Origin of the sequence: Wenjunlia tyrosinilytica, assembly GCF_014646055.1 — a bacterium.
In the GTDB taxonomy this organism is placed as follows: Bacteria; Actinomycetota; Actinomycetes; order Streptomycetales; family Streptomycetaceae; genus Wenjunlia; species Wenjunlia tyrosinilytica.
In genome coordinates, this window is sequence record NZ_BMMS01000007.1 from 1 (window position 1) to 57308 (window position 57308).

51 protein-coding genes and 2 pseudogenes (1 of these 53 running past the window's edge) are annotated in these 57308 nt (G+C 69.2%); 25 read left to right on the top strand and 28 right to left on the bottom strand.

Annotated features, from left to right (window positions below):
* Positions 1-80 precede the first annotated feature (80 nt).
* The 9 genes and pseudogenes from IEY86_RS09380 to IEY86_RS09420 form a co-directional block, all read right to left on the bottom strand.
* Positions 81-1013, bottom strand: a complete 933-nt coding sequence (locus IEY86_RS09380) for a site-specific integrase (RefSeq protein WP_229698276.1) — start codon at positions 1011-1013, stop codon at positions 81-83.
* Entirely contained in the window at positions 1010-1204 is a 195-nt protein-coding gene (locus IEY86_RS09385) for a helix-turn-helix transcriptional regulator (protein ID WP_030246378.1), read from the bottom strand. Before IEY86_RS09385 ends, IEY86_RS09380 begins: the two co-directional genes overlap by 4 nt.
* Positions 1180-2496, bottom strand: a complete 1317-nt coding sequence (locus IEY86_RS09390; RefSeq protein ID WP_189131296.1) for a replication initiator — start codon at positions 2494-2496, stop codon at positions 1180-1182. The genes IEY86_RS09385 and IEY86_RS09390 overlap by 25 nt, the downstream gene beginning before the upstream one ends.
* Before the next feature lie 140 nt (positions 2497-2636).
* Positions 2637-2882, bottom strand: a complete 246-nt coding sequence (locus tag IEY86_RS09395; protein ID WP_189131110.1) for a SpdD protein — start codon at positions 2880-2882, stop codon at positions 2637-2639.
* 16 nt (positions 2883-2898) lie between these two features.
* On the bottom strand, positions 2899-3099 hold the full coding sequence (locus tag IEY86_RS09400; RefSeq protein ID WP_189131111.1) for a hypothetical protein: 201 nt from the start codon (positions 3097-3099) through the stop codon (positions 2899-2901).
* Positions 3100-3113: 14 nt separating this feature from the next.
* Positions 3114-3305 carry a mobile element transfer protein gene (locus tag IEY86_RS09405; RefSeq protein WP_020274974.1) on the bottom strand — a complete coding sequence of 64 codons (192 nt, stop codon included), beginning with the start codon at positions 3303-3305 and terminating at the stop codon, positions 3114-3116.
* An 11-nt stretch (positions 3306-3316) separates the two neighbouring features.
* Positions 3317-3985 (bottom strand): DUF2637 domain-containing protein, encoded by a 669-nt coding sequence (locus IEY86_RS09410; RefSeq protein WP_189131112.1) that lies wholly within the window; start codon positions 3983-3985, stop codon positions 3317-3319.
* Positions 3986-4068: 83 nt separating this feature from the next.
* Positions 4069-5444: pseudogene (locus tag IEY86_RS09415) on the bottom strand (FtsK/SpoIIIE domain-containing protein).
* A complete protein-coding gene (locus IEY86_RS09420) occupies positions 5444-5800 on the bottom strand; it encodes an SCO3933 family regulatory protein (RefSeq protein WP_094055939.1) in 357 nt (118 codons plus the stop codon). Before IEY86_RS09420 ends, IEY86_RS09415 begins: the two are co-directional and overlap by 1 nt.
* A 199-nt stretch (positions 5801-5999) precedes the next feature.
* Here IEY86_RS09420 and IEY86_RS09425 point away from each other — a divergent pair, with 199 nt between their 5' ends.
* Positions 6000-6368: a hypothetical protein gene (locus IEY86_RS09425; protein ID WP_229698277.1), complete on the top strand. Its 369-nt coding sequence runs from the start codon at positions 6000-6002 to the stop codon at positions 6366-6368.
* A 26-nt stretch (positions 6369-6394) separates the two neighbouring features.
* Here the strand turns inward: IEY86_RS09425 and IEY86_RS09430 are convergent, their stop codons facing one another.
* Positions 6395-7183, bottom strand: coding sequence for a GntR family transcriptional regulator (locus IEY86_RS09430; RefSeq protein ID WP_189131113.1), 789 nt, complete (start codon positions 7181-7183; stop codon positions 6395-6397).
* 107 nt (positions 7184-7290) lie between these two features.
* On the opposite strand from IEY86_RS09430, the gene IEY86_RS09435 reads away from it, so the two are divergent.
* The 6 genes from IEY86_RS09435 to IEY86_RS09460 all read left to right on the top strand — a co-directional run bounded on the left by IEY86_RS09435 (position 7291) and on the right by IEY86_RS09460 (position 14983).
* On the top strand, positions 7291-7698 hold the full coding sequence (locus tag IEY86_RS09435; RefSeq protein ID WP_189131298.1) for an NUDIX hydrolase: 408 nt from the start codon (positions 7291-7293) through the stop codon (positions 7696-7698).
* Between the two features lie 46 nt (positions 7699-7744).
* A complete protein-coding gene (locus IEY86_RS09440) occupies positions 7745-8170 on the top strand; it encodes an ATP-binding protein (protein WP_189131114.1) in 426 nt (141 codons plus the stop codon).
* Positions 8170-8550 (top strand): hypothetical protein, encoded by a 381-nt coding sequence (locus tag IEY86_RS09445; RefSeq protein ID WP_189131115.1) that lies wholly within the window; start codon positions 8170-8172, stop codon positions 8548-8550. Before IEY86_RS09440 ends, IEY86_RS09445 begins: the two co-directional genes overlap by 1 nt.
* Before the next feature lie 556 nt (positions 8551-9106).
* Positions 9107-10672 (top strand): class I SAM-dependent DNA methyltransferase, encoded by a 1566-nt coding sequence (locus tag IEY86_RS09450; RefSeq protein ID WP_189131116.1) that lies wholly within the window; start codon positions 9107-9109, stop codon positions 10670-10672.
* The gene (locus IEY86_RS09455) at positions 10662-11879 is read left to right on the top strand and encodes a restriction endonuclease subunit S (protein ID WP_265804093.1); all 1218 of its coding nucleotides are present in this window, start codon (positions 10662-10664) and stop codon (positions 11877-11879) included. The genes IEY86_RS09450 and IEY86_RS09455 overlap by 11 nt, the downstream gene beginning before the upstream one ends.
* A complete protein-coding gene (locus IEY86_RS09460; protein WP_189131118.1) occupies positions 11876-14983 on the top strand; it encodes a type I restriction endonuclease subunit R in 3108 nt (1035 codons plus the stop codon). Before IEY86_RS09455 ends, IEY86_RS09460 begins: the two co-directional genes overlap by 4 nt.
* Before the next feature lie 384 nt (positions 14984-15367).
* Here the strand turns inward: IEY86_RS09460 and IEY86_RS36325 are convergent, their stop codons facing one another.
* Entirely contained in the window at positions 15368-16039 is a 672-nt protein-coding gene (locus IEY86_RS36325) for a DUF6308 family protein (protein ID WP_308425120.1), read from the bottom strand.
* A 673-nt stretch (positions 16040-16712) separates the two neighbouring features.
* On the opposite strand from IEY86_RS36325, the gene IEY86_RS09470 reads away from it, so the two are divergent.
* The 3 genes from IEY86_RS09470 (at position 16713) to IEY86_RS09480 (ending at position 20660) form a co-directional block, all read left to right on the top strand.
* On the top strand, positions 16713-18164 hold the full coding sequence (locus IEY86_RS09470; RefSeq protein ID WP_229698279.1) for a CBS domain-containing anti-phage protein: 1452 nt from the start codon (positions 16713-16715) through the stop codon (positions 18162-18164).
* Positions 18165-18870: 706 nt separating this feature from the next.
* Entirely contained in the window at positions 18871-19623 is a 753-nt protein-coding gene (locus IEY86_RS09475; RefSeq protein WP_189131120.1) for a hypothetical protein, read from the top strand.
* A 125-nt stretch (positions 19624-19748) separates the two neighbouring features.
* Entirely contained in the window at positions 19749-20660 is a 912-nt protein-coding gene (locus tag IEY86_RS09480) for an SDR family oxidoreductase (RefSeq protein ID WP_189131121.1), read from the top strand.
* A gap of 90 nt (positions 20661-20750) precedes the next feature.
* Here the strand turns inward: IEY86_RS09480 and IEY86_RS09485 are convergent, their stop codons facing one another.
* Positions 20751-21059, bottom strand: a complete 309-nt coding sequence (locus IEY86_RS09485; RefSeq protein WP_229698280.1) for a DUF4190 domain-containing protein — start codon at positions 21057-21059, stop codon at positions 20751-20753.
* A 17-nt stretch (positions 21060-21076) separates the two neighbouring features.
* The gene (locus IEY86_RS09490; RefSeq protein ID WP_189131122.1) at positions 21077-21265 is read right to left on the bottom strand and encodes a hypothetical protein; all 189 of its coding nucleotides are present in this window, start codon (positions 21263-21265) and stop codon (positions 21077-21079) included.
* A gap of 141 nt (positions 21266-21406) precedes the next feature.
* Here IEY86_RS09490 and IEY86_RS09495 point away from each other — a divergent pair, with 141 nt between their 5' ends.
* Positions 21407-22036: a TetR family transcriptional regulator gene (locus IEY86_RS09495; protein ID WP_189131123.1), complete on the top strand. Its 630-nt coding sequence runs from the start codon at positions 21407-21409 to the stop codon at positions 22034-22036.
* A gap of 215 nt (positions 22037-22251) precedes the next feature.
* On the opposite strand, the pseudogene IEY86_RS09500 reads toward IEY86_RS09495, so the two are convergent.
* Positions 22252-23460 (bottom strand): annotated as a pseudogene (locus tag IEY86_RS09500) (threonine synthase).
* A gap of 415 nt (positions 23461-23875) precedes the next feature.
* On the opposite strand from IEY86_RS09500, the gene melC1 reads away from it, so the two are divergent.
* From melC1 to IEY86_RS09515, 3 genes are all read left to right on the top strand, one after another.
* Positions 23876-24313 carry an apotyrosinase chaperone MelC1 gene (gene melC1 / locus IEY86_RS09505; protein ID WP_189131124.1) on the top strand — a complete coding sequence of 146 codons (438 nt, stop codon included), beginning with the start codon at positions 23876-23878 and terminating at the stop codon, positions 24311-24313.
* Positions 24314-24403: 90 nt separating this feature from the next.
* Positions 24404-25231 (top strand): tyrosinase MelC2, encoded by an 828-nt coding sequence (gene melC2, locus IEY86_RS09510; RefSeq protein WP_189131125.1) that lies wholly within the window; start codon positions 24404-24406, stop codon positions 25229-25231.
* Positions 25232-25458: 227 nt separating this feature from the next.
* Positions 25459-25872: an SsgA family sporulation/cell division regulator gene (locus tag IEY86_RS09515; RefSeq protein ID WP_189131126.1), complete on the top strand. Its 414-nt coding sequence runs from the start codon at positions 25459-25461 to the stop codon at positions 25870-25872.
* Between the two features lie 10 nt (positions 25873-25882).
* Here IEY86_RS09515 and IEY86_RS09520 read toward each other — a convergent pair whose 3' ends face one another.
* The 3 genes from IEY86_RS09520 to IEY86_RS09530 all read right to left on the bottom strand — a co-directional run bounded on the left by IEY86_RS09520 (position 25883) and on the right by IEY86_RS09530 (position 30745).
* The gene (locus IEY86_RS09520; protein WP_189131127.1) at positions 25883-28024 is read right to left on the bottom strand and encodes a primary-amine oxidase; all 2142 of its coding nucleotides are present in this window, start codon (positions 28022-28024) and stop codon (positions 25883-25885) included.
* Between the two features lie 117 nt (positions 28025-28141).
* On the bottom strand, positions 28142-29698 hold the full coding sequence (locus IEY86_RS09525; RefSeq protein ID WP_189131128.1) for an APC family permease: 1557 nt from the start codon (positions 29696-29698) through the stop codon (positions 28142-28144).
* 87 nt (positions 29699-29785) lie between these two features.
* On the bottom strand, positions 29786-30745 hold the full coding sequence (locus IEY86_RS09530; RefSeq protein ID WP_189131129.1) for a hypothetical protein: 960 nt from the start codon (positions 30743-30745) through the stop codon (positions 29786-29788).
* 546 nt (positions 30746-31291) lie between these two features.
* Between IEY86_RS09530 and IEY86_RS09535 the strand changes: the two genes are divergently transcribed.
* From IEY86_RS09535 to exaC, 4 genes are all read left to right on the top strand, one after another.
* Positions 31292-32737, top strand: coding sequence for an NsdA family TPR-like regulatory protein (locus IEY86_RS09535; protein ID WP_189131130.1), 1446 nt, complete (start codon positions 31292-31294; stop codon positions 32735-32737).
* Positions 32738-33030: 293 nt separating this feature from the next.
* Positions 33031-33852 (top strand): DedA family protein, encoded by an 822-nt coding sequence (locus IEY86_RS09540; RefSeq protein WP_189131131.1) that lies wholly within the window; start codon positions 33031-33033, stop codon positions 33850-33852.
* A 117-nt stretch (positions 33853-33969) separates the two neighbouring features.
* A complete protein-coding gene (locus tag IEY86_RS09545; RefSeq protein ID WP_189131132.1) occupies positions 33970-35265 on the top strand; it encodes a GAF domain-containing protein in 1296 nt (431 codons plus the stop codon).
* 301 nt (positions 35266-35566) lie between these two features.
* Positions 35567-37090 (top strand): acetaldehyde dehydrogenase ExaC, encoded by a 1524-nt coding sequence (exaC, locus tag IEY86_RS09550; protein WP_189131133.1) that lies wholly within the window; start codon positions 35567-35569, stop codon positions 37088-37090.
* A gap of 231 nt (positions 37091-37321) precedes the next feature.
* Here the strand turns inward: exaC and IEY86_RS09555 are convergent, their stop codons facing one another.
* A complete protein-coding gene (locus IEY86_RS09555; protein ID WP_229698281.1) occupies positions 37322-38344 on the bottom strand; it encodes a zinc-binding dehydrogenase in 1023 nt (340 codons plus the stop codon).
* Positions 38345-38446: 102 nt separating this feature from the next.
* Between IEY86_RS09555 and IEY86_RS09560 the strand changes: the two genes are divergently transcribed.
* The gene (locus tag IEY86_RS09560) at positions 38447-39169 is read left to right on the top strand and encodes a TetR/AcrR family transcriptional regulator (protein WP_189131134.1); all 723 of its coding nucleotides are present in this window, start codon (positions 38447-38449) and stop codon (positions 39167-39169) included.
* Between the two features lie 90 nt (positions 39170-39259).
* Here the strand turns inward: IEY86_RS09560 and IEY86_RS09565 are convergent, their stop codons facing one another.
* The 4 genes from IEY86_RS09565 to IEY86_RS09580 form a co-directional block, all read right to left on the bottom strand.
* Positions 39260-40027, bottom strand: a complete 768-nt coding sequence (locus tag IEY86_RS09565) for a metallophosphoesterase family protein (protein WP_189131135.1) — start codon at positions 40025-40027, stop codon at positions 39260-39262.
* Positions 40028-40125: 98 nt separating this feature from the next.
* Positions 40126-40857: a TetR/AcrR family transcriptional regulator gene (locus IEY86_RS09570; protein WP_189131136.1), complete on the bottom strand. Its 732-nt coding sequence runs from the start codon at positions 40855-40857 to the stop codon at positions 40126-40128.
* A 26-nt stretch (positions 40858-40883) separates the two neighbouring features.
* Entirely contained in the window at positions 40884-42356 is a 1473-nt protein-coding gene (locus IEY86_RS09575; protein ID WP_229698282.1) for a flavin-containing monooxygenase, read from the bottom strand.
* A gap of 14 nt (positions 42357-42370) precedes the next feature.
* Entirely contained in the window at positions 42371-43267 is an 897-nt protein-coding gene (locus IEY86_RS09580; RefSeq protein WP_229698283.1) for an AurF N-oxygenase family protein, read from the bottom strand.
* Positions 43268-43436: 169 nt separating this feature from the next.
* On the opposite strand from IEY86_RS09580, the gene IEY86_RS09585 reads away from it, so the two are divergent.
* The 3 genes from IEY86_RS09585 (at position 43437) to IEY86_RS09595 (ending at position 45868) form a co-directional block, all read left to right on the top strand.
* Positions 43437-44546 (top strand): ferritin-like domain-containing protein, encoded by a 1110-nt coding sequence (locus IEY86_RS09585; protein WP_189131138.1) that lies wholly within the window; start codon positions 43437-43439, stop codon positions 44544-44546.
* 105 nt (positions 44547-44651) lie between these two features.
* The gene (locus IEY86_RS09590; RefSeq protein WP_308425121.1) at positions 44652-45596 is read left to right on the top strand and encodes an NAD-dependent epimerase/dehydratase family protein; all 945 of its coding nucleotides are present in this window, start codon (positions 44652-44654) and stop codon (positions 45594-45596) included.
* Positions 45593-45868 carry a DUF8847 domain-containing protein gene (locus tag IEY86_RS09595; protein WP_189131139.1) on the top strand — a complete coding sequence of 92 codons (276 nt, stop codon included), beginning with the start codon at positions 45593-45595 and terminating at the stop codon, positions 45866-45868. The genes IEY86_RS09590 and IEY86_RS09595 overlap by 4 nt, the downstream gene beginning before the upstream one ends.
* On the opposite strand, the gene IEY86_RS09600 is transcribed toward IEY86_RS09595, so the two are convergent.
* A complete protein-coding gene (locus tag IEY86_RS09600; protein WP_229698301.1) occupies positions 45854-47566 on the bottom strand; it encodes an MFS transporter in 1713 nt (570 codons plus the stop codon). The two genes, IEY86_RS09595 and IEY86_RS09600, sit on opposite strands and share 15 nt — an antisense overlap.
* A 292-nt stretch (positions 47567-47858) precedes the next feature.
* Between IEY86_RS09600 and IEY86_RS09605 the strand changes: the two genes are divergently transcribed.
* Both IEY86_RS09605 and IEY86_RS09610 read left to right on the top strand, forming a co-directional pair.
* Complete coding sequence (locus tag IEY86_RS09605; protein WP_189131140.1) at positions 47859-49445, top strand: chitinase; 1587 nt, start codon at positions 47859-47861, stop codon at positions 49443-49445.
* A gap of 141 nt (positions 49446-49586) precedes the next feature.
* Positions 49587-50774: a C40 family peptidase gene (locus tag IEY86_RS09610; RefSeq protein WP_189131141.1), complete on the top strand. Its 1188-nt coding sequence runs from the start codon at positions 49587-49589 to the stop codon at positions 50772-50774.
* Between the two features lie 128 nt (positions 50775-50902).
* On the opposite strand, the gene IEY86_RS09615 is transcribed toward IEY86_RS09610, so the two are convergent.
* From IEY86_RS09615 to IEY86_RS09635, 5 genes are all read right to left on the bottom strand, one after another.
* Positions 50903-52135, bottom strand: coding sequence for a styrene monooxygenase/indole monooxygenase family protein (locus IEY86_RS09615; RefSeq protein ID WP_189131142.1), 1233 nt, complete (start codon positions 52133-52135; stop codon positions 50903-50905).
* A 77-nt stretch (positions 52136-52212) separates the two neighbouring features.
* Positions 52213-52797: a GTP-binding protein gene (locus IEY86_RS09620; RefSeq protein WP_229698302.1), complete on the bottom strand. Its 585-nt coding sequence runs from the start codon at positions 52795-52797 to the stop codon at positions 52213-52215.
* 25 nt (positions 52798-52822) lie between these two features.
* Positions 52823-53236: a DUF742 domain-containing protein gene (locus IEY86_RS09625; protein ID WP_229698284.1), complete on the bottom strand. Its 414-nt coding sequence runs from the start codon at positions 53234-53236 to the stop codon at positions 52823-52825.
* The gene (locus tag IEY86_RS09630) at positions 53233-53766 is read right to left on the bottom strand and encodes a roadblock/LC7 domain-containing protein (RefSeq protein ID WP_189131144.1); all 534 of its coding nucleotides are present in this window, start codon (positions 53764-53766) and stop codon (positions 53233-53235) included. The genes IEY86_RS09625 and IEY86_RS09630 overlap by 4 nt, the downstream gene beginning before the upstream one ends.
* Positions 53763-56393 carry a sensor histidine kinase gene (locus IEY86_RS09635; RefSeq protein ID WP_189131145.1) on the bottom strand — a complete coding sequence of 877 codons (2631 nt, stop codon included), beginning with the start codon at positions 56391-56393 and terminating at the stop codon, positions 53763-53765. Before IEY86_RS09635 ends, IEY86_RS09630 begins: the two co-directional genes overlap by 4 nt.
* 463 nt (positions 56394-56856) lie before the next feature.
* Here IEY86_RS09635 and IEY86_RS09640 point away from each other — a divergent pair, with 463 nt between their 5' ends.
* Positions 56857-57308: the 5' portion of a hypothetical protein gene (locus IEY86_RS09640; RefSeq protein WP_189131146.1), read on the top strand. It continues 394 nt past the right edge of the window; 452 of the gene's 846 nt are visible here — the first part of the coding sequence; it begins with the start codon at positions 56857-56859; the stop codon falls past the right edge of the window.

Sequence of the window (57308 nt, forward strand, 5' to 3'; positions counted from 1 at the left end):
CACCTCCCCCAACGGCACGGGAGCCGCGTGCGTTGCGGGCGTCGATTCCGTCACCCGATCAGTGACCGCGCTGAAAAAGCTCACTGCTTGCCGACAGACGGACGGGTCCGGTGGAGCAGCGCCGAGCCCCAGCCCTGCTCGGGAAGCTTCAGGTCCGTCTCGACGAGGCCCACCGCTTCCGCCGGCCGCAGGCCACCGAAGTACATCGCGGCGAACAGACCCACAAGGCGGCGACCACGAGCACGCCGGTGCCCGCCCACATAGGAAACCGCCGCCAGGAGGTTCCGTGCCTGCTCCGGATTGGCGACCACCCGCGGGTCGACCTGGTTGGACACCTTCGGCTTCTGCCAGCGGACAGCCGTGATGGGGTTCTCACGCAGCTCCCCCAGGTCGACGGCGTAATTCGCGGCATTGACGAGCGTCCGACGCTTGCGCCGCACGGTCTCCGCCGCTGCCGCCGTGCCGTCGAGCTTGAGCTTCAGCGAGTCGAGGACCGTGCGAGCCGTGGCCGCTTCAGCGAGATCGGCGAGCGGCCGGGACGCCTTGGACACCCAGTGGAGAACGTTCCGCACGTCGTTCGGGACTTCTCGGTCATCGGGCCCCGGAAGCACGAAGGCCCAGTTGCGCAGTGCTCTGCGGATTTCCTCGTCGGACGGTCGTCCGGCGCGCTCGTCGAGGAGTTCCAGCGTCACGCTGGTGAGGGATTCGTTGATGCCATCCCTCGTATTCGGGGCGGCATGAGGCCATTTCATGGCGAGGTACCTGAGAGCGAAGGCGTACCACGACACGGCCGACTTCTTCTCTTCCATCGAGGCCGGAAGTCCCGACTCCGTGTCGAACTCCTCGCCCTCGCGCATCGCACGCATGAGCTTCGTGCGGTAGTGGTCGGCGAGCGCCTTGGTGCGGAAGGACTCCGAGAACACATTGCCTGCGACGGACCAGCGGACACCGTACGAGGGCGTTTTGGTGTCCCGCTTACGGACTCCCCAGACCTTCACATTGAGAGACTTCACGCCGCCTCCTCCAGCTGTCGCAGCCATGTGTTGAAGTCACTCCGCCAAACCCGCAGCTCTCCGTTGGGCAGCTTGAATGCGGCCGGCCCGTACCCCAGTTCGCGCCAGCGGTAGAACGTCCGACGGGAGACACCGCCCAGCTCATCCAGGACTTGGCGAACGGTCATCAGCTCGTCGCGCCGGGCGTCCATGTCGGTTCTCCTTCCGTTCCGGGGGCGGGTTCGAGGGACGCAGCGAGCCAGGCCTCGCCGTTACTCAGGCCGGTTCCGGCAAAGACCCAGTGGGCGAGGACGAGCGTGGTTTCGCCGTCCTGGGGAGCGGCCGTGGGCGCTTGTGCGCGGCGCCATTCGGCGCGGGCGTCGCGGAGGGCGCCGAGGGTGGTGGAGTAGCGGCGGGACTTGGTGGAGAAGTGGCCGCGGAAGCCGAGCATGTGGGCCCAGGCGCGCAGGCGGAGGTGTTCGAGGTCCTTGCGTGCGCCGAGGAACCATGCGGTTCGGATCATGCGGCGGGCGTGGTCGCTGATGTCGAGCTGGGCGAGTTCGGCGGCGAACTTGAGCGGCCGGTCCAGAGCTCCCGTCGCGGTCTCCGCACCCTTGGTGGCGTACTTGGCGATGTAGGCGGCGACGGCCCGTTCGGTGAGCTCCTGGCCGTCGTCGAAGGCGGCTGAGCGGATGGTGCGTACGTCGAGCTGGCGGCCGAAGGTGAAGGTATGAGTGCGGCCGTCGATGACCGGCCCGTCCACGCGGACCTTGGCGGCGGCAGCACGGATGGCGTCCGTGAGCAGTTCGGCGGTTGCCCAGGTAGGAGGTGGGGTGTCGCCGCCGCTGGGACCGTCGATGCGGATGACGGCGTGGAAGTGGACGGCCCCGCGCTTCTGGTACTCGGCGACCTTGGCGAAGGACACGCGGGCGTGCTCGCGGAAGCGCCGCTGGGACAGGCCGGCGCGCTTGGCGACCTCTCGGCGGACGTAGGTGGAGAAGCGCCGCCAGAGCGGACCGGCATGGGCGTTCCAAAGGACGGCTGCTTCGTAGTCGTAGGTGTCCGGGTCGAGTGGGGAGCCGAGTACGTCGTCGTCCTGTTCGTGGCGGGTGCCGCAGCGGCACGGGCGCCCGCTGGAGGGGCGGTTGTGGACCGGGCCGAAGCTCGGTGCGGTGAAGGTGGCGAACACGCGCGGGTGGGCGGCGACGTGCTCGGGGATGCCCTTGCCGCCGCGCAGGCCGGAGGTGATCAGGTGGAAGGTGTCGCGGCGGTAGACCTCCGCGCAGGCCGCGCAGCGGGTCGTGCGGCGGTTGTTGCAGCGGACGAGGAGCTGTCCGACCGGGAGGCTGGACGAGTCGAGGCGATGCAGGACGTTGCCGATCTCGCCGGTCGTGGTGTCGACGTCGTACTCGGTGCGGTGGCCGTCGAGGCGGATCGGGTTGGTGCAGCCGCCGAGTCCGGAGAGTTGGCGGAGGATACCCGGCAGCGTGCCCTGTGCGGCCAGGTTCGCGAGTTCCGGGAGTGGGGCCGGAGTGGTGCTGGTGAAGATGGCGATTCCCCTTCTGGCTGGCTCGGTCGGGAGGAGCAGGCCCCGGGACGGCGAGATGCTTGGTCGTGTGCCGCCGCCCCGGAGGCCAGCGCGGTTCAGCGGCGGTGGTGGTCGCGGAGCATGGAGCGCAGTACGACGGCGGCGATGGCTACGGAGATGGCCGTGACGGCTACGGCGGCCAGGAGCGCGGTGAGGACTACCCCGCCGACGACCAGGGCCACGACGGTTTTCTGATCGTTGGCGACCGACGGGAGCGAGCGCCGTACGGGTGCCGTCTCGGTCGGGGTGTGGGTGTGCGCGGGCGGCGGGGTCGGGCTGTCGGGGTACTTCGGGAGGAACACGGTCAGGGCTCCTTATCTACTCGTCTAGGTGTGAGCCGTTTATGACGGTCACGCCGGAGCGCGTGCCGGACTCGATGCCGGGTGCGAGGAAGGTGCGGGAGAGCCAGAAGCCGAAGAGGGCGATCAGGACGACGATCCAGACGCGGACGCCGAGGAACCTGACTGCTCCCCAGGCGAAGAAGCCGAGGACGACGACAAGCGGCAGGCTGACGGTCACGAGCGCGGGTCCTTTCAGCGAACGGGGCAGCGGTGGGTGCGGGCGGCCAGCTCGGCAGCAGCACGGCCGTCGTAGTCGGTGGAGAAACCGCAGCGCGGGGCGGTGCAGGCGGCGGTGTGCTTCTCCTGGCCCCGGCCGTCGTAGTACGTGCCGACCCGGACGGGGCCGATGCGGACGACGTTGCGGAAGCGGCGGTTGGCGGTCACGCAGGTCTCCTTCAGAGGTGGGTGGCGATGGCTTCGGCCATGGGTTCGGGCACTCCGAGACGGGTGCGGAGGGTCGGGGTGTCGATGGGTGTTCCGGTGCGGGTGTGGTGTTCGGCGGCGACCTTGCGGGCGTGGGCGACCAGGGCGGCCGGTACGGGCAAGGTGGGACGCTCGGGCGGCTCCTGCTCGTCGGCCGGGTGGGGCGGGGCTTGTTCGGCGGCCGGGTGTGCAGGCGGCTCGGGATGGCGTTCTGGTGCCTCCGCGCGGTCGTGGACTTCGTTGTCGTTGTCGGGGTCGGCGGCCTGGTCGAGGGTTGTCGGCGCGGAGTGCGCGAGGAGCGTGCCGCCGAGGAAGGCGACCGCGGGCCAGCCCGCGACGAGGATGCGCAGCCAGGCCGGTACGTGATTCATGTCGAGGAGGCCGGCGGTTGCGACGTTGGCTCCGAGGGAGGCGGTGAGCGCGATGACGAACCAGCACCACCCGGCCGCTTTGGCTTCCCCGGACCGCAGTCGGCGCCAGGCGGCGACGAGCAGCAGGTCGACGCTGATCGGGTAGGCCCAGGCTTTCCATCCGTCCTGCCCGGCCGCTGAGGCGATGTCGTGCAGGTGGGCGAAGGACAGTGCCGCAGCGATGACGGCTTGGATGAGCACCGCGTCCACGCGGGCCAGTTGGGCGCGCATGATGCGGCTCCTTCCGGATTCAGGCATGCGAGGGGTAGGGACTTGGCGTGAGACGGTCACGCCGACCGGGGTTGGTGAGGAGGTCAGCCGGTTGCCGGGCGAGGTTCGATGACCGGGGCCGGGGATTCAACCGGCCGTACCGGCGCCTCGGGCTGGAAGGGCTTGAGCACGGGCACGTCCGGCACCAGGTACGCGTACTCGCGGCAGGTCTCGGCGGCGCCACCGAGTGACAGATACGGCGTCCGGATGCGCGACCAGCCGCCCGAGGTGTCACCTGCCACGGCGAGGCCGGGACGTTCGGGGGCGATGGCACATGCGGCCATGACCGCTTCGGGTGCGATGTCGCCGAGCGCCATCTTCGCGGAGGCTTCGTCGTTCACTCGGTGGCAGACACGGCCGGTCAGCTGGGCCCGCAGCATGGTGGCACCCTTGCCCAGCTCGGCCCCGAAGCGCTGCCCGCAGACCTCCAGGTAGATGCCTGCCGCGCGGCCGAGTTGGGCGAGCCGGATGAGCTGGGTAACCATCTCGTCGCGCCGTTCCTCGTCCTTCCTGGTGGCGACGAGGAACAGTTCAGCGACCTCATCCACGAACAGCACCAGGGGACGGGGCGCGCGGACTCGGGCAGTCCCCAGATGTCGGAGGTGAGCTCTTCGGCCGGGGTACTCGGGGCGATGCCCTGCCGGGCCTTGATCAGGTCGTAGCGGTCCTCCATTTCCTTCACGAGCACGGGCAGCAGCTCGGCTGCCTGTTCCGGTTCGGTCGCCAGCGCGGAGAGGCGGGCCGCGAACGGCGCCAGCTCCACTCCGCGCTTGCAGTCGATCCCGACCAGGGCGACCGGCTGAGGGGCGAGTCCGGCGATCAGGTGCCGCAGATACATGGACTTGCCCGACAGCGTGGCGCCGAGGGTGAGTTGGTGAGGCACGGTCCGGTAGTCGCGTACGAAGGGCATGGCATCCTCCCGCAGCGCCACCGGCACCTGAAGGAACCCGGCATCCACCTTGCGCGGCATCCGCACCTGCCGCAGCACATTGAAGCCGACCAGCCTCAGCTCAACCACACCCGGCTTGACCGTGGTCACGTACACGGCGTGAACGCCCCAGGCATGCCGCAGCCGTTCCGCCGAGGCGGCGACATCGGCCGGTTCCTGCCCCGGAGCGAGCCGCAGCCGAAGCCGCAGCCCGGTCGAGGTGGGCCGGATGACGCCCCGACGCGGCGGTACGGGACGAACTTCTCGGCGAGTGGTGGCCTTGACCGCCAGCATCCGCAGCCGGGACGGAGCCACGGTCAGGCCGCAGGCCTCCATGACCGAGCCGTATGAGCTGAGGAGCCGGGCCGTGGATATCGGCAGGCCGACCGTGGACCAGTACACCCCGGGATGCTTGGCCCGGGCGTAGGCGGCCCCGCCGCCGAGTGCGGCGACAGGACCACCCACCTCCAGGAGTGTCGTCAGATCGGTCATCAGGCAGCGGCCCCGGTGGCGGCCGGGAACGCGGCCGGAGTCACGGCGGCGGCCCGGAAGGCGATGCCGTGCCGCTGTTGCCCGTTGAAGACGCTCTCCCACGGCCGGGCCACCAGACCCGGAAGCGAGACCGGAGCCCCGAGCGTCAGCCCCTCGGACACTCCGCTCTCCGGAACGGTGACCTTGATCAGCGACGATTCGCCGTCTTCCAGGTAGACGACGCCGATCGTCATCAGTGCCTCTCCGCTGGTGGCGTCCTTGGCGATCTCGCCGGTCTGCCGGTCGCGGACCTTGGGCTCGGGGGCCTCGGTCAGCAGGATCGTTGCGGCCGAGGTCTCTACACGGATGGTGCGCAAAGCTTCTTCCCATCTACTCGTCTATACAAGATGCGGCGTTCGAACCCGATCTTCCGGGAATGGCAACCACCTTGCCACACAACTTGCCCACTCGTCTATACGAGTACGCCTGTTGAGATGTACGAGTTGGAGTTGGAGCAGGAGTCATGCACCACTGCTTCAAGTCCTCGCTGTCAGAGCCATGAAGCAGGATCCGAGCATGCTGATTGCGACGAACACCCGCGGGCACAGGGTGAAACGCCCCTCGAAGCCGGCGATAGGCCGCATGCTCGCGAACCTGGGGCGCGGCAACGAGCACATGGTCGTTGAACGACAGGACGCGGACGTCGTTGGCGACTGGTACATCCAGGTCCTGTTGCGCGAGAACAACACGTACCAGCTTGAGCACCGGGACGGCGTTGCTACGAAGCACTACCAGACTCAGACCGTCTCGCAGGAGAAGGTGCTTCGAGCGCTGCTCGGTTGGGCGACTGGCACATCGGAATGGCGCGAGGACTTCATGTGGAACGACATCAGCTCGATGTTCGAGCCGCCCTCCACTGAGGACACCGCAGCGATCACCGCATAGCGCCGATCCCGCTCCTTCCCGGGCGCTCACGTCGCTGGCAGCTGGTAAGACAGGACGTACGCGTCGGCCGCCATGACCGTGTCGCAGACCTCCACGGCCCGCCCTTCCTGGTCGAACGCGGTACGGATCAGGTGGATGACTGGCACGCCGGAGGCCAGCCGCAGCGTGCGCACCTCGTCGGGCGAGGGCATCCGGGCGCGGATCTCTTCCTCGAAGTGGTCGAGGCGGTGCCCCAGCTCCTCAAGGCGGGCGTAGATGCCGCCCGGCCCGGGGTTCGGCTCGGCGATCGAAGTACCGCGCGCGATGTCGAGCGGCAGGTACGAGGTAGCGAACTCCACCGGCCGCCCGTCCAGCAGATACCGGCGACGCCGGGCCAGCACCCGTCGCACGGACCCGAGCCGGGTGGAGACGTCCTGGCTGGCCTTCTCCTCCTTGACCTCCAAGCTGTCCACCTGCGGGTGACTGCCGGCGGCGTCGGCCTCCACGATGAACGCGGACTTCCCCTGCTCGCGATGGCGCCGTGCGAACCGGTCGGAGGCGAGCCGCCGTACAGGCGGTCGTGGTCGCACGAAGACGCCCTTGCCGTGCTCGGCGTGCACCAGGCCCTCACCCTGGAGGACAGAGAAGGAGTTTCGAACCGTCATACGGGAAACCCCGTAATGCTCGACTAGTTCGGCCTCGGAGGGCAGCTTTTCGCCCTCCTTGAATCGCCCACGGTCGATGGCCTCGCGCAGCTGGTCGGCGATCTGCCGGAAGACCGCACGATCGCTCGTGGGGTCGAGATCGCCGAGGAGGCCGGAGGAAAGAGAGGGCACGTGTACTCCTTTAGGTATCTAGACGAGTGGGCGAGCTTTATTGCTACGGTGGAGAGCCTAGCCAGCCGAGAGAGCAGAGGAACGTGAGCACCGACCGTCCGCACTCCGTGAGCGTCGCCGGAGTCATCGTCGACGAGCAGGACCGCGCCCTCTTGATCAAGCGCCGCGACAACGGCCACTGGGAACCCCCGGGCGGAGTCCTCGAACGCGAGGAAACCATCCCCGAGGCCCTCCAGCGCGAAGTTCTCGAAGAAACCGGCATCAAGATCGCGCTTCCCGCGACCCTGACCGGCATCTACAAGAACATGAAGGGCTTGATCGTCTCCATGGTCTTCCGCTGTGAGGCCGCCGACGGCACGCCCACCACCGGGGACGAGACCCGCGCACTGCGCTGGGCCACCCGCGAAGAGGTCATCGAACTCGCCGACGAGGCGTACGCGATCCGCGTCCTGGACGCATTGGACGCGGTCTCCCCGCCGGCCATCCGCGCCCACGACGGCGTGAAACTCGTCTAGCCCGAACCCGCTGCACATGGCGGCCTACCAGCACGAAGAAACTTGTATGCACGAGTATACGAGCACCGCCCGGGTCTGGGGACTCACTTGCCCAGGTTTTCCGGAAGAGGTCAGCCGGGCCCGCCGCTGGACACGGGACATCCTGCGCGGATCTCCCCTGGCCGACGATGCCGAACTGATCGTGAGCGAGCTGAGCGCGAACGCGATCCTCCACACGACGAGTGGCGGGGTAGGCAGCTTCCACCTGGCCCTCGCGGTCTCCCCCAAGGTGGTCGCCCTGTCGGTCACCGATGAGGGAGGAACGGGCACGGCCCCGAAGGTCGAGCAACCGAGCATGGACGCGGTACACGGCCGCGGCTTGGGCATGGTCAGCGTCATCGCACACCGGGTCATCGTCCACGGCAGCCACAGCGGCTACACCGTCACCGCCGAACTCTTCACGGACAACCAGCCGGGAGGACTCCCGTGCTGATGGACAAGCCCCAGCGGGGCTTCTGGTGCGAGTGCTGGACCCAGAACGTCAACGACGAGGCAGGTCGGCCGGCACTCCGGGCATCATTCGACGCCTACTCGGCGCCACAGGCTGACAGATGGGTAGCGGTCGCCCTGCGCACCATCTCACCAGCACTCGATCCGGACGCCTCCGACGAGGCCTGGGCCTGGCTCTACGACGGCCGCATCGACACGCGGCGAGCCCTCTTACGCATGGAACCCTGCACGGTCTCCGTTACCCACGCCAGCAGCCGCATCACATGGACGATCCGACCAGTCGTCTTCCTGCCGTTGCTCCACCGCCAGGGTGCGGAACTCCCAGCCTGCGCATACGACTTCACTCCCCCCACCGCAGACTGAGTTACAACTTTCTCTACTGGTTTCAAGGCGGCTCGCTCCGCTCCCCGCGCACGGCCCGGCCCCCGGCCGGGCCTGCGCTCCTGTCTACGCCCCGCTCCAGCCCGGCCGGCGCCCGCGCCGCGCGCACAGCAAACAGCCGCCTGACGCCAGAGAAGGGGCACGTCGTGGCTGGGGCGGTCGCCTCCACGGCTTTAGGCAGCCACTTTGGCGCGAGCCTCGCAGATCATGGCCCCAACGTCGTGCTTTACCGGGCAGGTCCACAGACTGCCCGACGCGCCGAAAGCTTACGGGGCCATGATCACTCGCGCCAAAGCAGCTCCAGCCCAAAGCCGCTCCACCGACCTACCGTTCGCGCCCCGCGCGCCGAGTGGCAGGGGCCTCTCTGAACCGCCCAGGGTGCCAGCATCCACACGGAGCTGGCCGAGGAAAGGAAGGCTCACGGACTTGCCAACAGGTGTCAGTCATCCTCGCTAGAGTCAGACGAGCGGCCGATGAAGACACGTGTCATAATCCGGCCCGTCAAGCCAGGGCCAGTTCGGACAAATGGAGACATTCAGTGGCACGTCAGGCCAGAAAAACACCCAACAAATCGCTTGAGCAGCGACTGTGGGACGCGGCCGACGCCCTCCGTGGCAACCAGGAGCCGTCCGAGTACAAGCACGTCGTCCTCGGCCTCGTGTTCCTGAAGTACATCTCCGACCGTTTCGAGGCTCGCCGCACAGAGCTTGCGGCCGAGCTACGGGCAGATGGTATCCCTGAGGCAAGACACGCCTCATTCCTCGAGGATCGTGACGAGTACGCCAGCCAGAATGTCTTCTGGGTGCCGGCCGATGCCCGCTGGGAGTCGATTCAGGCCCAGGCCAAGCTGCCGAAGATCGGCCAAGTCATCGACAGCTCTATGGATAAGATCGAGTCGTCGAACCCGGCCATCAGGGGTGTGCTACCGCGTAACTACGGACGCGAGGGGCTCGACAAGGGACGCCTCGGACAACTCGTCGACCTGATCGGCTCGATCGGCTTCACCGAGAGCGATGATCACGGCAGCGACGACGTACTCGGCCGTGTTTACGAGTACTTCCTCGGTCAGTTCGCTGGTAAGGAGACAGGCAAGGACGCAGGGGCGTTCTACACGCCCCGATCCGTGGTCAAAACCCTCGTCGAAATGTTGGAGCCATACCATGGTCGCGTGTACGACCCGACGTGTGGCTCTGGCGGAATGTTTGTGCAATCTGCCGAATTCGTAAAGGCTCACGGCGGTAAGCGGACGGACATCTCCGTCTACGGCCAGGAGTTCACCGAAACAACCTGGAAGCTCGCCAAGATGAACCTTGCCCTCCGGGGCATCGAGGCTGATCTTGGCGACCGTTCAGCTGACTCCTTCAGTCAAGATCTGCACCCGGACCTACGCGCCGACTTCATCCTCGCCAACCCACCCTTCAATGTCTCTAATTGGTGGGACGCCAAGCTACAAGATGATCCGCGCTGGAAGTACGGCACTCCGCCAGAAGGCAACGCGAACTTCGCATGGGTGCAACACTTCATCCATCATCTGTCACCGAAGGGTACTGCGGGCTTTGTCCTCGCTAACGGTTCCCTCGCCGCGAAGGGAGCCGAGGGAGATATCCGGCGTAAACTCCTCGAGGCCGAACTAGTCGACTGCATCGTCGCTATGCCGGACAAGCTGTTCTTCAATGTGCAAATTCCGGTGACGCTCTGGTTCATTGCCAAGGATCGGCACGGGAACGGCCATCGCCGTCGACTCGGCGAAGTGCTGTTCATCGACGGACGGAAGTTTGGTGCGTTGGAGACCCGGCGGCTGCGCGCGCTAAACGACGAAGAAATCGCCAGCATCGCAGGTGCCTATCACTCATGGCGCAACACCGATGGTGACTATGCAGATGTACCTGGATTCTGCAGGTCGGCGACGCTCGAAGAAATTGCCGCGCACGACTACGTTCTGACGCCTGGGCGGTACGTTGGGACGGAGGCGGCAGCACTTGACGACGAGCCAATACAAGAGCGGATCGATCGACTGAAGTCAGCGCTCTTCGCCGAGTTCGACCGCGGGCGCGAACTCGAGCAGATCGTACGAGAGCGTCTCGGAGGCCTCCGTGTCGGTTAGTTCCACTACGCTTCCCCTGGGAGCTACCCTTGCCCGAGGGCTCGGGGAGGCTAACCAACTGCCATGGCCATTGGCCCGCGCTAGCACGCTTTTTGAGCTGCGCTATGGTAAGGCCTTGGTTAAGTCGGCCCGCCGGCCCGGGCCTGTGCCGGTCTTCGGTACGAATGGTCAAACAGGTAGTCATGACACGGCTCTCTTCAAGGGCCCCGGAGTTGTACTCGGGCGCAAGGGCCAAGGTCCACTTGGCGTCGAGTGGGTCGATGAGGACTTTTGGGTCATTGATACCGCCTACGCCCTGAACGTGATCTCAAACGAGGTCGATCTCAAGTTCGCGTACTACCTGATTAAGTACGTAGGCCTTAATCACCTCAAGGACGGAACATCCAATCCATCACTGAGCCGTGAGACGTTCGCTGCACAACTCTTCCCAAAGCCTCCACTTGACGAACAACGGGGAATCGCTGCGACTTTGTCGGCGCTCGACGAAAAGATCGAGTCGGCTACTCGCGCTCGAGATCTGATCGAGGACTTGATTTCCGCCTCATTCGAAGATCTTATCGCATCGTCACCTGTCACGAGAGTGCCTCTTGAGGACTTGGTTTCCACGACAAAGGGCGTGTCCTACAAAAGTGTGGACTTGCAGGAGTCGCACACGTCGCTTGTGACTCTCAAATCCTTCCATCGCAATGGTGGTTACAAGGCCAACGGCCTGAAGCCGTACGTCGGCCCTTACAAGCCTCAGCAAGTCATCGCGCCGGGTGAGATCGTCGTGGCACAAACCGATCTAACACAAGGCGCAGAGGTTGTTGGCCGCGCCGTCCGGGTTCCTGCAGATGCCTCGGCCGAGGTCCTGGTCGCTTCCCTAGACCTGGTCATCGTTCGCCCCAAACCCACCATATCGCGGGAATACCTGCTGGGAATTTTGAGCGACGAGTCGTTCCGGCAACACTGTCGCAGTCGAACTTCGGGCACGACTGTTCTACACCTGTCAAGCGACGCTATTCCTGCTTACTCGGCGCCGCTTGTGCCTGACGGTGCGCGCGACGAGTTTTCGGCATTTGCACAGCCTCTTCTAGCACGTGCCGACACGCTCGTTGCAGAGATCGAGAAACTCAAGGCGCTCCGCGATGGGCTACTGCCGGATATCTTGGCAGGTCGCGTCCGGGTACCGAAGGCAACACTCAAGCTCCTGGAGGTCGTGAGGTGACAGGTACCTTCAACGAATCTGTCGTAGAGGAAGCTGCTCTCGACTATTTGCGCGAGCTTGGTTACTCGACGGAGTTCGGCCCGAACCTGTCGGCCGACGGTCCCCGGCCGGAGCGGGCCTCCTTTCATCAGGTTTACCTGTACGAACGACTAAGGGATGCCGGCCGCCGTCTGAACCCCGCACATACCGACTTGGTCGATGATGCTATTAAGCGGCTGGAGCGCGCCGAGTCGCAGAATGCACTCGCCGAGAACTTCCGCGTCCATCAACTCCTCGTTCATGGCGTGCCGGTTGAGTATCGTGACGCCCAGGGGATTCTCCGGACCACCCAAGTCAAACTCATCGACTTTGACAACCCTGACAGCAATGATTGGCTAGCGGTAAACCAGTTCACGATTGTTGAAAACAAGCATCGCCGGCCAGATGTACTGGTTTTCATCAATGGTATCCCCGTTGCTCTGCTGGAGCTTAAGAGTCCGGCGGACGAGCACGCTACTCTTAAGAACGCGTGGAACCAGATACAGACCTACCGCACGGACATCCCGTCCGCCTTCACATCGAATGCCATCGTGGTCATCTCAGACGGTACGAGCGCGGCCATGAGCTCGTTCTCTGGTGGCTTCGAGCACTATGCTCCTTGGAAAACTATTGATGGCCGCGACGTCGTCAACGGCAGGCCCGCCCTTGAGGTGCTACTCAAGGGTGTCTTTGACCCAACCCGTTTCCTGGACATCTTGAAGAACTTCATTGTCTTCAGCGATGAGCCGGTCGGTCTTGTCAAAAGGGTGGCGAAGTATCACCAGTACTGGGCCGTCAACGCCGCGGTCGAGTCAACCGTCCAAGCGTCCAGCCCCAATGGTGACCGTCGTGGTGGTGTCGTCTGGCACACCCAGGGCAGCGGGAAGTCCATTGAGATGCTGTTCTACGCGGCCAAGACCATGCGGGATGCTCGAATGAACAACCCGACGCTGGTCTTCCTAACCGACCGCAACGACCTAGATGATCAACTCTTCGCCGAGGTCTTTGCACCCGCCGAAATCCTGCCTGAGAAGCCCGTTCAAGCCGACTCGATCAGCGATCTGCGTACTCTGCTGCGCCGGGTATCTGGCGGCATCATCTTTACAACTCTGCAGAAGTTTCGCCCTGAAGAAGGGCTTGACGTAAACCCCATCCTCACCGACCGACGCAACGTCGTCGTGGTTGCCGATGAGGCCCATCGCTCGCAGTACGGCTTCACAGAGACCCTTGACGAAGAGGGCCGACTCAAGTCGGGACTCGCTAAGCACATGCGGGACGCGCTGCCCGGTGCCACGTTCCTCGGTTTCACAGGCACCCCCATCGAGTCCGGAGACAAATCCACTCGCTCGGTATTCGGGGCCTGCATCGACGTCTACGACCTAACCCGTGCAGTTGAGGACGGCGCCACCGTCAAAATCTTCTACGAGTCACGCCTGGTCAGGGTCGGCCTGTCAGACGACGACTACCAGGCGCTCGACGAGTTGGCCGCGGAGATAACGGAGAAGGTCGAGCAGGAGGAAGGCGAGAAGGCGATGTCTCGCTGGGCGCGCCTAGAGGCAATCGTTGGCAGCGAAGAGCGCCTTGACCTCGTGGCGGCAGACATCGTTCGTCACTGGGAGAAGCGCCGCGAAGCAATGATCGGCAAGGCCATGATCGTCACAATGTCGCGCCGTATCGCGGTGCGGCTCTACGAGAAGATCGTGACACTGCGGAACGCCTGGCACAGTGACGATCCAGCTCAGGGCAAGATCAAGGTCGTGATGACGGGATCAGCTGCCGACCCGGAAGAGTACCAGCCTCATATCCACTCGAAAGACGTGCGCAAGGCCTTGAAGGCGCGAGCCAAAAACCCAGAGGACCCGCTCGAAATAGTCATCGTACGCGACATGTGGCTGACTGGTTTCGACTCGCCGTCAATGCACACCATGTATGTCGACAAGACGATGCAGGGAGCTAGCCTTATGCAGGCGATCGCCCGCGTCAACCGCACCTTTCGCGACAAGCCTGGTGGCCTTATCGTCGATTACATCGGTGTCTTCTCGAACCTACAGAAGGCACTCGTCGAGTACTCCCCGAGCGACCGTGACCAGGCCGGCGTGCCGATCGACGAGATCGTCGCCGTGATGATGGAGAAGCACGACATCATCTGCGGGCTGCTTCACGGCTGCCGATTCAATTCCCTCCCGGACCTTTCGGCAGCACAGCGGCTAGCTGAGCACGCTCGTGTGCTCGACTTCGTCATGGCAGACCCGGACCGCACCAAGCGCTTCCTTGACCAGGTACTGGCGCTCGCTAAGGCTTATGCCCTTGCTGGCTCACGAGATGAAGCTACAGCCATTCGCAATGACGTGCGACTCTTCGCTGATGTCCGTGCCGCCATCCTGAAAATCCAAAACCCGGACTCCGGGCGCGGGGGAGCCGGTGGCATTGAGATCGACACCGCCATCGGGCAACTGGTTAACGAAGCGGTAGCCGCCGATGAGGTGGTCGACATCTACAAGCTCGCCGGCATCGAGACGCCCGAGTTGTCCATCCTCTCCGATGAGTTCCTTGACTCGCTAGTCGACAAAGACAAGCCTAATCTTCAGATGGGGTTGCTGCGCCGTTTGCTAGCCGACCAGATCAAGAGCATTCAGCGCTCCAACGTAGTGCAGGCACGGAAATTCTCTGAGCTGCTCGAAGCAGCGATCAATAAGTACACCAACCGTTCGCTGACGACGGCTGAGATCATCGCCGAGCTGGTCAAGCTGGCGAAAGAGATGCGGGACCAGACGAAGCGACACGATCAACTCGGGCTCACGGTGGCGGAGGCCGCCTTCTACGACGCCATCGTGCAGAACGACGCGGCCGTTCTCCAGATGGGCGACAATGTCCTGAAGAAGCTGGCCCACGAGCTGGTCGAATCGATCCGTCAGAGCGCCACCATTGATTGGAACCTTAAAGAGTCCGTCCGAGCCTCTATGCGTGCCAAAGTACGCCGCCTACTCGCTAAGTACGATTATCCGCCCGATCTCGAAGAAAAGGCTATCGACCTTGTACTCGAACAGGCCGAAGTCTACGCAGCCGATGCAGCGGGAGCCTCCTAAAGGAAAAGATGAACTGGGGAGGCTGCATAACCAGCTGATGTTTGACGCGGACTGCCATGAGTGTCATCCCTGGCAAGCTCCCACGATCGGCTCGCTGGTTGCTGGACTAGCTGTTGGCCCTTGACTACGCAATCACTCGATGCCCTCCGGACACACGTTGCCTTTGGCGCGCAGTGGCCTCGAGGCCTTGCTCGGCGAAGGCAACGACCACCATCTTGAGCGGCGAGGATAACGGTCCGATCCGGCTGGTGCCCTCGGCTCACATGGGCCCCCGATTTCGCCGGCCGTTGAGGACGCCGCCGATGCCCCCAACTGTCGCGTGAGACGTGGGGGACGGGATGGCTCCGTCGCCGCAGGGTTCGCCGGAGGTCAGTGAGCGTGGCCTCACGTGTCGCATCCGCTGGCCGTGTGCTCCCAAATAATGATGTCTGCCGCTCGAAGAAGGCTGAGAGGCCTCTCGTCAGGCATGCGGATGCGGACAATAAGGTCTTGGATCCAATCCCGGTGACGGCGTAGGTCTGCTTGCAAGAGCGGCCACAAGCGGCGAGGGGTGTCCTTATAGGCCCCGGGAACTGGCTTTTCCCCGAGGTAGAACTGGTAGATGCTGCTGTCGAAAATCGGCACTAGGTTAGGCCGCTTGCGGTGGAGGATCTTCGTAATGGCAACGGCCTTGAAGTCCGGCAGGCCCGTACCGTCGGCTTCACCTGTAGCGACCAATGCTCGATCGACCAGGGACCAGGGTCCCATGGACGGATCCAGCGTCACGTCCAAGAAGTCCGCTGTCGCACAGGCCCCGTCGGCAAGCACCGCTTCCATTGCCTGTAGGACTTCAGCCCCTGGGCCGTCAGGGCGAAACAACGGAACTACCTGCTTGTAGCCAATGCGAACACTCAGCAGGGCCGGCGCCAGACAGTCCAGTGGGCTCAATCGTTCCGGGTCGCCCTGCCAGTCATACGTACGAAAGGCTCTGGGGCCCCGAGGATCTGTGTAGGTCTGAAGGTGCCTCTCCGCACAACCACGCAGTGATCCGACGGTTCTCACGTAGTCCCTCCCCACAGCCTTGATGACTCGCCCGGCAACGCCCCCGCCGGGACCAGAGCAATGCTCATGCGCATGCTACGAGCTGTGGACTATGTGTGGACCGATCCCTATCTAACAGCCGTCTGCAAGGCAGTGACCTGCCTCGATTCTTGGTAGTCAAGCCCCCTCCGGAGCCGTGTGCGCAGGTTCGAATCCTGCCGGGGGCACTTCGCAGGAAGTGCCCAAAGACCCCGCCATCAGCGCTTTCGCTGAGGACGAGATCTTCGCGTATGTGCAGCCAGATGGCAGTGATCACGCAATCACGACGTAGTGATCTTGTCGAGCTTCGCAGTAGGTCAGCAGGACCTTTCGTCGTCCCCGGCAGCAGCCAGTTCCAGGAAGGACAGCGCCCCCGCTGCGGGTTGGAATCATGCTGAGGGCATCGTGATGAGGTGTCCGCGGAATCAACACCGCCCACCTTTCACCGGTGCGTGTGAACCCCTGCGCGGGCCGCCCGCCGATCGGCAGGATGGTCAGCATCCACATCGAGGAGCGTCATATCCCCCAAGGGGCCGCAGCGGCATGCCTCCACCATCGGAGACGAGCACTCGAACCGGCACAAACCGCAACTTACTGCCGGGCGCAGCTGCTTCGATCGGCTCCGCGCTTCTGCACACAAGCGGGCACCACAGAAAGTGCGCTCGCCTGAATGCCGGATTCCGGCCTTCAGCCATGGAACGAAAGCAAAGGTGTCATGACCGACTCGGCAGCCAGGCCGTACGAAGGGCCTTCCCGGGCGCGTTACCTCCTGGACGGGAGGCGGGTCGGAGTCGCCGACCTGTTGAGCGGCGGATTGCTCAAGGAAGGTGAGCAGCTGAAGTTCGTACGGCGTCTCGTCGGCGAGACTCATCACGCCACCGTGACTTCAAAGGGATGGATTCGTCTGGACGACGGGGATGAATTCCGTTCGCCATCTGCGGCCGCTGCCGCCGCCGTCGGATCGGGGTCGTTCGACGGCTGGAACGCGTGGACGGTCAACGACGGCCGGCCTCTCGCCGCACTGCGCCAGCAATTGCTGGACCAGGCCGCCGAGGAGGCTGGCACTGACACGGTGGAGGAGCGGCAGACGTCGCTGGCGCCCAGTGCACGGCACGCTCGGCTGAAGACGGTCCGTGAACAGGCCGAGAAGGGGGAGCCCCAGTCCCTCTCGGTACAGGAGCTGCTGGGCTGGTGGGGCGCCACGGGGCGCGGTCCCGTCAACGATCAGATCGAAGCCGAACTCGCCAACCACAGCCTCGTCACTGCGCCGGGATTCGACAAGGTCCCGTTGGACTCCACCATCGAGCTGGTCAAGGCGCCGGACGGGTTCTCCGGGGAAGAACTCGTCGCCGGCGCACAAGCGTTCACCGCCCCTACGGCCAACGAGGGGGAGTCCCACGAAACGGGATTGACGGTGGGCACACTGCCCTCCGCCCTGGGTGGAGTGACCAGTGTCAAGCCGACAGCAACGCTTGAGGAGGTCATCACGTTGATGACCCTCCACGACTTCTCCCAGCTTCCCGTCCTCGCCGGTCCGCACCACCTGCGGGGCGCCGTCACCTGGAAGTCCATTGCCCGTACCCGCCATGTCGACCCAAACGCTTCCCTGTCCCAGGTGATCGTGGACGCCCGCGACGTCCGCTACGATCATGATCTGATCGACATTCTGCCTTTGCTGGCGGAGTTGGACTTCGTGCTCGTCAAGGACCAGCACAATGCGATCGCCGGGATCGTTACCGCCGCCGACGTGGCGCAGGCGTACGGCGACCTGGCCAGCCACTTCCTGTTGATCGGTGAGATGGACCGCAGACTGCGGCAGATCATCGCGGAGACTTTTGCCTTGCCCGAGGTCACCGCCCTGTGCGACCCGACGGGTGAACGCGTCACCTCCTTCGGTGACATGACCGTGGGAGACTATCTTCGGGTTTTTGAGAACCCTGAACGGTGGAACCAACTCGGGTGGCGGTTGGATCGCAAGGTCTTCATCGGTCGACTCGAGGAGATTCGCAGGATCCGCAACAACGTCATGCACTTCAACAGCAGCGACCCCCTGCCGAGGGCGGACGTGGACAAGATCCGGAACCTCAACAAGCTGCTGAGGGAGTACGGCGGCGGCTCTTGAGCGCCGGCTCGTGCTCGGCGAGGAGCTGAATCTCCCGGATTGGTGCTGGAATGGCAGTCGTGCTCCTGGGGTGGCCATGACCCGGTGCCAGAAGCTGACATACCCTCGGCCGAATGAGGGGTTCGGGGAGACTCACCGGCGGTCTCCGGCGGTCGATCGACGGCGGCGTCTACGCTTCGCATGCGAGATCACATGGAGGGCGAATGCGCGGCGGATCAGGGCGAATGGCTGGGGCCGGGGTGCTCATTGCCTCGTGCCTCGCTGCCCTTGTCGCATGCGGTTCCTCCAAGAAGGACCCCGGTGGGGGTGACAGCAGCCCCTCGCGGACATCGGACTCCGCCTCGGCTTCCGCCTCGCCCAGCTCGGCGCCGTCGCGTACGCACTCGGCCTCTCCACTGCCGACGCGCAGTGGAGGCAAGTCGATCGCACCGCCGCCGCCCCAGCCCAGGGACACCGGCAAGAAGCGCCGCAATCCCGTTGTCCCCACCGTCCCGCCGACGGGGACCGTCACGCCGTCCCTCACCGCCAAGCCCTCCAACGGTACGTGAGCGAATCCACGCACCGCTGTTCGCTATGCAAGGGACAGACGAGTGGGAGTTCCAGCTCCACTTCCAGTTCCGGTTCCGCTCCCACTTCCGGTTCGAATTCCAGCCCGGCCGCGCTCGTCAAGGTCCTGGTGGCGCAGGCGTCCTTTATCGCCGCACTGATGTTCTATCTGGGAGCGATCTACACCACCCGCTACTACAGCTACTTTCATCTCTCCCCCTTCTCTCTCGGCTTCGGCTTCGCCGAATTCGTCATGCAGTGCCTGCACCTGCTGACGTTTCAGGTGGTGATCGGCGCCGTGGTCCTCCTCGTCGTCATCGGCGCCCCTGGTGTCACCGCCCATCTGCCGCTGCCCGACCGCTTCACCCGTGGTGTCAGCGAGGCCTGCCACACTGCGGCGCGCTTCCATCTGTGGGTGGTGGCCGCCGGACTGGGCCTGCTGCTCCTTTGGCCATGGACCCAGGGGTACGGGTGGGTCGCTCCTTTCACGATGGCGGCCGGGCTCCTACTGGGTCAGGCGCGAACCACCAAGGACGGCAAGCATCCCGAGGGGCTGCGCGGGCGGGCCCTGCCGATCTTCGCCGCCGGAGTCTTCCTGTTCTGGACCGTGACCCTCGTGGCCTGGCAGCTCGGTGACCGGGACGCCAGGCAGTCCGCGGCCGAGGTCGTCCGGTGGCCCGGGGTGGTCGTGCTCAGCACGCAGAGCCTGAGCCTGCCCACGCAGATCGTCCCGGAGGAGGACCTCGGGGAGGGCCTTCACCTGCGCTACCGGTACTCGGACCTGCGGCTCCTTGTGGAAAGGGATGGGCGCTACTACGTCGTGCCCACCAAATGGAACCCCAGAACGGACTCCGTCTACATCATCCGCGAAAGCGGTGACACACGGATCGAGCTCCGGCCGGGCGTCCAATAGCCTGGCCGGGAACTGAGCAGCGCGCCTGGCCGGGGAGCCTGAACAGGGCGCCTGAACAGGGCGCCCTGGCCGGGGAGCCCGATCGGGTCCGGTACCCGGGCACGTCCGACGTGGAGGGCAGAGGGATGTCGAAGCCGCTGGCGGGCAGGGTCGCACTCGTGGCCGGGGCCACTCGGGGCGCCGGGCGGGCGATCGCGGTGGAGTTGGGCGCCGCGGGGGCCACGGTCTATGGGACGGGCCGCAGCACCGCGGGGCGGCGTTCGGAGTACGGGCGGGCGGAGGTGATCGAGGAGACCGCCGAGCTCGTCACGGCCGCCGGCGGCACGGGGATCGCGGTGGAGGTCGACCACCTGGTGCCGGAGCAGGTGCGCGGGCTCGTCGAGCGGATCGAGCGGGAGCGGGGGCGGCTCGACGTACTGGTCAACAGCATGGGCGGCGAGGCCTTTTACGAGCCGAAGGACGCCTTGTGGGAGCTGGATCTCGACAAGGGGCTCCGGCTGCTGCGGACCGCGGTCGAGGCACATGCCGTGACCAGCCACCACGCCCTGCCGCTCCTCCTGCGCAACCCCGGTGGGCTGGTGGTGGAGGTGACGGACGGCACGGCCGCGTACAACGACACCCGCTACCGCGTGTCGTTCTTCTACGACCTGGCCAAGGCGTCCAATCTGCGGATGGCCTTCGCGCTCGGCCATGAGCTGGGCAAACGCGGGGCAACGGCCGTCGCGCTCACGCCCGGGTGGATGCGGTCGGAGATGATGCTCGACGTCTTCGGGGTCACCGAGGAGAACTGGCGGGACGCCCTGGAGCGGGTGCCGCACTTCTGCATCTCGGAGACCCCGGCCTACACCGGGCGGGCGGTGGCGGCGCTGGCGGCCGATCCCGAGGTGGCGCGGTGGAACGGGCGGTCGCTGTCCTGCGGGCAGCTCGCCAGGGTCTACGGGTTCACGGATGCCGACGGGAGCCAACCGGACGCCTGGCGCTACATGGTGGAGGTCCAGGACCCGGGCAAGCCGGCCGACGCCACCGGTTACCGCTGATACCGGCTGCCTCGGGTGGAGGCAGGTGATACCGGCTGCCTCCGATCGAGGCGGGTGACAACCGGTCGCCTGCGATGGAGGCAGGGGCCGTCAGACGCCGGGGTGCCAGCTCACGCCGTTGTTGGAGGCGATCAGGGTGGCCAGGATGATCAGGTCCGCGGCGCCGAGGACGGCGCCGAGCAGGGCGCGGCCGCGGCGGGTGGTGCCCTGGGAGACGGCGGTCGCGCTGAGGATCAGGGCGAGGGGGCCGAGGACGAGGTTGAAGACGAACAGGCCGAGCAGCCCCAGCACGAACGACGCGACGGCCTTGTCGTCGGCCTTCTTGATCCGCAGCTCGGAGGCGGTGACACGCTCGGGGCGCTCGGCGCGTGCGGTGTGCAGGTGCGTGATGCCGTTCATCGTGGTCTGTCCCTTCGTCAGTGCGCTTCTCGCGGCGCGGTGGAGCCCTGGTGGCGCTTGCTTCGGGCGGCGCGCTCGCGGATGCCGAAGATGAGGAGCCAGCCGCCGATGAACACGGCCGCGGCGATGTGCACGGGGGTGGTGGCGTAGGCGGCGGCGCCCAGGAGGGTGCCGAGCGCGATGAGGGCCAGGAGCAGAACAGCCATGTGCGCGACCTCCGTCGAGTCATTGAGCCGGTAGGCCCGTTAAGGCTTTGTATCGACTGGGTGAACAGTTGTAGTTACAGTTGTTCACTGACTTCTACTGTACTCTCGCCCTCGTGGGCGAACGACTGTTTACCGAATGAGATGAGCCACACTCTTGGGGCCCGGCAGGCCCAGAAGCAGAAGACCCGGCAGGCCCTGCTCGACGCGGCGTTGAGGCTGCTGGAGCACCAGAGCCTGAGCAGCCTCGGTCTGCGCGAGGTCACCCGTGAGGTGGGCGTGGCTCCGGCGGCGTTCTACCGGCATTTCAGGGATATGGCCGATTTGGGTGTGGCACTCGTGGAGGAGTCCTTCGGCAGTCTTCACGCGATGGTCCGCGACATCCGCGACGAGCAGGCCGAGACCGACGAGGTGATCCGCCGGACGGTGGAGGTCATCGCCCGCTACGTCCGGCAGCACCGCACCCATTTCCGGTTCCTCGCCCGTGAACGCCATGGCGGGGTGGCGCGGGTGCGGGAGGCCATAGCGGTGGAGTTCCAGCGCTTCGCGGAGGAACTGGCCAGCGACCTCGCCGACCAGCCCGAGTCCGATGGGTGGGCTCCCGAGGATGTACGGATGCTCGCCGACCTGTACGTCAATCTCATGGTCATGACGGCAACGGCCTTCATGGAGGCACCGCCCGACGAGCCCGAGGTGGAGCGGCAGATCGCCAACGCCGCTCGCCGCCAGCTTCTCCTGATCAACCTGGGCCGCCGCCACTGGAACCGCGGCTGACGGCCCGCACTCGCCGGGTTGCGGCCGACGGCCCGCAGTCGCCGAGTTGCGACCGACGGCCCGCATCGGACCGCCCATCGCCCCGCACCGGACCGCCTCTGACCCCGCACCGGACCGCCCATCGCCCCGCGCCGGACCGCCTCTGGCCCCGCGCCGGACCGCCCTGGCCCCGCACCGGATCCCTCACGGTCCCGGCACCAATGGGGCCGCACAGCTCAGCCGTGAATACCCGCCCGCCGCAGCCTGCGGCGCACGTCCTCCCACTCGGCTCCCACGGGGTCGGTTCCACGGGAGCCGACGGAACGGTCCTTGAAGCCGCTGGAGGTCGAGACGCAGACCACCGGACCCTCGATCGCCTCAACGGCCTCGACGTCACGCAGTCCCGCCAGCCCCGCGGCGCTCGACAGCTCCACCCACAGCCCTGCCCGCCCCAGCGCGGACTGGGCGGCCGCCAACTGCTCGTCGCTGACGGCCAGAGCCTGCCCACCGCTGTCCCGGACCGCGACCACCCCGCGGTAGCCGCTGACGGTGGAGACGATGGAGTACGCGTCGGTCGGCCCCACCGTCTCGTGCGTCGCCGCCGGAAGACCCTGGCGCATCGCCGTGACGAGGGGCGACGCGGCCGCGGGCTCACAGGCGAACATCCGGGGAGCGCGGTCGCTCAGACCCAGGCGCCGCAGTTCGGTGAAGCCCTTCCAGACGCCGAAGAGGAGTTCGGCGTAGCCGGTGGGCACGAACACGGCCTCGGGGACGCCGATCTCGGCGTATATCTCGTAGGCGATGGTCTTGTAGCCCTCCGGGCCGAAGGCATGGCCGGTGTGCGTGGTGGTGAGGTTGCTGACGGGATGCAGGCCCAAGCGGTCGACGACCTGCCGCATCAACGGCTAACACGCCGCGCGTGGCACCGGCAGTACGACCGCTTCGTAGGCGCGCAGGAACGCGTCGACGGCCGGCGGCATGTCGAGGGGGGCGAAGACCACGCAGCGCAGTCCGGCGCGGGCGGCGAACGCCGCCGCCGAGGCGCCGTGGTTCCCCGAGGAGGCGACCACGACGCCCGGCGCTCCGACGCCCACCGCGGCGCTGACCGTGCAGCGGTTGAGCCGGTCCTTGTGGCTCCAGGTGGGGTTGCGCGACTCGTCCTTGACGAAGACCCCCGGTTCGAGCTCCATCAGCGGGGTGCCGCCCTCGCCCAGACCCGGCGCGGCCAGCGGTGGAAGCAGCGGCGCCCACCGGTCCAGCCCCGCGCTGGCGGACGTGCCACGCTCGGCGGAGAAGAGGCCGAGGTCCACCCGGTCGTAGGCGTAGTCGACCTCCACCGGATAGGAGATGTCGTCCGTGCTGGTCCGGGGGCAGCCGTGCGTCAGCGGCGGCCAGAGCGGATAGCCGATGTCCGGGTCGCCCAGCGACCGCTGGCGGATGGCCAGTGTGCTGTCACCTGTCACGCTCGCCGAGCTTAGGCCGTGGGCGAACCTGACGGTGGGTGATCCCGGAGAGTCGGGCCCCGCGCCCAGGCTTCGGCCACGCAGGCGTGGACCGCAACGGGGTCCTGCGCTGCGTTCGCGTCATCGTCTCCGGATGGGGACGGTCACCGCGGGCCCACCTCAACGAAAGATCTTCGGCAAAGATGCCAACTCACCATGGATCTTTTTGAGTTGAGCGGCCATGTCAGGTGTGTACCGCAAGGTCCTTTTCCGCCCGGACAACCGGACACCTCGCACCCAATGTCCGAATAGTGATCGACCGCCCGAACGCGCCCCGCCGAGATCTGTAAGCATGAGCCCCGATCGGATTGATCATGAAATAGCACTTTCAACCATCCCAATCCCAGAGGAGATCACCATGTCCGACATCAGCCGCCGCCGCGTCCTGCGAGGAGCCGCCATCGCCGTCGCGGGAGTCGCGATGGCCGCGCCCGCGGCCATCGCCGCCCAGTCCGCCGTGGCCGGGGCCGGGGGCTCCGGCCACCCGACGGGGCACGGAGACCACACCCGGCCCGAGGCGTTCGACGAGGTCTACCGGGGCCGCCGCATCCAGGGCATGCCCATACCAGTCGAAGGCCGCGGGCACACCGGCCGCACCGGGCACAGCCCGCACATGGCCCACGAGGGGCCCGGCTACGCCGTCTTCGTCGACGGCGAGGAGCTGCACGTGATGCGCAACGCCGACAGCAGCTGGATCAGCGTCGTCAACCACTACGAGACGTTCCGGACCCCGCGCGCGCTCGCCCGCGCGGCCGTCGACGAACTCCAGGGCGCCGTCCTCGTCCCCATGGCCTGAGCCGGCACCCGGGTCCGGGCGAACACCTCCGGCGGCACGCCCGCCACCACCCCACCGATCCCCGATCACGGAAGGCATACAGGCACCCCCATGGCTGTCCGCAAGAACCAGGCGACACTCACCTCCACCGAAAAGCGCGCCTTCGTCAACGCGCTCCTCGCGCTCAAGCGCAGCGGCCGCTACGACTCGTTCGTCACCACGCACAACGAGTTCATCACCAGCGACAGCGACAACGGCGACCGTGTCGGCCACCGTTCGCCGTCGTTCCTGCCCTGGCACCGCCGGTTCCTCATCCAGTTCGAGGAGGCACTCCAGTCCGTCGACTCCTCCGTCACGCTCCCCTACTGGGACTGGACCGACGACCGCACCGCCGCCTCGTCCATGTGGGCGCCGGACTTCCTCGGCGGCACCGGGCGCAGCCTCGACGGACAGGTGATCACCGGGCCGTTCGCCGCGTCCTCCGGCAACTGGCCCATCAACGTACGCGTCGACGGCCGCTCGTTCCTGCGCCGCTCGCTCGGCGGCGGAGGACGTCCGCTGCCCACCCGGGCCGAGGTGGACTCCGTCCTCGCCATGCCGACCTACGACACCGCCCCCTGGAACAGCGCCTCCGACGGCTTCCGCAACCACCTCGAGGGATGGCGGGGCGTCAACCTCCACAACCGCGTGCACGTGTGGATCGGCGGCCAGATGGGCACCGGTGTCTCCCCCAACGACCCGGTCTTCTGGCTCCACCACTGCTTCATAGACAAGCTGTGGGCCGACTGGCAGCGGCGGCACCCGGACTCGGGCTACCTGCCGACCGGGGGAACGCCCAATGTCGTGGACCTGCACGACACGATGCGGCCGTGGAACGACGTGTCCCCGCAGGACATGCTCGACCACACCGCCCACTACACGTACGACACGGCGGCCTGAGCCGGCCCGAATCGGCACCCGGTCGGCGCCGAGCCGACATCGACCCGACGTCGAGCCGAACTCCAGGCGTCGGCGTGGCAGACATCACAGCGATTCCGCGGGACCGGGCCGTCACGGCGGCCCGGTTCCTCGCGTCTTCGGGGGAAGAAGGGGAACAGCAGGACCGGCCGACGGGGACGGGACCAGCAGGGGACGGGACCAGCGGGGAAAGAAGGGACACAGGCGTGATGACGGCGGTACGCCAGACCATCGAATTCGACGTGGTCACGGCACCAGAGCTCTCCCTTCCCATCACCGCCGAGCTGTTCTATCTGTCGGCCGACCCCTTCGCCGTGCACATCCGCTTCCCCGGCTCCGCCACGCTCAGCGGGCGGGAGGTGGAGTGGGCCTTCGCCCGGGACCTGCTCGGCGCCGGTCTCGGCACGCCCACCGGCCTCGGTGACATACGGATCTGGCCGCTGGAGCCGGGCAGGACCGCCCTGGCGCTGATCGCCCCGGAGGGTGTCGCCGTGCTGGAGGGCGCTTCCGCCGATCTGTTCCGCTTCCTCGACCGGACCTACGCGGCCGTCCCGGCCGGGAGCGAGCGCGACCACAGCGGTGTCGACCGTGCGCTCGCCTCGCTCCTGGCCGGGGAGGAGTGAACCCGGCGGCTCACTCCCCGTGAGCCGCCCCGCGGGCCTCCTCCTGGACCGCCTCGTCGGCGCCGCCGTGAACCGCCTCGGCCTGGCCGCCCCCCTCTGTCCGGCCGCTCGCGTCGGCGTCGCAGGCGCCGCTGCCCGCGCGGCCGGCGCCTTCCACATGGCACGAGCCGTGCCCCGAGCCGGACTCCCTCGGCAGGTCGAGCGCGGGGTTGCGGTCGAAGAACCCGGTGGGCTTGAGCGTGAAGCCGCTGTGATCGACCGGCATGACCGGCCACTCCTCCAGCCTCGGCAGGTGGGTGGGCCCGAAGGTGTGCCAGACGGTGATCTCGGTGGCCTCCAGGGACGCCCCCCGCCCGGCGTCCTCCTCGATCCACTCGGGGATGCCCCCGCCGCCCTTGTGCTGGTTGGGGTAGTCACCGTCCGGGTAGTGGCGGTCCTGCTGGTAGCGGGTCACCCACAGGTGCTTGGCGCCGTAGGCCACGCGCTTGGCCACGGACGAGCCCGGCTGTGCCAGGAGCACCGGTCCCGGCTGGGGGTTGAGGGTGTACGCGACCGGCTGCCCCATGCGGTTGAGCGAGTCGGGGTTGGAGACACGCCAGCGCCGCCCGACGCCCGGGTCGGCCACGCGGCCGGCGTCCGCCGGGTCGCTGACGGGGGTGGCGCGCACGGTGAACGCGTTGCCGTTGGGGTTGTCCTCCCCCATCGGGATGGGGACGACATCCAGTTCCTCCACCGTGTTCGCGGGGCCCCCGTCCAGGGCGAAGTCCAGCCGTACACAGAACAGGTGCTGGTGGTACGGGGCCAGCAGACCGGGGGCGATCTCCGTCCCGTACGGCGAGCCCGCGCCCGGCTCGACGGCCGAGGTCTGCACCAGCCCTGTGGACTTGGCCTCGAAGCCGATCGCGCCGTCCTGGTAGAGGTACCAGTAGAAGCCGTAGTCGTAGTTGCCGAGCGTGGCGATGTAGGAGACGACGAGGCGGCGCGAGCGGCGGCTCTCCGCGACGAAGTCGTTGAACATGTCGCTGTGCTTCCACAGGAGGCCGAAGTCCTCCTCGTGGATGCAGATCGCGTTCTCCAGGACCGCCGGGTTGCCGTCGTCGTCGTGGACGACAGCGTCCACGTAGGTGATCTCGCCGAGGCAGTCGCAGCCCAGGCGCAGCGCGTTGGCGTTGCGGCCGAGGGTGTACTCGCCGACGTCGAGGTAGCAGACCCAGTTGCGGGACGGGTCGGGTTCGGCGTAGGGCACGGCCATCTCGGCGAGCGAGGCGCGGTGCAGGACGGGCCGGTCGCGGTCGCCGTCGCGGTGGTTGAGCTGGTGCAGGACCAGGCCCTCACGGGCGTTGAAGTCGAGGCGGAAGCTCCAGTTCTGCCAGGTGAGCAGGTTGCCCCGCAGGTCGAACGACGGGCCCTCGGGCTGGGTGATCTCCAGGGGGCGCAGGTCGGTGCGGGCGGGCCCGTTGAACTCGGCCTCGTAGCGGCCGCATTCGACGGGCACGGGGACGGCGCCGGTGTCGATGAACCGGATGACCTTCCGCTCGACGAGGTCGACGTCGGCGACGAGGCCGCCGACGGGGTGCGCGAACGGGTTGTCGGTCTCGTCGCAGCGCAGGAAGGTCAGCGAGCGCAGCATACGGCGGCCGGTCTCGTCCGGGTTGCCGAAGTTCCCGGCCGCCAGCGGGGCGCAGATGGCCAGGTCGGTGTCGGTGATGCCGCGCTCCGCCATGGCCCGCTGCCAGCGGGCGTCGGCCTTCACGATCTCCTCGCAGATGCCGTACTCCTGGAAGAGGATCGACGGCTGGCCCTCCTCGGCGGCGTCCAGGTCCCGGCAGGAGAGCACGATCCCCGCGGTGACGTCGACAACCGCCTCGGAGCCGGCGCCGGTCGCCGAGTCGAGCAGGGTGACCCGGACCCGCCGGACCACCGGGTCGCCCTCGCGGTGGGCGGCGACGGTGTGGCGGTCGGGCTCGTCCAGCAGCACGAGCGGGAACTTCGTCGTCTCGCCGACCCTGCCCGCCTTCTCGAGGGCGAGGCGGGCCGCGGTGAACTCCCCGGCCGACAGCGGGTCGAGCGGGTGCGGGGCGGGGCTTTCGGTGGGGAGCGGGGTGGGCTCCTGCCCGGAGGGGTCGGCGGCTTCCGTGTGGCAGCAGTTCATGGGGTCGCCTGTTCTGTTCGGGGATACATGGTCCGGGGCGCCGCGGCGGCGGGGGGGTGCCGCCGCGGCGCCCCGGAGAGGCGGTGCCAGGCTGTTGACCGGGCGTGGACCCGGCGCTCAGGCCCTGGGCGCCTTCTCGGCCTCGGCGCTGGAGCGGGCGAGGTCGAGCTGGAACGCCTCGTTGCCCAGGCCGATGCGGGCGTGCGCCTGCGGCCGCTTGCTGCGCAGGACCGCTCCGTAGGCGCCTCCGACGACCGCGGCGACGAGGATGATCCCTGGCAGGATCCAGCGCAGCGACGAATTCGGGTCGGCTCCCAGCAGCTTGGGGAAGTCCGAGACCGCGTAGACGAGGATCACGGTGAGCGCGAGCGCGGCCGTGATCGAGGCGGTCAGCCGCGAGGCCTGGGCACGGGCCACTCCGCGCTTGGTGAAGAAGACGACGACGGCCAGGGAGGTGGCCGCCATCAGCAGGATGATGCCGAGCGCGCCGACGTTGCCCATCCAGGTGAACAGGTGGAGTACGGGATCGCGGTCGGTCGCGGCGAAGGCGACGATCACGATCAGGGCGACCGTGGACTGCAGCAGGGAGCCGAGCGCGGGGGCGCCGGTGGACTTGGAGGCGCGGCCCATGGCGGCCGGGAGCAGTCCCTCGCGGCCCATGGCGAAGGCGTACCGGGCGACCACGTTGTGGAAGCTGAGCATGCACGCGAAGATGCCGGTCACGAAGAAGACGCTCAGGATGTTGGAGAAGGCCGAGCCCAGGCGGGTGTCGCTGAGGGCGAAGACCAGTCCGGGACCCGCCTGCTGGGCGGCGCCGACGACCTGGGACGGTCCGGTGGCCACGCTTATCGCCCAGGAGCTGAAGGCGTAGAAGACGGCGGCGAAGCCGATCGAGGTGAACATCACCCGGGAGACGACCTGCTGGGGGCGGCTGGTCTCCTCGGCGTAGACCGGGGCCATCTCGAAGCCCACGAACGCCGCGATGGTGAAGCACAGCGCGGTGCCCAGTCCGGAGCCGCTGAGCATGTCCGGGTTGAACGCCTGGAAGGAGACGCCCTCGCGGCCCGGGTCGCCGATGAAGGCGAAGTCGAAGATCAGCACCAGCAGGCACTCGGCGAGCAGGAGCACACCGAGGACCTTGGCGTTGAGATCGACCTTGAGGGCGCCGAGGATGCCGACGAGCACCAGGCCCGCCAGTGCCGGCCACCACCAGGAGACGGTGACGTCGGCGTGCTCCTTGAGGAGGGCGGACGCCTCGTAGCCGAAGATCCCGAACGCGCCGACCTGCATGGTGCTGTAGGAGACCAGGGCCACGAAGGACGCGCTGGCGCCTGCGGTGCCGCCGAGGCCGCGGGCGATGTAGGCGTAGAAGGCACCGGCGTTGTGGACGTGCCGGCTCATCTCCGCGTAGCCGACGCTGAACAGCGCCATGATCACGGCCAGGATGACGAACAGCAGCGGCTGCCCGACGATCCCCATGACCGCGTACGTCGTCGGCATGACGCCCGCCACGACCATCAGCGGAGCCGTGGCGGCCAGCACCGACAGCAGGAGGCCGGGCGTGCCGATCCGGTCGGCGCGCAGAGCGCGCTCCTGGCCCTTGAAGGTGCTGATCTGTGGCTGTGTCCCCGCGGGTGTTCTCGGGGCGGGCCCTGGTTCACGGCCGGTAAGCATGACGGGGGGTGTCCTTCCGGTGGGGGTGGTGGTCGGCGTCGCCGACCGTTGCGGTCCGGCCGCCCGGGCGGTGGGGCGTGTCGCGGCTCACGCCGTACCGGAGGATCCGAGTCCGAGCGCGGTGCCGCGTGCGGCACGGAACGCCTTCTTCGGATCCCGTCCCGGGTACGACCAGGGGACGTGCGTCGCGTGCGGGCCGACGCTGTTGAACAGCACGGCGGCTTCCGCCATGCGGCCCTCGTGGAACTTCGCGTGCGCGAGGAAGTTGAGGTCGACCTTGAGCCTGGGGTGGTCTCGGCCGTCCCATTCGAGCCACCAGCTGAACGCGGTGTTGAGGACCTGGCGGGCCCGCCAGGTCGTCCAGTGGTCGGAGTTGGCGGGGTTGCGGGGTTCGAGTCCGGACTCGGCGAGGACCCGGTAGCGCTCGGTGTGGGCGACCACGGGCAGCACAGCCAGCGGGGAGCCCGCGTCGGCCTCGCCCGCGGCCCACTCGGCGAACTCGTACACCTCGTGGAACGGGTCGTCGCCGTCACCCTTCTGACGCTCCGCCAGGCAGGCGGCCATCAGATGGTGGGCGTGGTGGTGCTCGCGGTGCCGCCCGCGCACCTGGTCGAAGGCGCGCATGCGCTCGTCGTCGGTGCCGGTCCAGCGGGCGAGGATGAGCATGCCCAGCCACGGGGTGGGGTCCGCGGGGGCCAGACGGGCGGCGGTCAGGCAGGCCTCCTGGGCGCAGGCCGCCTTTCCCTTGCCGCGCGAGGCCAGCAGCGCCACCGCGAGGGCGTGCAGCGCGGCGGCGTCGACGCTGTCGGGCTCGGCGAGCAGCCAGTCCTGCGCCCAGCCGGCGCCCGAGGCGGTCTCGGCGAGGACCACGAGGCGGTGCGCCCGCCGGTCCCAGTCGTCACCGGTCTCGGCGAGCAGGGCGCGGGCCTCGACCCAGCGGCCGATGGCCATGGCGTCGCGCACCCTGGCCAGCTCGTCGTCGTCGAGCGCGGGGTCGAACGAGAAGTCGTCCCTGGACAGGGAGAAGCGGAAGGGAGGGGGCGCCATCACCGTGCTGCGGCGCCGGGGCCGGCCGCGGTGCGATGGCCGCCCGCGGCGCGGTGGCCGGTCGTGCGGCCCCGACGGTCACCGGGGCAGGCGCGGCCACTGGGACAGGCGCGGCCACCGGACGGGCGGGGAAGGGGTGTGTGGACCTGCTCCACGTCGTACGTCACCTCCAGCTCCGGGTCCGGGCGTCCGTCCGCAGCTTCGCGGGTCCACCGGGGGCCGGGGCAGGGGGCACCGCGGACGCTCGGTGATCACCCACAGCCAACCGGTAACCACTCTCCCGCATCAAGGCCGGACCTGTTGTCTCGGTGTAGTCCCGCGCGCCCCCGTGTGCGCCTGCCCCGTGTTTCGTCGTGTTTGTGGGGACTGATGTGCCCCTGGGGCCCGCGAGTTGGGCGATCCGGAGTGGATTCGTCCGGTCCGGAAGAGGTCGGATTACGAGGCGCTGTCTCACCGACAGGACAGAGGAATCACACCGGCTTACCACATCGGTATGGTCACGGCCTTGAGGCCACGCCGGTGATGCGGATGATGAGGAGTCACCCCTTGGACGGAGGCGGCACGACCGACACGTCGGTGCATCCCCTCGCCCACATCAGGCGCAGCCGGGGCTGGAGTTACCAGGAGCTCGCCCGGGTGGTGGCCGACAACGCGCGTGCGCTCGGCGTTCCCATGGCCGCCCGCCGGGAGAAGGTGTGGCGGTGGGAGCACTGGGGTGTGGTCCCCGAACCCGACAGCCAGCGCGCCCTGGCCAGAGCGCTGGGGGTGCCGCAGCGCGAACTGGACGCCCGTCCCTGGCCCGGCTGGCTGCCCGTGCCGGGCAGGCTGCCGGAGGGACTTCGGTGGACACCGGAGGGGACGCTCGTCGCGCTGCGGAGCCTGCTGGGTGAAGCGGCGCAGGACGCACGGGAGTACCCGCCGGCCGCGGGCCAGGCGCTGCGCGAGGCCATGGCGGTGCCGGACTGGGCGGAGCCCCGCGTCCCGGAGCCCCGCGTCCCGGAGCCCCGCGTCCCGGAGCCCGGCGCCCCGGCGCCCTCGCCCGAGGAGTCCGGAGCTTCCGCGCGCGCACACGACGAGGACGGCGCCACGGCCGGGGCCGGAACCGCGGACTGGCTGCGGGCCGGGGTGCTGGGGCTGCGGCAGCTCGGCGACCGGCTCGGCGGCGCGGTCGTGCGCGACCGGGTGGAGGCGGACCTGCGGATCGTCGCCGACCTGCTGCAACGGGACGGTCCGCGGGAGGAGTCGGCCCGTCCCTTGCATCAAGTGGCGGCGGAGCTGGCCCGGCTGGGCGGGGCGGCGGCGTTCGAAGCGGGGCGGAACGGAAGCGCTCAGCGTCTGCTGCTGACCGGGCTGAGGGCCGCGCACAGCGCCGGGGACCGGTCGGCGGCGGCGGGGATCCTGGCCGAGCTGAGCCGCCAGGCACTGCTCGACGGACGGCCGGGGGACGCTTTGGCGGCGGTCCGGGCCGCCGACGCAGCGGCAGGGGTGGCCGCCAGGGGAAGGGTCCCGGCGCTGCTGGCCGTCCGTAGGGCCCGGGTTCTCGCCGCGCTGCGCGACGAGAAGGGGTTCCGCGGGGCGCTGGGCCGGGCCGAGGAGCTGCTGGGCACCGCCGCGGACGGTGAAGACCCGTCCTGGGCCTGCTCGTTCGACGCCGCCGAACTGCACGCGGAGGCGGGGGCGGCACTACTGGACCTGGGGCACCCGCAAGAGGCGCTGGAACAGCTCGAACGGGCGCTGGCGGACCTCGATCCCGGTCGGCGGGCCGAACGGGCACTGCTGTGGGCGGCGGTGGCGACGGCCCGCCTGCGCGCGGGCGACGCGGAAGGCGCCGACGAGTCGGCCGCGCAGGCCACGAGGCTGTGCGACGACGGCGCGACCGCGCGTCTTCGGGACGCGGTCGAGGCGCTCAAGTCGGAGTTGAGGAAGGCCTCCGACGATCTCGGCGCCGCGGACGGCACCGAGGACTGCGCGGATGAGCCGCTACCGGCGTGACCGCCCGCGCAGCTACCCCACGACCACCCGCATGACCACCCCTGAACAGCCCTTGTGAACCCCGTTGGAACCAAGGGTTCCTCGGGATCGTCCCCTACGGGTGATCAGCATCACGACCGGCCGGACCCTCGCCCCGGACTGTCAGGCGTACGCTGTACGGTTGGATGACCCGAAAGGGTCGCCGCGAAGAACAATTGAGAGACAAGCCGCCCCTGCCGCTCCAGCGACGTCGCGGCCGTTGACTGGTTGACGCCCGGTGATCCCGGGTGTCGCTGCGGAGCGGGGGAGATTTCGTGTTCGATCAACTGGGCGATCTGCTCAGCTCACCATGGGTGTATGCCCTGGTTGGGGCTTCTGTACTGCTGGACGTCTTTCTACCGGTACTGCCGAGCGGTGCGCTGCTCGTGGCCGCCGCCACGGCGGGGTCGGCGGGCAATGCCTTCGAGGCCGCCGAGATCGCGACGCTGCTGTTGTGCGCGGCCACGGCCTCCTGCCTGGGGGATCTGGCGGCGTATCGGATGGCCCGCAGCGGCAGTGTCTGGTTCGAGCGCCGGATGGACAAGTCGCGTCGGCTGGCGGCGGCGCGCGAGCGGCTCGGCGAGATCGTGGAGCACGGCGGCGGGGCGCTGGTCGTGCTCGCCCGTTTCGCTCCCGCGGGCCGTTCCATCGTGAGCATCGCGGCGGGCGTCGCCAATCGGAAGGTGGCGGAGTTCCTGCCCTGGTCGGCGCTGGCCGGGGTGGCCTGGGCCGGATACAGCGTGGGCATCGGGTATCTGGGCGGGCAGTGGCTCGGCGCCTCGTGGCTCACCACCGGGCTGTCGTTCTGCGCGCTGCTGGCCGCGGGCTCGATGGCCGCGCGGGTCTTCCGCCGCGAGGGCGCCGTGCGCACTCCGCTTCCGGCCGGTGCCGAGATCCCCGCTCCGGCGGGTCCTGTCCGACCGGGCGTCCCGGGCGCCCCGGCCGAGCGGACTCCGGTGTCCGTGTCCTCCGTGGCGTCCGTGCCTCCTGTACGGCCCGCGCCGCTGGTGACCCGGGTGACCATAGTGTCCGCTGTTTCCAGTGTGGCGGCCGTGTCCGCTGTGCCGCAGGTGGCAGCCGTCACGGTGGACTCCTGATCGGGTTCACCCTCTAAGGGGCCCGCCACCAGGAAAGGTGGCGCAGAAGGCGTACAGACCCCGACTGACGGAACTAGGCTGACTCCTGCTTGTCCTCCGTTCTGATTCGGGGCGAACATGTCAGCCGCAGGCACCTCACTCCTTCAGGCCGCTTGGCCGCCGGGCGCCGATCCGGCGCTCCTGCGGCGTACCGTCGCGCGTGCCCATGAGGAGTTCCTGAACACCGGTCATCTGCCGTCGAACGCGCGGGAAGTGGTCCGCGACTCCTGGCGGCGCTGCCGCGGCATCGGCGTGGATCCCGACCGCCCAAGACCCGCCGTCGGCTTCAGCACGGCCGACCTGCGCTCCTATCGGGCCGATCATCCCCTGGCCGCCGTGCTCCCCGTGATCCGCAACCTCCTGCTGGACTGCGCCCAGGGCGAGCAGCTGGTCGCCGTCACCGACGACAGGGCGCGGCTGATGTGGGTCGAGGGTGACCAGGGCCTGCGGTCGCGCGCCGAGCGCATCGGCTTCGTCGAAGGCGCGCAGTGGTCGGAGGAGCACGCGGGGACCAATGCCCCCGGTACGGCGGTCGAGGTCGGCCGGCCCGTGCAGATCTACGCCAGTGAGCACTTCAGCCGTCCCGTCCACGGGTGGAGCTGTTCGGCCGCCCCCATCCGCGACCCCGACACCGGGGAGCTGCTGGGCGTGGTCGACCTCACCGGAGGGGACCACATCGCGGCCCCCTACGCGCTGGCGCTGGTCCGGGCCACGGTGGCGGCGGCCGAGGTGGAGCTGCGGCTGCTGCGCCTCAAGGGCGTACTTCCGGCGCCCGCGGCCGTCCGGCGCCAAAGCGCCCAGCCGCGGCTGGAGGCGCTGGGCCGCGACCGGGCCCGGTTCACCACCGTCCATGGCAGGAGCGGGGAGCTGAGTCCCCGCCACTCCGAGATCCTCCTGCTCCTCGCCCGGCACCCACGGGGCCTGACCGCGGACGCGCTCGGGCTCCTGCTCCACGAGGAGGAGTCGGCGCGGGTCACCGTGCGCGCGGAGATGTCCCGGCTGCGCCGCCTGCTCGGCCCCGAACTGCTCGCCTCGCGCCCCTACCGGCTGCTCTCCCCCGTCGCGACGGACGCCGACCGGGTCCGGACGCTGCTGGCCCGAGGGGCGCACCGGCGCGCACTGGCGGAGTACCCGGGTCCTTTGCTCCCCCGTTCGGAGGCGCCGGGCGTGGTCGAGGAGCGCGAGGAGCTGGACGGGGCGATGCGCAGCACCCTGCTGCGCCGGGGCGACCACGAGTTGCTGCTGCGGTGGCTGGACCGGCCGGAGAACGCCGACGACGTGGAGGTGCTCGGCGCTGCGCGGCTGGCCCTGCCTCCGGGATCTCCGCGCCGGGAGCTGGTGCGGGCCCGCCTGGAGCGGCTCTCCCCATGGTGACCGCGACGCTGTGACTGCGGCGCTGTGGCAGGGAGGCTGTGACTGCGGCGCGGTCGGTTCGCGGTGAACCGCCGCGGTGACGCCGCGCGCGAAGCGAAGGCGGCGCGCGCCGGGCGTGCGCGGGGCCGCGGGGGGGCGTACCAGGAGCGCGGACAAAACCGCAGGTGAACGGGGTGACGGCCGCGGAGGCAGACACCTCGGCGGACCCGGCCCGGACCCGGCAGCCGACCGCAACCTGGTTGCAACCTCCTGCCCTCTAGCGTGCCTTCTCGCGGGACGACGCTACCCGAGGAGGAGCCCTATGACGGTCTACCAGGCACCGGGCAGGACAGGCAGCCCGGCGGTGTACTCGGCGCGGTACGGCAACTGGATCGGTGGCGAGTGGGTGGACCCGGTCAAGGGGGCCTACTTCGAGAACCCCTCGCCGGTCAATGGGCAGACGTTCACCGAGATCGCGCGGGGCACGGCCGACGACGTGGACCTCGCGGTACGTGCCGCGCAGGCCGCGGCCCCCGCCTGGGGCCGCACCTCGGCCGGCGAGCGGGCGGCCGTCCTCAACCGCGTCGCGGACCGGATGGAGGCCTCCCTGGAGACCCTGGCGGTCGCCGAGACGTGGGAGAACGGCAAGCCGGTGCGCGAGACGCTCGCCGCCGACATCCCGCTGGCCATCGACCACTTCCGCTACTTCGCGGGGGCGGTGCGCGCCCAGGAGGGCAGCATCGCGCAGATAGACGACGACACCGTGGCCTACCACTTCCACGAGCCGCTGGGCGTGGTGGCGCAGATCATCCCGTGGAACTTCCCGATCCTGATGGCCACATGGAAGCTCGCCCCGGCGCTGGCGGCGGGCAACACGGTCGTCCTCAAGCCGGCCGAGCAGACCCCCGCCTCCATCCTGGTGCTGATGGAGCTGCTCGCGGACCTGCTGCCGCCGGGTGTGGTCAATGTGGTCAACGGCTTCGGCACCGAGGCCGGCAAGCCGCTCGCCTCCCACTCGGGCGTGCGCAAGGTCGCGTTCACGGGCGAGACCACGACGGGCCGGCTGATCATGCAGTACGCCAGCCAGAACCTGATCCCGGTGACGCTGGAGCTCGGCGGCAAGAGCCCGAACATCTTCTTCGAGGACGTGGCCTCGGCCAACGACGCGTTCTACGACAAGGCGCTCGAGGGCTTCACGATGTTCGCCCTCAACCAGGGCGAGGTGTGCACCTGCCCGTCGCGGGCTCTGATCCAGTCGTCGGTCTACGACCGCTTCCTCGCTGACGGCCTCGAGCGGGTGGCCGCGATCAAGCAGGGCAACCCGCTCGACACCGACACGATGGTGGGCGCCCAGGCCAGCAACGACCAGCTCGAGAAGATCCTGTCCTACATCGACATCGGCACCCGCGAGGGCGCCAAGCTGCTGACCGGCGGCGAACGGGTCGACCTCGGAGGCGAGTTGTCCGGCGGGTTCTATGTGGCACCGACGGTGTTCGAGGGCGACAACAGCATGCGGATCTTCCAGGAGGAGATCTTCGGCCCCGTCGTCTCGGTGACCCGCTTCGAGGGCTTCGACGACGCCATCAAGATCGCCAATGACACGCTCTACGGCCTCGGCGCGGGTGTGTGGTCGCGTGACGGCGGCACCGCCTACCGGGCGGGCCGGGCGATCCAGGCGGGCCGGGTGTGGACCAACTGCTACCACGCCTACCCGGCGCACGCGGCCTTCGGCGGCTACAAGAACTCCGGCATCGGCCGTGAGACCCACAAGATGATGCTCGATCACTACCAGCAGACAAAGAACCTCCTGGTCAGCTACGCGCAGGAGAAGCAGGGCTTCTTCTAGAAGCCCGGCCTGCGCGGCCTGCAGACCCAGGGGCGGTACGGGCCCGAGGGAGCCGAGTGAGGCGGTCTCCTTCGGGCCCGGCGACCGACTCGCGCGAGCGACGTCCGGTGGTGGGACCGTTTTGGAGGACTCGGTCCCACCACCGGCACCAGCCGCGCGTCGGGGAGCGGCCCCGTCAACGCTCCCCAGGGCCCCGGTTCCGCGCCGAACCCTTCCGCGCTCCCAGCGTTCTCAGCGGGAGGGGGTGAGAACGACGCGGAACCGGGCTTGCCCACTCAGCATCCGTTCGTGCGCCTGCTGCGCCTGCTCCAGCGGCATCGTCTCGATCATCGGCCGCACTCCGGTGCGCGCGGCGAAGGCGAGAGTGTCCTCGATGTCGAGAGAGGTGCCCGAGGCATGGCCGGTGACGGTGCGGCTGCCGAAGAGGAACTGGGTGGGATTGACCCCGATCGGCTCGGGCGAGGCGCCGATGACCACGAGGCGGCCCCGGGGCGCCAGCCCCTCGAACGCGGCCGTCATGACCGCCGCGTCGGCCGCGGTCGCGAAGACCACGCTCGCTCCGCCGAGTTCGGCCAGGGCCTTGGCGACGTCCTGCCCCTCGCTGTCGATGTAGTGGTGGGCGCCGAGTTCGCGGGCCAGCGCCTCCTTGGCCCGGCCGCGGGCGACGGCGACCGTCTCGAAGCCCATGGCCGCCGCGAACTGCACACCCATGTGCCCGACACCGCCCACGCCGAGCACGGCGACCAGGTCACCCGCGACGGCGCCGCTGCGCCGCAGCCCGTTGAACGAGGTCACTCCCGCGCACATCAGCGGGGCCGCCTCGGCCGCGGTGAGGCCGTCGGGGATGCGCGCCAGCGCCTCCACCGGAACGATCATGGCTTCGGCGTAGCCGCCGTCATAGCCGAGGCCGGGTATGCGCAGTTCACGGCACTCGATGAAGTCACCCGCGCGGCACTGGCGGCAGCGCCCGCAGTGGCCGCCGTGCCAGCCGACACCGGCCCGGTCCCCCGGCTCCCAGCCGAGGACGCCCTCGCCGACGGCGTCGATGCGGCCGGCCACCTCATGGCCGGGGACCATCGGGAACGCTCCTGCGGGGAAGTGGCCTCCGGTCATCCCGGCGTCGCTGTGGCAGACCCCGCACGCCTCGACGGTGAGGCGGACCCGGCCGCGTCCGGGCTCGGGCAGGGTGCGTTCGACGAGTTGGAACTTCCCTGCGGCGCAGGGGACCTGGGCAACGAGCATGGTGGAGTTCATGGTCCTGCTCTCTCTGGTCACGGCACACTTGCGGAATCAACGATACACAGATATATATATCGGCGCTATATACTTGGGGCAGCCGTCTGTAGCATTGATCCCGTGAGCACGCCGACGAAGGACGCCAAAGAGGCCAAGGACACCAGCGCACGCGAGCGCATCCTGCGGGCGGCCGCCAAGCTCCTCGCGGAGTCCGGCGGCGAGCCCGTCTCCACCCGCGCCGTGCTCGCCGAGGCCGGTGTCCGGGCACCCACGCTGTACCACCACTTCGGGGACAAGCAGGGCCTGTTCGACGCGGTCGTCGCCCATGGCTTCGCCCAGTACCTGGCCGCCAAGCGGGAGCTGCCCGTCATCGACGACCCGCTGGACAATCTGCGCCAGGGCTGGGACAACCACGTCGAGTTCGGCCTCACCAACCCGGCGTTCTACGTCCTCATGTACGGCTCGGCCCGCCCCGGGGTCCGCCCTCCGGCGGCGGAGGAGGCCTACAGGCTGCTGCTCGAATCCCTGGAGCGGGTGGCCCGCGCGGGCCTGCTGAGAGTCCCTCCGGAGCAGGCGGCCCGCATGGCGATCGCCGCGGGCGTCGGGGTGACCCTCACGCTCATCACCGACCCCTCGGGCAGCGTCGACAGCGATCTGTCGGTCCGTACCCGTGAGGCGGTTCTGGCCGCCACCACCGTCCAGCCGGGCGGCGGTACGCCGGAGAGCTCGCTGCCCGGCCTGGCCATCTCGCTGGGCGCCGCCCTGTCCCAGGACGGCGCCCACGTCCTCAGCCCGGGTGAACAGGCCCTGCTGCGCGAATGGCTCCAGCGCCTGGAGTCGTAGCGCACACCGTCGGGGCCGCGCCCCTCGCCCCGCCGCGCCCCTCGGCCCAGCGGCCCTTTCGGGCCCAGCCGCCCCTCGGACCCAAGCCCCTCAGGTCCGGCCGCCCGGACGGCCGTCCCGTGGGCCGAATGCCGCCAGGGCGTCCTCCGCGGAGTTACGGGCGTGGACGTACTCGTCCGCCCAGGCCGCGGCGTCCGGGTAGCCGGACTCGGCCGCGATCCGGGCGCACGCCGCCTCGTAGTCGAACGGGGTGCGGCGCAGCGCCGCCCCGCCCGGGCCCAGCAGCGCCCAGTGCGCTCCCGGCCGGCCGTACGGCATGCCGACACTGCCCGCGTTCACCACCAGCCGCCCATGGGTGAGCCGGGCGAACGGCACATGGGTGTGCCCGCACACCACGGTCCCGATCTCCCCGCCGACCCCGTCCATCACCTCGGCCCACCGCCGCTGCGTCGAGTCCACGAGCACCGTCTCCTCGTCGTCGCGCGGTGTGGCGTGGCAGAAGAGCACCGCGCCCAGCCCGTCCACCTCCAGGGTCAGCGTCCGCGGCAGCCCGGCCAGCAGCTCCACCTGGTCCTCGCGCAGTTGCCCGGCCGCCCAGGGCGCCACCGGGTCGGGGACGGCGGCGGTCGTGCCCTCGCGGTGCCCGACGAGTTCGCGGTCGGCGTTGCCGCTGATCCACAGCGCCCGGTCGCCGAGCGAGGCCAGCAGGTCCAGCGTCCGCACGGGCAGCGGGCCCGCCGCCAGGTCCCCGCAGAGCACGATGCGCTCCGCGGCCCGTACATCGGGCTCGGCGAGGACGGCTTCGAGAGCGGGGAGCACCCCATGGATGTCCGACAGTACGGCCGCTGTGGTCACCATGGGGCAAGCCTGCCCGGCCGAGGGCCGTCCGGTGCCGTGGTTCTGCCGCCGGCAGACCGCTCGCTCGCCCCGGGGCGGTGCGAGCGCGGTCCGCGCGGTCAGAGCAGGTGCGCGGCCGGCTCCCCCAGCCTCGTCAGGCGCTGGGCCAGATCCCCTGCCGGGCTGGTCCTGCTCTCCTGGGCGAGTGCCGTGTGCATCAGCGCCTCCACCCGGTCGTCGCCGGCCGCCGTCACCCCGAGCATCCCGACGAACAGGTCCACCAGCCACGCCCGGAGCTCGTCGGCGGGCGGCTGCCTGCCCTGGTCGAGCCAGGTCAGCGACACCATCTCCACCGAGGCGATCCACGAGCGGACCGCCAGCACCAGCCGGGGGCTCGGCTCGGGAACGTCGAGGTGGACGAGTATCTGCTCGAGGGCGCGGCGCCGCACCTCGTCCACGATCGCGTTGGTGCGGCTCGTCTCGGCGACGCAGCCGCCGCGCAGCAGGGCCGCGTACCCGGCGGCCCGCTCGTCCACGAACGCCAGATAGCGGTCGAGCGCATTGGACAGCCGTTGCGTCGGGGTGCCCTGCGCGGGCTCGACGAAGCGCTCGGACAGCTCCTGCGCGGCCTCCCGCAGCGCCGCCTCGTAAAGCTGCTGCTTGCCGCCGGGGAAGTACCGGTAGACCAGCGGCCGGGAGACCCCGGCCGCCGCCGCCACGTCGTCCAGGGACACCTCCTCGGGCGGCTCATGCCCGAACAGGTCCTGAGCTGCGGCGATCAGCTGCTCCCGGCGCTTCTCCACGGGCAGCCTGCGGTACGCCCCGCGCTTGACTGCTTCAGATGCTGCCATGCCTCGCAGCGTAACCGGCGCCACCTTCAGCCCATCACCTTGTAGTGCTCGGGCCGGGGTCTGCGGGTCCGCAGCCAGAACTGCCAGGTCCAGCCCGGCCAGGCCGCCCGGTTGACTCCCTCGCTGTCGAGATACCAGCTGGCGCAGTTGCCCTTGCTCCACACCTCTCCGTCCAGCGAGCCCTGCAGCCGGTCGTTGAACGCGCGCTGCGCCGTGTCCTCGACCTCCAGCGCCCTGCCGCCGCGCCGGTCGATCAGGTCCAGGCACCCGACGATGTAGCGGGTCTGCGCCTCGACCATGAAGACCATGGAGTTGTGGCCGAGCCCGGTGTTGGGGCCGAGGACGAGGAAGAGGTTGGGAAAGCCGGTGACGGTCGTCCCGAGGTACGCCTCGATGCCGTCCGCCCACGCGTCCTGGATCTTCAGACCGCCGCGCCCGGTCAGCGGCAGCCGCTCCATGGCGTCGGTGACATGGAAACCGGTGCCGAGCACGATCGCGTCGACGGGGTGCTCGGCGCCGTCGCGGGTGACGACGCGGTCGGCGCGGACCTCCTGGATACCGGTGGTGACGACGTCGACGTTGGGGCGGGCGAGCGCCGGGTAGTAGTCGTTGGAGATGAGGGTGCGCTTGCAGCCCATCGTGTAGCTCGGGGTCAGCGCCCGGCGCAGCTCCGGGTCCTTGATGTGACGGCGCATGTTCAGCCGGGCGAGCCGCTCGGCGACGCGCATGAGACGCGGGTGCTCGAAGGCGACGAAGCGGCTCTCCAGGCGCCAGTAGATGGAGGTCCGGTAGGCGCGCTGCGTCAGCGGCAGCCGCTCGAACAGCCGCCGCTCCAGGGAGCTCACCGCCCGGTCCGGCTTGGGCAGGATCCACGGCGGTGTGCGCTGGAACAGCGACAGCCTGGCGGCCCTCGGGGCGATCCGCGGCACGAACTGGATGGCGCTGGCGCCCGTTCCGATCACCCCGACGCGCTTGCCGTCGAGCTCCACGCCGTGGTCCCACTCGGCGGAATGGAACAGCGGCCCCTCGAAGTCGGACAGCCCCGGGATGTCGGGGATGTTCGGCTTGTGCAGCGGGCCCATGCCGAGGACGAGCGCCCGGCAGGTGAGCACCGAGCCGTCCCCGGTGCGCACCTGCCACAGCCGCCTCGCGTCGTCGTACTCGGCGCCGCTGAACTCCGTGCCGAAGCGAATGTGCGGCCGCACCCCGTACTTGTCGGCGCACCGCCGCAGATAGGCGAGCAGTTCGTGCTGGAGCGGGAACATCCGCGACCAGCCGGGGTTGGGCTCGAAGGAGAACGAGTACACATGCGACTGCACATCGCAGGCACAGCCGGGATAGGTGTTCTCCCGCCAGGTGCCGCCGACCTCGTCGGCCTTCTCCAGGATCACGAAGTCCTCGCGACCGCCGCGCTTGAGCTCGATCGCCATCCCCAGCCCGGCGAAGCCGGAGCCGACGATGACGACGTCGTGGTCGGGCGGGGTGCTGTCCTCGGTCACGTCGCGGCCTCCCGTCAGCCGACCAGTCCGGAGCTGCGCCACAGCCGCGCGCCCGGTCCGCTGATCACACCGATCTCGTCGAAGAAGCCGGTCAGCCGCTGGGCGGAGGTCCGCATGATCTGCCGCCGGTGGCCGCTGGCGCAGGCCTGGCGCAGCGCCTCCTGGGGGTCGAGGCCGACCGAGGAGTAGACCCGAGGGCTGATCAGAGCCTTGGCCACGACCCGGGCGGCCTCCCCTGCGGCGAGGCGGGTGAGATTGCGCTCCCAGGCCGGGCAGGTCGCCATCTGGCGGCGCAGTTCCTCACGGGCGTAGCGCACGTGCCGTGCCTCCTCGACCACGTGGATGCGGGTCACCCCGCGCACCAGCGTCTGCACCTTCTCGTCGGGGAAGGTCTGACGCTGCATCCAGTCGAGGATCTCCTCGACGAGCAGGGTGGAGCTGAACGACCCCGGGGTGGTGGAGATGGTCTTCATCAGCCGGCCGAGGTTGTGGTGCAGCCTGCTGGGCCGGTAGGCGGGTGCGTCCATCTTCTCGATCAGCCGGGCGAACATCTTGGAGTGGCGGCACTCGTCGGCGATCTCGGTGAGCGCGTAGCGCACATGCCGGGTGGTCGGGTCCACGTCGAAGATGTGCCGGGTCAGCAGCTGGATCAGGATGATCTCGAACCAGATGCCGATGGAGCACAGGCTCGCCATCTCGTGCTTGGACAGCTCGATGCGCTGGTCCTCGGGCATCCGGCGCCACAGCGGGGTGTCGTAGAGCGAGACCAGGTACTCGGGGAGGAACCACTTGCCGTCCTCGATCGGCGCCTCCCAGTCGAGTTCGACGTCGGGGTCGAAGGAGTGCTTGGCGGAGGCTTCGAGCAGCCGTTCCGCGACGAGTTCGCGGTTTTTGAAGGGTGCCGTGGTCAACGTTCCGCTCCCCTGCCGGTCTGGTCGTATGCCTGGACACGTTCGATCGCTCTTATGAGACTGCTTGTCAGCAAACACGTCAATCCCTTGGGCGCACACTTGTTGACCCATCGGTAACTTCCGTGTGACGGTGACCACATCGGCTCCCGCGAAGGGAAGGAGAGCGTCCGTGTCGACGCAGCGCTTCTACACGCACCCCGTCAAAGAGGCCCAGTGGGAGGTCCCGGCCTCCGGAGCGGCCCGTTTCACCTGGGAGTACGACGACGGACGCGAACGGCTCCTCGCGCTGTACCAGAAGGGCAAGGACAAGCAGTGGGACGCCGTCAAACGCGTCGACTGGGACATCGAGGTCGATCCCTATGACCCGCTCGGCGTACCCGACGAGGCGATGACGCTCTACGGTACGCCGTACTGGGACAAGTTCAGCGAACAGGACAAACGCGATCTGCGGCGGCACTACGCCTCCTGGCAGTTCTCGCAGTTCCTCCACGGCGAGCAGGGCGCCATGGTGTGCGCGGCCCGCATCGTGGAGTCGGTGCCGGACCTGGACGCGAAGTTCTACTCGGCGACCCAGACCATGGACGAGGCCCGCCACGCCGAGCTGTACTCGCGCTTCCTGCACGAGAAGATCGGCATGCTCTACCCGATCAACGACAATCTGCGCAGCCTCCTCGGCGACACCCTCACCGACTCCCGCTGGGACATGCCGTATCTGGGGATGCAGGTCCTGATCGAGGGCCTGGCGCTGGCGGCGTTCGGGATGCTGCGCGACACCACCAACCGGCCGCTGCCCAAGCAACTGCTCGCCTACGTCATGCAGGACGAGGCACGGCATGTGGCCTTCGGGCGGATGGCACTGCGCGACTACTACCGCGAGCTGTCCGACGCGGAGCTGCACGAGCGCGAGGAGTTCGTGATCGAGGGCTGCTACCTGATGCGCGACCGCATCAAGGGAGTGGAGGTGCTGGAGAACTTCGGCATCCCCAAGCAGGAGGCGGACGGGCTCAGCGAGCGCAACGAGTACTTCCAGCTCTTCCGCAAGCTGCTGTTCAGCCGGATCGTGCCGTGCGTGAAGGACATCGGGCTGTGGGGCGAACGCCTTCAGCGGGCGTATGTGGACATGGGGGTGCTGGAGCTGGGCGACGCCAGCCTCGACCTGCTGATGAAGGAGGACGAGGCGGTCGCCGAAAGGCTCGACGCCGAGCGCTTCGCGGCGGAGGAGGAGGCGAGAAGAGCCGAGGTGTCCGAGGCAATCGCGGCGGGAGCCGAACAGGACTGAGCGGGACGGGAGCGGGCCCGTCCGGGGCGGCCCGCGCACGACCGAACGGGTGAGCGGCCCGGGTCACTGCCGCCGATGTCACATCCGCCGTCGCAGGCTCGTCCCATGGTCATGGACGAATCACCGGAGAACGGCAAGAGAATCCTGCTCGCGGGAGCGAGCGGCGTCCTGGGGCGGCATCTGGAACGGGCGTTCACGGCCGCCGGATACCGGGTGACCGGGCTCGGGCGGGCACCGGACAACGACGTCTCGGCATCCCTGCTCGACCGGGACGCCCTGCTGATGGCCGTGGACGGCATGGCGTTCGACATCGTCATCCACGCGGCCACCGCGTTGCGCGAGGCTCCCATGCGCCACCGCGACATGGCGGCCACGAACTGGCTGCGGATCGAGGGCACGGAGAATCTGCTGGCCGCCGCGAAGGCCACCGGCGCCCGCCGCTTCGTCGCCGAGTCGATGGTCTTCGGATACGGCTTCGGCGACCACGGGGACGTCGTCATCACCGAGGAGGGCACCCCCTTCGGGCCCCACGGCAGGCACAGCCGGCTGGAGCGGCACATCGCGGCGATGCGGACCAAGGAGGAGCTGACCTTCACCGCCGAGGGGATCGAGGGGATCGCCCTGCGGTACGGCCTGCTGTACGGGCAGGGGGCCACGGACGCGATCGTGGAGCTGCTGCGCAAGAGGACCCTGCCGGTGCCGGAGGACCGCGGACGGGTGCTGCCCTGGGCGGAGCTCGGTGACGCGGCGCGGGCCACGGTCGCGGCGGTGGAGCGGGGACGGCCCGGCGAGGCGTACAACATCGTGGACGATGTGCCGCGCGGCTTCGGCGGGCATGTGCGGGCGGTGGCGGACACGCTCGGTCTTCGGCGCCCGATGACCGTCCCGGTGTGGATGATGCGGCCGCTGGCCTATGCCCACGCGATGATGACGACGACCCTGCGGGTGTCCAACGGCAAGGCACAGCGGGAGCTCGGCTGGACCCCCGAGTACCCCGACTCCTTCGCCGGACTGCGCGCGTACGCCCGCGACGTACAGTCGGTGAGGTGAGAAGCGAGCAGACCGAGTTCGTCGGCGGGCCCATGGACGGCCGGGTGCTGCCGGTCCTGGTCGGTGTGACGGGACATCCCCCCAAGGTCTACCGGGTGCCGGTCCCGGGTGAGGACGGCGCGGCGCCGACCGTGTACGTGTACCAGCGGGTGCTCAACCCCGACCCCAAGGGGCGGCGCGGGGCCGGGCGGTGGAGGTACGAGTACGCGCCGCAGGGGCTGCCCGAGAAGCGGATGTGGCCGTGGAGCCGGCGCGGATCAGGTGGTTCCTGAGCCCGCCGGCGGCCCCGTGGGGCCACCGGGGGACGGTGGCGCGGGGGACGGCGGCCCGGCGGCTGGCGGCCCGGAGGACGGTGGCTCGGAGGACGGTGGCTCGGAGGACGGTGGCGCGGGGGACGGTGGCGCGGGGGACGGCTGCTCCGGCGACGGCGGGGTGGGCGACGGCGGGCCGGGCGATGTCGAGGGAGCCGCGGCCCCGGCCTCCGTCACCCGGGTGCCCGGGTGCATGAGGGCGCACAGGAAGGCGGCCGCCAAGGCGGCGGCCATGGCGTAGAAGACCGTCCTCGTGCCCTCGGCGAAGTCCCCGCGGATGGTCTGGGCGAGATCCCGCAGCGCCTGGGCGACCGGGCCGTCCCCGGTGGGCGGGCGGGTGGCCGCGCGTCCCCCGACCGACTGGACGATGTTCTCCGCCAGCCGGTGCGCGGCGCCGGAGGGCAGGCCCTTTGACTCGAACGTCCTGGTGACGCGGTCGGTGGTCACATGGGCGAGCACTGTGCCCAGGACCGCCAGCCCGACGCTCGCCGAGTAGTTGCGGACGGTCTGCGTGATGCCCGTGACCTCCCCGTAAGAGGCGTCGATGGAGCGGTTGACGGCGTCGGTGGAGGCGGGCCCCAGCAGGAAGCCGATCCCGGCCCCCGACAGCACGATGTAGGGCCACTGCGCGCTCAGGGACAGGTCGGTCAGCTTCCCCGCCCACAGGGTGAATCCGACGGCACCGATGAGCGTGCCCAGCAGCATCGGGGCCTTGGCCCCTCGTTTGTCCAGCATATGGCCGCCCACCTGGGAGGCCGTGCCGAAGCCCGCGAAGAAGATCAGCAGGTAGAGGGCGGCCTCGTTCGCCGACGACTGGAGGGCAACCTGGGAGTAGATCGAGGCGAAGAAGAACACGGGGATGAACGTCATCATCGAGAAGAAGAGCACCGCGATGTCCACCGCGAACGCCCGGTCGGCGAACACCCGCATCTTGATCAGGGGATCGCGGGTGCGCAGTTGGAGGACGACGAAGAAGGCCAGCACCACCAGCCCGCCGATGATGCAGGCCCAGGTGGCCGCGCTGTCCCAGCCCCAACTGCCCGCCTGCTGAAGGCCCAGGACGCTCAGCGCCATACCGACCGCGACCAGGAGGGCACCACGCCGGTCGAGGGGGGCGGGGCGCGGGCGGTTCGGGATGTGCGCCAGCGCGGTCAGCACGAGCGCCACGGCGGCGACCGGGACATTGACCCAGAAGACGGCCCGCCAGGTCCAGGTGGTCAGCCACCCGCCCAGGATGGGGCCGATGGCGGTCAGACCGCCCGACAGGCCGAAGAACAGGGCCAGCGCGCGTCCGCGCTGGGAGAGCGGGAAGACCGCGACCACCACGGCGAGGGCGGCCGGGAACATCAGCGCGGCGCCGAACCCCTGGACGGCCCGGAAGGCCACCAGCCAGACCTGCGCCCCGCTGCCTTTGGGCACCGCCCCGCACAGCGCCGAGGAGACGACGAAGACGACGGTGCCGATCAGCATGACGCGACGGTGGCCGAAGATGTCGGACAGCCGGCCGCCGAGGGCGAAGAAGGCCGCGAGCGAGAGCAGGTAGGCGTTGACGACCCACTGCATGCCGTAGGCCGAAAGGCCGAGGTCGCGAATGATGCTCGGGGCCGCGATGGACACGATCGTCTGGTCGATGAATGTCATCGCCACCGCGAAGAGCATCGCCGCCAGCGCCAGATTCCGCCTGTGCCGGGCGGCTTCGGCACAATCCGGGCCGGAACCGGCAGAGCCCTCGATGTCCGTCACAAGGAGAAATTCTCCGCGCCCCGGGCACGGTTCGCACGCCGAACGCCGCGATGAGCCGGTGCCGCCGGAGCGAGGGCAGAGCGACGGTGCCGCGACGACTCCTCGCGTGGACTACTCCTGTATAGACCATTGACAGGATTGGTACAGACCTATTGAGTGCGGGTTGCGCCCATCCTTCGCCCCCCACGTCCAGAAGGAGCAGCCCCCCATGCTCAGACGCACCCGAGCGCTGGCCTGTACCACCGCGCTCGCCACTACGGCGGCCGCCGTGCTGGCCGCCGCGTTCGCCCTGGCGCCCTCGGCACATGCCGGGGAGTTCCTGGCCAACGGCGGCTTCGAGACCGGCTCGCTCAGCGGCTGGACCTGCGACGCGAGCGCCAGGACCGTGACCGGCCACGCCAAGTCCGGCGGCTACGCCCTCGCCGGCAGCCCCGGCTCCGACACCGCCCAGTGCAAGCAGACGGTGAAGGTCGCCCCCAACACCACCTACCGGCTGACCGCCCAGGTCAACGGCTCCTACGTCTATCTGGGAGTCGAGGGCGGGAAGAGTACGTGGACACCGGGCACCGGCGGCGGCTACCAGCCGCTGAGCGTGGACTTCACCACGGGCGCGAGCCAGACCAGTGCCACCGTCCATCTGCACGGCTGGTACGGGCAGGCCACCTACTACGCCGACGACGCCTCCCTGACGGGGCCCGGCTCCCCCGACCCGACCGATCCCCCGACCGACCCACCCACCGACCCGCCGACCGATCCCCCCACCACGCCGCCGTCCTCGGACCTGCCCGCCCACGCGCTGGTGGGCTATCTGCACTCCAGCTTCGCCAATGGGTCGGGATACACCCGGATGGCGGACGTCCCGGCCGGCTGGGACGTCATCAATCTGGCCTTCGGCGAGCCGACCTCGGCGACCTCGGGTGACATCCGGTACGCGCTCTGCCCGGCGAGCGAGTGCCCCAATGTCGAGTCCGAGGCCGACTTCAAGGCGGCGATCAAGGCCAAGCAGGCCCAGGGCAAGAAGGTGCTCATCTCCATCGGCGGGCAGAACGGCCAGGTCCAGCTGACCACCACGGCCGCCCGCGACAAGTTCGTGCAGTCCGTGAGCGCGATCATCGACAAGTACGGGCTCAACGGCCTCGACATCGACTTCGAGGGCCACTCTCTGTCCCTCGACGCCGGTGACACCGACTTCAAGAACCCCAGGACACCGGTGATCGTCAATCTGATCTCCGCGCTGAAGACGCTCAAGGCCAAGTACGGCAGCGGATTCGTCCTCACCATGGCGCCGGAGACCTTCTTCGTGCAGCTCGGCCACCAGTTCTACGGGCCCGGGCCGAACGGTGCCCAGGACGCCAGGGCGGGCGCCTACCTGCCCGTCATCCACGCCATGCGAGGCGACCTGACCCTGCTCCACGTCCAGGACTACAACTCCGGCCCGATCATGGGCCTGGACAACCAGTACCACCAGATGGGCGGCGCGGACTTCCACATCGCCATGACCGACATGCTGCTGTCCGGCTTCCCTGTGGCGGGCAACAGCAACAACAGGTTCCCGGCGCTGGCGCCCTCCCAGGTCGCGATCGGCATGCCGGCCAGTCCCAACGCCGGCAATGGATGGGTGGCCCCCGGTGAGGTGAACAAGGCGCTCAACTGCCTGACGAAGAAGACCGACTGCGGTGGCTATGCCACCCATGGCACCTGGCCCGCCCTGCGCGGCCTGATGACCTGGTCGGTCAACTGGGACAACTTCAACGGCCGGGAGTTCTCCAAGAACTTCGACAGCTACTTCGGCTGATCCACCGCCGACCTCGGCGACATCGCCGCGGTCCCCGCCGGGCGCCCCCGGTTTCCGGAGGATTCACACATCCTCCCTGCCGGGGGCGGCCCCTGCCATGGCAGGATCTCCCCCGACGCGTGTCGATCCGGAGGTGATGGGATGTCAGCGGCACACCGCTCCCAAGGGTGGCTGAGCAGGGCACTCTTGTGCGGGGCCGTCCTGGCAGCCGCGGCGCTCGCGCTGCCCGCGCAGGCCGCCCACGCCGCACCGACCCCTGGTCCGGGTTCGGGATCCGGCTCGGGGGGCGGTCAGGCGTCCGACTCCACGTTCGACCACACCCTGCCGCCCGGGGCCGACAGCTCGGCCGACGGCTCCGACGCCCCTCTGGAGGCCCTGCTCGGTCGCCTCCAGTCGCTGTACGGGGAGGCGGAGAAGGCCACCGAGGGCTACAACCGGGTCAACGAGAAGCTGAGGGACCAGCGCAAGGCGCTGACGGAGGTCACCCGGAGGCTGGAGCGGCAGCGCGAGGACATGGGCGAGAACCGCAAGCAGATCGGACGCCTCGCCCGCAGCCAGTACAGGGACGGCAACCTCTCCGACTACAGCAGGCTCCTGCTCAGCCCGGACCCGCAGACCGCGCTGGAGCGCACCCATCTGATCGCCAAGGCCGCCGACTCGGCGGCGAGCCTGACCAAGCGGCTGCGCGAGCAGGAGAAGCGCCTCGACCGGCTCGTGGACCACCGCAGCGATGCGGTGAAGGACGTCGAGAAGCTCGCACGGGAGCAGAAGAGCGCCCGCGACAAGGTCAAGGAGCGGCTGGACCGCGTCGAGAAGGTGGTCGGCTCGCTCACGGGAGCCCAACTGGAAGAGCTGCGGCAGCTGGAGGAGCGAGGGGCCAGTGCCTCACAGGCGGAGTTCCTGCACTCCGGCATACTCGGCACGGGCAGCCGCCGCCCCTCCGAGGCCGGGCAGCGCGCCATCGCCTACGCGTTCCGGCACCTGGGCGACCCCTATGTCTGGGGCGCGGAGGGGCCGCGGGCCTTCGACTGCTCGGGGCTGACCTCGCAGGCGTGGGCGCACGCCGGAAGGCCGGTTCCCCGCACGAGTCAGGAGCAGTGGGAGCGGCTGCCCAGGGTTCCGCTGAACCAGCTGCGCCCCGGCGACCTGGTCATCTACTTCCCCGGCGCCACCCATGTGGGGATGTACATCGGCAACGGGATGATCGTGCAGGCCCCTCGGCCGGGCGACCGGGTGAAGGTCTCCCCGGTGGGCTCGATGCCGGTGCTCGGCGCGGTGCGCCCGGACCCGGAGGCGGAGTCGGTCAAGAACTGGTCGCCCAAGAGGTAGTTCCCCAAGGCGGAGTCGGTCAAGAACGGTCGCCCAAGGGGTGCTCACAGCCCCCACAGGAGCGGGACGCCGTTGGGCCGCCCCGCCCGCTGGCGGGGAGGCGGCCCGGGCACGCGTATCGCCCCGCGTCAGCCCGCGTTGACCAGCGCCAGGTAGGCGGCGGCGCGCTCGGGGTCGAAGAACCAGTTCTCGAAGTCCTCGGGGTGGGCGAAGCCGTTGGCGAAGCGGTCGCGCACCGCCTGGGACCCCATGCCCGCGCCGATGATGCCCAGCACGTGCTCCGGCGGCGGCATCAGCATCGCGTTGGTCCACTTGGTGACGGGGGCCGCCTGCTCCCAGTAGCTGTCGAAGGCTCCCTGCATGAACTCCCGGTCGAACGGCCGGTCGCCGTGCTCCAGGATGCTGCTCAGGTAGGAGGCGGCGCACTTGGCGGCGCTGTTGGAGCCCTGGCCGGTGATCGGGTCGTTGGCCACCACGACGTCGGCGACACCCAGGACCAGGCCGCCCGAGGGCAGTTCGCCGACCGGGCGGCGGACCGTGGGCGCGTAGCGTCCGGACAGCGTGCCCCCGGCGTCGGTCAGCTCCACCTTCGCGGCCCGCTCGTACTCCCAGGGGGTGAACTGCTCCATCAGCTCCAGCGTCAGCCGCAGGTGCTCGTTCGGGTCCTTGACGCCCTGGAACACATCGAGGGGGCCGTCGGGTATGCCCTCCCAGAACAGGATGTCGCACGGTCCCGTGGTGGTCAGGCACGGCATGATGAACAGCTCGCCGACGCCGGGGACGAGATTGCAGCGCACGGCGAGGAAGTCGTGCTCGGGACGGGGGCCGAGCCCGTTGACGTAGGAGACGGCCAGCGCCCGCTGCGGGGTGCTGAACGGGGAGCGCTCCGGGTCCCGTTCGAACATCGAGACGAGCTCGCCCTTGCCCGCGGCGATCAGCACCAGGTCGAAGGTGCGGGCGAACCAGTCGAGGTCGGAGACGGCGGCGCCGTGGATGACGACCTGTCCGCCGCGCTGGGCGAAGGTCTCCATCCAGCCCGCCATCTTCACCCGCTGGTCGACCGACTGGGCGTATCCGTCCAGGTGTCCCACCCAGTCGATCGGGCGGCTGCCGTCGGGGCCGGCGACCGAGACCCCGAGGCCCTCGATCCTGGGCGTCTGGCTCTCCCAGAAGTTCACTTCCTGGTCGCGCTCGTGCTGGAGCGCGGGGTCGAACATGCACTGCGTGGACATCACCCGGCCAACGCGGATCTCGTCCGCGGTCCGGTTCGACATGAGGGTGACGTCGTAGCCGTTGCTCTGCAGTCCCAGTGCGAGCTGCAGACCCGCCTGACCCGCGCCGACGATGAGTATCTTCCGCATGACTGCCCGCTTTCCACAAAACGTTCAATGATCAAGCACACAAAGGTATATGGCACCCGTTCACGGAGCGGAAGGGCTCAGGTGCGGGCGAGGGCGTGCATGACCAGCGACATGAGCGCGTCCACGGCCGAGTAGCGCTTGCGGGCGTCGCAGATGACGACCGGGATCTCATCGGGGATGGACAGCGCGTCGCGCACGTCATCCACGGAGTACTCGGCGCTTCCCTCGAACTGGTTGACCCCGACGACGAAGGGCAGCCCCGAGCTCTCGAAGTAGTCGAGGGAGGGGAAGCAGTCCGCCAGCCGTCTGGTGTCGGCGAGCACCACCGCGCCAATGGCCCCGCGCACCAGGTCGTCCCACATGAACCAGAAACGCTGCTGTCCCGGCGTGCCGAACAGATACAGGACCAGGTCCGAGTCGAGCGTTATCCGGCCGAAGTCCATGGCGACGGTGGTGGTCGTCTTGCCCGGGGTGGAGTCAAGGTCGTCCAGGCCCTCGCTGGCCTGTGTCATGACCGCTTCCGTCGTCAGCGGCGTGATCTCGGAGACCGCGCCCACGAAGGTGGTCTTGCCCACGCCGAAGCCGCCCGAGATCACTATCTTGGTGGATATGGGAGCGTTCTCCCGGTCGTCGGCGAGGCCCGGAGCGTCCGTCTCCCGCAGTGCGACGCCTTCCGCACCGGCAGCCTTAGAGCCTTCGAAGTCCACTGAGCACCCTCTCGAGAATCGCGTGGTCCGGCGAGGCCGTGCCCCGCCGACCGGTCCCGTGGACCTTGATCCGCCCCTGGTCCGCCAGGTCGCTGAGCAGCACCCGCACCACCCCCAGGGGGATGCGCAGGAGCGCGGAGACCTCGGCGACCGACCGCATCCTGCGGCACAGCTCGACGATGGCCCGCAGTTCCGGCATGCCGCGTTCGCTGAACACCCCGCCCGACAGCTCCCGGCGCTCCTCCGGGGCATCGATCGTCGCCACGATGGTCTCGACGAGCAGGACATGGCCGAAGCGGGTACGGCCACCGGTCAGCGCGTACGGGCGGACACGGGACGGACGTCCGGGCCCGCGCACGGGGAGAGCTGGATCCGCGCCCAGCACGCGCCTCACCGCTCCATGCTGCGGCGCAGTTCCACCCGCAGCTCCGGGGTGAGCACATGCCCGGCCCGGCCGACGAACAGCGCCATGTGGTAGGCCACGACGCTCAGATCGCACTCGGCGGCCGCGTGGACCCCCAGCAGCGATCCGTCGCTTATCGACATCACGAACAGATGCCCATCGTTCATCGTCACGACGGTCTGCTTGACCGGACCGGCTTCCATCAGACGGGCCGCCCCGTCGGTGAGGCTGGCCAGTCCGGAGACGACGGTGGACAGCTCCGCCGAACCGTCGGCCGGACCCTCGGGATCGGCCGGACCCTCGGGATCGGCCGGACCGTCCTCCCGCGCGCTCGGGCTGTCGGACTCGCCCTCGCCGTCACCGCCGCGTCTGCCCTCGGACGAGGCGAGCAGGAGCCCGTCCGACGAGACCACGGCCACCGACCGCACACCCGGCACCTCGGTGACCAGGTTCGCCAGCAGCCACTGCAGATTCTGCGCTCCGGTACTGAGCCCTTCCGCGTCCGTCCGTGCCGCGTTCAACCGCGTGCCTCCCCATCATCCGTGTCCGCGAGGTCGGCCACGGCCGCCTCGGCGTCCCTGCGGCCGTCGAGCAGGCCCCGCTGGAAGCCGCCGAGCCTGCGCCGAAGCTCCTCGGCGCTCACCCCTGCGGCGCGCCCGGCCGTTTCCCCGACCCCTCTGCCCCGGACACCGGTCTCGCCGCCGTCCTCGGTCCGGCCCTTCCTGCGCGCCACGGGGGCCGGACCACCGTGCAGGGAGCCGGCGTTGGGCACCCGCTTGGGCAGCCCGGCCCTGGTGAGCCTCGGCGGCTCGTCCGCGGCCGGTTCCTGGGCCGGGGGTGCCTTCCGGGCCGGCTTCGGCCGGGTCGGCGGCTCCTCGGGGGTGTCCCCGTCGGGCCGGGAGTGCTCCTCGCCGCCCTCGCCCTCCTCGGCGGGACCACCCACCCTCGGAGCCGGAACGCCATGAGTCGCGGGGCTCGCGGGGCTCGCGGGGCTCGCGGTCGCGCCCAGTGCGGCGGGAGGCGGTGTCCCCTGAGCCGGAGCGTCCTTCCGGATCCGCTCCAGGCGCCGGGAGGCGCACCGCGCCAGGGCCTTGGGCTCCCGGTCGCCGTCGCGCGGCTGGGGAACGGGCACCTGCGGCGCCTCGCCCTGCTCGGGCGCCACCACGACGTCACGCGGCAGGACCACCACCGCGGTCACCCCGCCCTTGCGCATCTCGCGCAGCTGCACCCGGATGCCGTGCCTGCGGGCGAGGCGGGCCACCACGAACAGGCCCATGCTGCGGGTGGCGTCCTCCTCGTGCGCGTTGGAGCCGTTCAGCTGCTCGTTGAGCTCGGCCAGGCGGTCGGCCGGGACCCCGATGCCGCGGTCCTCGACGGAGAGCATCACCTCGCCGTTCTCCAGCACCCAGCCGCTGACCTCGACATCGGACTGCGGGGGCGAGAACGCCGTGGCGTTCTCCAGGAGTTCGGCCACGAGGTGGCTGGTGTCATCGGCGGCGAACCCCGTCATGTAGGTGGCGGGCATGAACTGGATGCGCACCCGCTCGTACCGCTCGATCTCGGAGATGGCGGCACGCAGGACGTCGATCAGCGGGACCGGGCCGCGCTGGGAGCCGGCCGAGTGCTCCTCACCGGCGAGCACCAGCAGGTTCTCGCCGTTGCGCCGCATCCGGGTGGCGAGGTGGTCGAGCTGGAAGAGGCTCTCGAGCTGTTCGGCGTCCTGCTCGTGGTTCTCCAGGCGCTCGATCAGCGCCAGTTGGCGCTCCACCAGGGACAGGGTGCGCATGGAGAGGCTGACGAAGGTGTTGTGCAGATTGACCTGGAGGGAGTCGCGCTCGGCGAGCAGGCTCTCCTGCTTGAGCAGCAGCGCGTCCCTTTCGGCGGCCAGGGCGTCGCGCACGCCCAGCAGTCCGCCGTGCTCGGAGGCAAGGGCGCCACGCTCGCCGTGCAGACGGACGGCGGCCTCCTGAAGACCGCTCACGGCCTCGGCCACGGAACGGAACTCGTCCCTGGCGGTGACGGACACCGGCCGGGGCTCCGGCGTGCGCACGTCCCTGCGGTTCAGCGGGGGCAGCACCCGCCCGTTGAGGTCGTCGGCGGCCTTGCGCAGCGCGGCCAGCGGGCGGACGACGGAGCGCGAGACCTGGACGGTGAAACCGAGGACGACGAGCGCGCCGAGGGCGAGGAGGGCGAGGGTCAGCTCGAGGTCGACCACGTCCTCGTTGCGCATGCTCTCGAGGCGGTAGGCGGCGTCGCCCGTCAGCGACGACTCGACGCTGCGCATCCGGTCGATACGGGCGGTCAGCGCGGACTCGACGTCGTCGATGCGCAGCCGGAAGTCGTTCCCGGACAGGCGGGGCTGGTCGGTGAGCCGACGCAGCATGGCCTCGGCGTCGTCGACCTCCTTGCCGGTGACGGTCTCGCTGTACCGGTCCTGGGCGGCGGTGGACGCGGTCGCGTTGTAGTCGGCGAGTGCCGCCTCCTCGCGCACGCCCGCCTGCTGGGCCGCGCGCACGTAGGGCGGCTGGGAGCCGCCCGCGGCGAGCGCGGACAGCAGCAGGCCGCGCTGGGCGGAGGCCTGCTCGACGGCCCTGCCGAGCGCGGGCAGGGCGGTGGTGTCCGCGTCGGCGGCGCGGCCGGGCAGGGCCTCGACGACGGCTCGTCCGAGACCGCCGAGGGCGTCGATGATGCGGGTGTAGGAGTCGAACGCCGCCTTGGCCGATCCGGGCCCCGACAACGAGCGCTGGCGAAGGTCGGGCAGGGTGGCCAGGAGCTTGCCGACGGCCTCGGTGCGGTCGGCGACGGCGGGGTCGTCACCGGGGTCCACGTCGGCGGCGCTGCGGCGGACCTCGGCGGCCTGCCGGTCCACCCGGGTGCGCTGCGACTCGGTGAGCCCCGCACCGCCCGAGGTGGAGCGTCCGGCGGCGATGAACACGGCCATCTGGTCGCGCTCGTCGGCGAGGGAGTGGGACAGGGCGACGGCCCTGCGGTTCAACTCGCCCAGATCGTCGAGCCGCTGCGACTCGCTCAGGTCCCCGGCCGCGCCGACGACGCCGGGAGCGCCCACGGCGACCACCGCGACGACGCAGACGGCGATCAGGGCAAGGAAGCGGCTGCGCACGCGCTTGCGCGGGGGCGCGGCGCCCATGGGTGCCCGTACGGCACTCTCGGCTTCGGCCGAAGCTCCGGGGGCCGCACCCCCGGCCAACACAGCGGGCGCCGCTTTCAGCGGCTTTCGCCTTGTCCGCACCGGATCTCGCAATCTCGTTTCGCGCTCGTACACTGACGCCGAGGTGACCTCGAGTCAGCTCCACGGTTGCCGCACGCGCGATCGAAACCCACCCCGGCATATGGCCTCGACCTTTGCAGCCAGTGCCCGGGGGTGTCGCGCGTCCCCCGCTGAGACACCCGAATGAGTGAACATCACAGGTGTGGTGCCGAACAAGGGGGCAGTCACTCCCTGGACAGACCACTAGTGGTCAGTGGGGGCCGTGATTTGAAAGGGGTGACGGCGTCCTGCCAGGATGCGCCCGCTACCCCAGGTAGTAGCACACCAGTACGGGACGACAGTGTTCGAACAGATGCCGACCAGGCCGGGGCAGAATGGCCGCATGCGCGTTGAACTGGCCTCCGAGCCCGGCACCCCGGACCGCCCCAACGAGGACTTCGCGTCGGTCGCGCTTCCCGCGGGCGGACGCGGTGGGACGCTGGTCGTGCTCGACGGGGTGACACCGCCGCGCGGTGACGACGGATGCGTCCACGGAGTCCCCTGGTACACCTCGCGGCTCGGCGGGGCGATGCTCGAACTGTCCGCTTCTCACCCCTCCCTGACCCTGGGCGAGTGCCTGGGCGGGGCCATCGAGCGGACGGCCGCCGCCCACCGTGGGCGGTGTGACCTTTCTCATGTTCGGACCCCGCAGGCAACCGCGGTTGCTGTGCGGTGGTCTGACAGCTCTTTGGAGTATTTGGTGCTCTCGGACTCGGTCCTCCTGCTGGAGCGGGACACCGGGGTCGACGCGGTCCTCGACGACCGGCTCGGCAGCCTGCCGGAGCGGGTGCGCGA

Bases quoted from the DNA above. Each gene is read 5' to 3' on its own strand.
- IEY86_RS09385 (WP_030246378.1), bottom strand. From the start codon at position 1,204: ATGGACGCCCGGCGCGACGAGCTGATGACCGTTCGCCAAGTCCTGGAT.
- IEY86_RS09555 (WP_229698281.1), bottom strand. From the start codon at position 38,344: ATGAACTCCACCATGCTCGTTGCCCAGGTCCCCTGCGCCGCAGGGAAG.
- IEY86_RS09600 (WP_229698301.1), bottom strand. From the start codon at position 47,566: ATGCTCTTCGCGGTGGCGATGACATTCATCGACCAGACGATCGTGTCC.
- IEY86_RS09635 (WP_189131145.1), bottom strand. From the start codon at position 56,393: ATGGGCGCCGCGCCCCCGCGCAAGCGCGTGCGCAGCCGCTTCCTTGCC.
- IEY86_RS09410 (WP_189131112.1), bottom strand. From the start codon at position 3,985: ATGCGCGCCCAACTGGCCCGCGTGGACGCGGTGCTCATCCAAGCCGTC.
- IEY86_RS09525 (WP_189131128.1), bottom strand. From the start codon at position 29,698: ATGCTTACCGGCCGTGAACCAGGGCCCGCCCCGAGAACACCCGCGGGG.
- IEY86_RS09590 (WP_308425121.1), top strand. From the start codon at position 44,652: ATGGTCATGGACGAATCACCGGAGAACGGCAAGAGAATCCTGCTCGCG.
- IEY86_RS09515 (WP_189131126.1), top strand. From the start codon at position 25,459: ATGACGGCGGTACGCCAGACCATCGAATTCGACGTGGTCACGGCACCA.
- exaC (WP_189131133.1), top strand. From the start codon at position 35,567: ATGACGGTCTACCAGGCACCGGGCAGGACAGGCAGCCCGGCGGTGTAC.
- IEY86_RS09610 (WP_189131141.1), top strand. From the start codon at position 49,587: ATGTCAGCGGCACACCGCTCCCAAGGGTGGCTGAGCAGGGCACTCTTG.
- IEY86_RS09480 (WP_189131121.1), top strand. From the start codon at position 19,749: ATGTCGAAGCCGCTGGCGGGCAGGGTCGCACTCGTGGCCGGGGCCACT.
- IEY86_RS09470 (WP_229698279.1), top strand. From the start codon at position 16,713: ATGCCGGATTCCGGCCTTCAGCCATGGAACGAAAGCAAAGGTGTCATG.
- IEY86_RS09445 (WP_189131115.1), top strand. From the start codon at position 8,170: ATGGACAAGCCCCAGCGGGGCTTCTGGTGCGAGTGCTGGACCCAGAAC.
- IEY86_RS09565 (WP_189131135.1), bottom strand. From the start codon at position 40,027: ATGGTGACCACAGCGGCCGTACTGTCGGACATCCATGGGGTGCTCCCC.
- IEY86_RS09425 (WP_229698277.1), top strand. From the start codon at position 6,000: ATGCTGATTGCGACGAACACCCGCGGGCACAGGGTGAAACGCCCCTCG.
- IEY86_RS09605 (WP_189131140.1), top strand. From the start codon at position 47,859: ATGCTCAGACGCACCCGAGCGCTGGCCTGTACCACCGCGCTCGCCACT.
- melC1 (WP_189131124.1), top strand. From the start codon at position 23,876: ATGTCCGACATCAGCCGCCGCCGCGTCCTGCGAGGAGCCGCCATCGCC.
- IEY86_RS09615 (WP_189131142.1), bottom strand. From the start codon at position 52,135: ATGCGGAAGATACTCATCGTCGGCGCGGGTCAGGCGGGTCTGCAGCTC.
- IEY86_RS09490 (WP_189131122.1), bottom strand. From the start codon at position 21,265: ATGGCTGTTCTGCTCCTGGCCCTCATCGCGCTCGGCACCCTCCTGGGC.
- IEY86_RS09520 (WP_189131127.1), bottom strand. From the start codon at position 28,024: ATGAACTGCTGCCACACGGAAGCCGCCGACCCCTCCGGGCAGGAGCCC.
- IEY86_RS09545 (WP_189131132.1), top strand. From the start codon at position 33,970: ATGTCAGCCGCAGGCACCTCACTCCTTCAGGCCGCTTGGCCGCCGGGC.
- IEY86_RS09495 (WP_189131123.1), top strand. From the start codon at position 21,407: ATGAGCCACACTCTTGGGGCCCGGCAGGCCCAGAAGCAGAAGACCCGG.
- IEY86_RS09475 (WP_189131120.1), top strand. From the start codon at position 18,871: ATGTTCTATCTGGGAGCGATCTACACCACCCGCTACTACAGCTACTTT.
- melC2 (WP_189131125.1), top strand. From the start codon at position 24,404: ATGGCTGTCCGCAAGAACCAGGCGACACTCACCTCCACCGAAAAGCGC.
- IEY86_RS09485 (WP_229698280.1), bottom strand. From the start codon at position 21,059: ATGAACGGCATCACGCACCTGCACACCGCACGCGCCGAGCGCCCCGAG.
- IEY86_RS09530 (WP_189131129.1), bottom strand. From the start codon at position 30,745: ATGGCGCCCCCTCCCTTCCGCTTCTCCCTGTCCAGGGACGACTTCTCG.
- IEY86_RS09570 (WP_189131136.1), bottom strand. From the start codon at position 40,857: ATGGCAGCATCTGAAGCAGTCAAGCGCGGGGCGTACCGCAGGCTGCCC.
- IEY86_RS09440 (WP_189131114.1), top strand. From the start codon at position 7,745: ATGCACGAGTATACGAGCACCGCCCGGGTCTGGGGACTCACTTGCCCA.